Here is a 52,813-nt window from a genome sequence, read left to right as displayed (position 1 = left end):
GCCGTTTGGCCCCACCCGCATAGCGGGTGGTTTCTGATGCGGCGCGCTGCGCGCCCCGCACAGGCTAAAGCCCGTAATAAAAAAACCGCCCCGTATGGAGCGGTTTTGCCCTTTATATATCGAGCGCCTCGGCCATCGCTGCCGTAGTGATTGCCGTGGTTCCACAGCAACTGCCCACCATTGCGGCGCCGGCATGTCTCCATTCGATGCATGCGCGCGCGAAAGCTTCGGGATTCTCGTGCCATACGGGGCCATCCTGAGTCTGGACCGGATCGCCTACGTTGGGACGCACCGTAACGGGAGTAGTCGCCGATGCAACCATCCTGGGCACCGCCGCATTCGCGGCCGCAAGCGAACAGCAATTAACACCAACCGAGTTTGCGCCGTGTTTTTCGGCGTACAAAACGGCTGCCTCGATGTTGAGGCCATCGCCCAGCAGGTCGCCTTTATCGTCAACGACAAAACTCACCAGAACAGGCATGCCGTCGGCGGCATCTCGGGCGCCGGCAAGCATGGGCTGCAGATTACGGATAGACGTCACCGTCTCGATCAGCAGACCGTCAACACCAGCATTGAGCAAGGCGTGCGCCTGTTCGCGCGCAATGCCGCGGATTTCACGATACTCGACAGAGTCCTCGGCAAACCACTCAATACCGATCGGGCCCATCGAGCCCAGCAGTAGCTGAGGGTGCGCCTGGCGGGCATCGTCGACGGCCCCGCGATTGACCTCCGCCACGGACGGCGCAATCTGGTCGTGCTTGAGGGCATAGCTCGATGCCTGAAAGGTATTGGTAATGAGCACCTGCGCGCCGGCGGCGACATACAAGCGATGGATACGAGAAACGGTCTGCGGCTCTGCCAGATTCCAAAACGCCGGTGGAATGTCGGCGGCATCGTACTCACTCAACAAAACACTGCCCATGGGGCCCTGCTCCAACAAGGTCTCGCTCGACAAGCGGCGCGTAAGTTCCTCGGCACCAAAGCGGTTGTAATAACTCGTATCCATATATATCCCGCTATTCCTCGACGCTGATTCCCTGCTTTTCGAGATAGGCGAGCCAGCGGCTCATCGTGTCCTCGGATAGCGCATGCTCCATCATGCAGGCCTCGGAATCGGCTCGCTCAAATTCGGCACCGAGCTCCTGAACCAAAAACGTGCGGATGAGGCGATGACGGTACCAGATAGCCGTGCCAACCTCGCGGCCGCGATCGGTCAGGATCACCTTGCCGTAGTGCGATTGCTCGACAAGCTCGGATGCCTTGAGAGCCGAAACCGCTTTATTGACCGATGCCTTGGAGACGCCAAGGCGCTGCGCGATGTCGACCGATCGCACGCCGTTGGTTTCCCCCTCTTCGCTTTCAATGCGAACCATGCACTCCAAGTAGTCTTCGTTCGCCACCGTCAGATGTAGTTCGCGCGAGCTATTTGTCGTACCCATGATCTTCCGTCCCTTCTGCATTCAATGGCTGATTCTACCCCATCCAAGCGTCGTGGTATGCCGTGGCATACCGTGCTAGAGTTCTTGTTGCACACGACGACCAAGATTGGAGCGGTCTTTATGGAAAACACCACCACGAGCCCCGATGTCCTCGAACGCTTTTTGCGCTACGTCCAGATCAACACGCAGTCCGAGGATGCAAACTGCGACCAGGTACCCTCGAGCGCCGTTCAGTTTGACCTTGCCAACGTGCTGGCTGAAGAGCTGCGCGAGCTTGGTGCGGAAGATGCCCACGCGACCGAGCACGCCTATGTCTGCGCGCATATCCCCGCAAGTGCGGGCGCTGAGGACAAGCCCGCCCTGGGCCTGATCGCCCATCTCGACACCACCGAAGTTGCACCGGGCGCCGGCGTGAAGCCGCACATCGTACACTACGAAGGCGGCGACCTGGTCTGCGGCACGGTTGACGGTAAGCCCGTTGCCATGAGTACCGCCAAGCTTCCCGCCCTGAATGACCTCGCGGGTGAGGACCTGGTCTGCAGCGATGGCACCACGCTGCTGGGCGCGGACGACAAGGCAGGCGTCGCCGAGATCATGTCGCTTGTCGCGCGTATCGCTCAGGACCCTTCTCTGCCCCATCCCGCACTCGGCATTTGCTTCTGCCCTGACGAGGAGATCGGCCACGGAGCCGAGCTGTTGGATATCGATACCTTTGGCTGCAAGTACGCCTACACGGTCGACGGTGGCCCCATCGGCGAGCTGGAGTGGGAGTGCTTTAACGCCGCCGAGGCGACCGTCCGCTTTGAGGGCCAGTCCATCCACCCGGGCGACGCCAAGGGCCGTATGGTCAACGCAGGCAATCTGTTCTGCGACTTCAACGCGTTGCTCCCCTGCGTGCAGCGCCCGGAGTATACGGAAGGCTACGAGGGCTTTTATCATCTTGAGGGTGTATCTGCAACCGTCGATCACGCCACAGCGCGCTATATCGTCCGTGACCATGACGCCGCCAAGTTCCAGCAGAAACTCGATCTTATTGATGCCGCCGCCTCGATGCTCAACCAGCGTCTGGGTGAGAAGCGCGTGACGGTCGAGATTAAGCAGCAGTATCGAAATATGGCCGAGATCGTTCGTGACTATCCCGAGCTTATTGATGTTGCCAAGGAAGCCTACCTTGCCTGCGGCGTTGAGCCCCAAGTGCTGCCGATTCGCGGCGGCACCGACGGCGCGCAGCTGTCGTTCCGCGGTCTGCCCTGCCCCAACCTTTCCACCGGCGGCTATTGCTACCACGGCGTCAACGAGTTCGTCCCGGTCAGTTCGCTCGTCAAGATGACCGACGTGCTCCAGGAGCTCGTCGCCCGCTTTGCATAAGGAACTCGAACAATCTAGGTAAGCAAAACCGCCCCGTCCTCAAAACCGAGAACGGGGCGGTTTTTGGTGCAAGGGGAGTAGTCAGCACCGCAGGTTGAGCCAACGTCAGCGAGCGCCGCCCAAGGCGGCAATTTGTCATTCAAAAGGCAGGGCATGACCAGAAGGTCAATGCCCTGCCTTTTGAATGACAAATTGCCGCCTTGGGCGGCGCGCAGCGTCGAGCCGTTACGGCGTTTGGTAAAACGCCGTAACTTAGTAGTTGGCCTCGTAGCCGTTACCGTCGCCGGTGGGCTCTTCGTAGTAGTCCGAATCGCTCGAATCGCCTGAGTCATCGGAATCGTCAGAGCTGACCGATGAAGTTGCGGTACCGTTTGCGTAGTCGTCAGACGTGTTGTTGTTCAGGTCGCCGATCGTAGAACTGGAACCGTCGGAAAGACCCATGGTGTTGGGACCCTTGGGATCCTTGCCGGCATCGACGCGCTCCATCATTTCCTTGAGCTCGTCCTCGTAGACAAAGACGTAGCTCACACCGTCGATCATGGTGCTGTCGTCGGCGTACGAGGGCAGGTTGGCCGAGTAGATACCGTCGACATCCATACCGCGCATGGCGTTGACCGTAGCCACGATATCCTGAACGCTCATATCGGTTACGAGCATATCGGACAGCGAATTAACCAGGCCAAAAATCTTCGTGGCATCGAAGTTATTGAGAATCTGGTTGGCAAGGGCGCCAAGCACCTGACGCTGGTGGCGCATGCGCGTGTAATCGCCGTCGGCATAGGTGTAGCGGCAGCGGGCATAGGTAAGGGCGGTGGCACCGTCCATATGCTGCTGGCCAGCGGTAATCTTAATATCCAGGTGCTCGGGGTCGTCAACATCATCGGTTGCGTTAATGTCGATACCGCCAACCGAATCAATCAGCGCCTGCATACCGTCGAAGCTGACCTCGGCATAGTGGGAAATCTGAACACCGCACAGCTCGTTGACCGCCTCGACCATGGCCTCGGCGCCGCCAACGGTATGGCAGGCGTTGATCTTCATGGTCTCGCCCTTGTACTCGACCTTGGTGTCGCGCGGAACGGAAATGAGCGTCGCCTGCTTTTGCGTGGGGTCGATGCGTGCCAGGATAATCGAGTCGGCACGATACGTATCCTCGCCCGGACGGCCGTCGGTGCCAAGAAGCAGCACGTAGAACGGATCCTTTGCCTCATCGGTGTCAACCAGAACCCGACGCAGATTATCGGTAATGACATTAGAATCGCCGAGCTTGCCCATAATGGTAGCAAACCACAGGCCGGCAGCGGTAGTGGCACTCAGCAGCACACCAAGCACGACAATGAGCGCGACGTGACGAATCGTGTGGCTACGACGACGTTGACGAGCGCGCTCGGAATAGCGAGCCACGTTATCGCGACTGTAGATCTTGGCCTGCGCACCAGTTGAGGGTCTTCGGGCGGTGGTATCCGCGAGGGGCTTTTTATTAAACATAGGCAACCTGTATTAGTAGATGACGGGATCGGGGACGGTAGCATGCTCGACATGCGCGCCGAGCGCCTGCAGCTTTTCGACAAACTGCTCGTAGCCGCGCTTGATGTGATGGATAGCCGAAACCTCGGTCGTCCCGTCGGCGATCAAGCCCGCTACGACGAGGGCCGCTCCGCCACGCAGATCGGGCGAGGTAACCTGTGCACCCGAGAAACCCTTGACGCCATGAATCATGGCATGATGGCTCTCGATACGAATGTCGGCACCCATGCGCACCAGCTCAGAGGCAAACATAAAGCGATTCTCGAAGATGTTCTCGGTAATAACGGAACTGCCGTCGGCGAGAGCGGAGAGCACCATAATCTGCGCCTGCATGTCCGTCGGGAAGCCGGGGAACGGAAGCGTTTGGATGTCGACCGGCTTGATACGCTCGGCACGGTTCACATGGACGCCATCCTCGACGCGCTCGCAGTCGATACCCATGAGCTCCATCTTCTTGAGCACCATGCCCAAGTGAATGGGGCAAAAGCCCGTGACATCGACACCACGATCGTCGGCCATCAACGCACCGGCAACGATAAAGGTACCGGCCTCGATGCGGTCGCCCACTACGCGATGGGTAACAGGATGCAGTTCTTCCACGCCCTCGATGGTCACGACAGGCGTACCGGCGCCAACAATCTTGGCGCCCATCTCGTTGAGCATGTTGGCGAGATCGACGATCTCGGGCTCGCGGGCGGCATTGTCGATAACCGTGGTGCCCTGCGCGCGCACGGATGCCATGATGAGGTTCTCGGTCGCACCGACGCTGGCGAACTCGAGCGTAACGGTGGTACCGCGCAGACCTTGGGGCGCATTAGCGTTGATGTAGCCGTGGGCGGTATCGAACTCTACGCCCAGGGCCTCGAGACCAAGAATGTGCATATCGATCTTGCGAGCACCCAGGTTGCAGCCGCCCGGCATGGCGATCTTGGCGCGATGGAAGCGGCCCAGCAGGGGTCCCATCACGGCAGTGGAAGCACGCATCTTGGCGACGAGCTCGTAGGGGGCCTCCCAAGAATCGACCTGAGAGGTATCAATCTCGAGCGTGTGCTCGTCGAGAACATCGATCGTAGCGCCCATGCCCTTGAGCACCTTGCCCATCACGTGGACATCGGAAATATCGGGCACGTTCTGCAGCGTCGTCTTGCCCGGCGCCAGAAGCGTTGCCGCCATGAGTTTGAGTGCGGAGTTCTTGGCGCCCGAAACGGGCACGGAGCCTCCGATGGCGTGGCCACCCTCAACGCGGATAATATCCAAGGTCTACCCTTTCAAAAAGCATGCCCGGGATGGCTGAGCCATCCCGGGCATGATGTGTTCGCAAATGGTCGAACGCTAAATCGTTTGACTATTGGGCAAGCTTGAGCTTACACCATGCGATTTCATTATAGAGGTAGGCGCGGCGTGCATCATCCTCCGACAAATTACCCAGCTTCTCTTCAAAACCTTGAATATCAGCTTTAAGCTTGTCGGCATCGACGGTCGCCAAATCGCAAGCGCGCTCGGCGAGAACGGTCACGACATCGTCCGCAACCTGGGCATAGCCGCCGGCCACGGCAAACGTGTGGTCGACAGTGCCCATGGCCTTATCGGAAACGCGAACGTAACCGCGGTCGATCGTGCAGATCTCGCTGGAGTGAGCAGGCAGAACGCCAAACTCGCCATCCGTGGACGGAATCGACACAAACGCAGCGTCGCCCTCATAGGCGCAGCTCACGGGGCACACGATGCGGATACGCATAACCTACTTCTCCCCCATCTTGCGGGCGCGCTCGCGCACGTCCTCAATCGTGGAAGCATAGCGGAAAGCCTGCTCGGGCAGGTCATCGGCCTTGCCGTCGACAATCTCGGCGAAAGAGCGGACGGTATCCTCGACGCGGACGTAGACACCGGGGTTGCCGGTGAACTTCTCGGCGACGTGGAAGGACTGCGAGAGGAACTGCTGAATCTTACGGGCACGGTTGACCGTAAGGCGCTGCTCCTCGGACAGCTCGTCCATACCCAGAATGGCGATGATGTCCTGAAGGTCGGAGTACTCCTGCAGGAGCTCCTGGACCTTGACGGCGACACGGTAGTGCTCCTCGCCGACGATCGAGGGATCGAGAGCGTCGGAGGAAGATGCGAGCGGGTCGATAGCCGGGAACAGGCCGAGCGACGAAATGCTACGCGAAAGAACCGTGGTGGCGTCGAGGTGCGTAAACGTTGTGGCAGGCGCCGGGTCGGTCAGGTCGTCTGCGGGGACGTAGACAGCCTGGACGGAGGTAATGGAGCCCGTCTTGGTCGAGGTAATGCGCTCCTGGAGGTCGCCCATCTCGGTTGCCAGCGTGGGCTGGTAACCAACGGCGGACGGCATACGGCCCAGCAGTGCGGAAACCTCGGAACCTGCCTGGGAGAAGCGGAAGATGTTGTCGATGAACAGCAGAACGTCCTGGCCACGATCACGGAAATACTCAGCGGTAGTAAGGCCGGCCAGACCGATGCGCAGACGCGCTCCGGGCGGCTCGTTCATCTGACCATAGACCAAGCAGGTCTTGTCGATAACGCCAGACTCGCTCATCTCGAGGAACAGGTCGGTGCCCTCGCGGGTACGCTCGCCGACGCCGGTGAACACCGAGGTGCCGCCGTGCTCCTGGGCGAGGTTGTTGATGAGCTCCTGAATCAGAACGGTCTTGCCGACGCCGGCACCGCCGAACAGGCCCGTCTTGCCGCCACGGATGTAGGGCTCAAGCAGGTCAACGGCCTTGATGCCGGTCTCGAAGATCTCGGTCTTGGTGGTGAGCTCGTCGAAACGGGGCGCTGCATGGTGGATGGGGTAGAACTCCTCCACCTCGGGCATGGGCTTGCCGTCGACGGGCTTGCCCATGACGTTCCAAATGCGGCCGAGCGTCTTGGGGCCGACCGGCATCTTCATGGGCTCACCGGTATCGGTGGCGATGAGGCCGCGCTGCAGGCCGTCGGTCGAGGACATGGCGACCGTGCGGACGACGCCGCCCGGAAGCTGGCTCTCGACCTCGAGGATCGTGCTCAGGTGACCGATCGGGGTCTCGGCCTCGACCGTGAGCGCGTTGTAGATCGGGGGCACCGCGCCGTCAAACTTGACGTCGACGACAGGGCCGATGATTCGCACGATGCGACCATCACCGGCAGTCGTCTTCTTGGTGGCTTCCTCGACCGCAAGCTTTACGGTGTTATTAGCCATTACTGTTCCTCCAATGCTGAGGCTCCGCCGACGATCTCGTTAATCTCGGTCGTGATCGAAGCCTGGCGCACGCGACTATACGTGCGGGTAAGGGTCGAGATGATCGCGGTGGCGTTTTCCGTCGCGGAGTGCATGGCCTTGCGGCGTGCACCCTGCTCGGCAGCCGCCGAATCGATCAGGGCCTGGTAGATGACCGTCAGGATATAAGACGGCACAAGCTTGCCGAGAACATGCTCGGGAGAGGGCACGAACTCGAACGTGGACGAGATGCGCTTAGGGGCGTCGGTCTCGTTCTTACGCGGACCGTGGGCCATAGCGATCATCTCGGGGTCGAGCGGCAACAGATGCTCGACGCGAAGCTCCTGATCCACGCGGTTCTTGGCGTGGTGGTAGACAAGCTCGACACGGTCAAGCTCACCGGCACGATACGCATCGCAGATATGAGAGGAGATCATGCGGGCCTGATTGAAATCGGGCTCAGAGGAGTTGCCCTCAAAGTGCATGACGACGTTTGCGCGGTCACGGAAATACGTGGCCGGCTTACGCCCGCACGCGATGATCTCGCACTCGATGCCGTCGTTCGCCCAAGAAGCGGCGAGCTTTTCGGCCGTGCGCTCCACCGTCGTATTGAAACCGCCGGCAAGGCCGCGGTCCGAGGCAATAACGACAATCAGGCCATGCTTGACGCTCTCATGCTTCTGCAGCATGGGATCGGTGCCCGAACAGGAGGCGTCGCCGGCGACCGTCAACATGACGTCGGTCAGCGCCTCCTTATAGGGCTCGGCCTGCTTGGAGCGATCGAGGGCACGACGGATCTTGACCGTAGAGACCATCTCCATCGTGCGCGTGATCTGCTTGGTCGTGGTAACCGAGGAGATTCGCTTCTTAATGTCGCGAAGGTTGGCCATGGGGCTTAGCTCTCCTCTGATCCAGAAACATCCGAATGGTGCTTGGCCATGAACTGCTGCTTGAAGTCGCCGATGACGCGCAAGAGCTCAGCCTTGGTGTCATCATCGATCTTCTTGGCGCGAACCTTGTCGAGCAGCGAGCCAAAGCCATTGTCCATGTACTCGATGAGCTCGGCACGGAAGGGCAGCACGTCGGCGATCTCCAGGTCATCCAGGAAGCCCTCGTTGCCAGCGAACAGCGTAACGATCTGCTCGCCAACCTCAAACGGCTTGTAACGCGGCTGCTTCAGGAGCTCGGTCATGCGAGCACCGTGGGTAAGCTGCTTTTGCGTGGCCTCGTCGAGGTCGGAGCCGAACTGCGTAAAGCCGGCGAGCTCCTGGTACGAAGCGAGGTCCAGACGGAGGTTGCCGGCGACCTGCTTCATAGCCTTGGTCTGCGCGTCGCCACCGACGCGGGACACGGAAATACCCACGTCGACTGCCGGGCGCTGGCCCTGGAAGAAGAGCTCGGACTGCAGGTAGATCTGACCATCGGTAATGGAAATGACGTTGGTCGGAATGTAGGCCGAGACGTCGCCGTCCTGGGTCTCGATGATCGGAAGAGCCGTCATGGAGCCATAACCGTTCTTCTTGGACATCTTGACGGCACGCTCGAGCAGACGAGAGTGCAGGTAGAAGATGTCGCCAGGATAGGCCTCGCGTCCGGGCGGACGATGCAGCGTCAGCGACATCTGACGGTAGGCCACAGCCTGCTTGGACAGGTCGTCGTAGATGACGAGCACGTGGCCGCCGGGGTTGGTCTCGCTGGCGGGCTTACCGTCCTCGCCGTTGTACATGAAGAACTCGCCGATAGCGGCACCGGCCATAGGCGCGATGTACTGCATAGGGGCGGAATCGGCAGCGGTGGCCGAAACGATGATGGTGTAGTCGAGCGCACCGTGCTGAGCGAGGGTCTCGCGGATGTTGGCGACCGTGGAGGCCTTCTGGCCGATGGCGACATAGATGCAGACCATGCCCTTGCCGCGCTGATTGAGGATAGCGTCGATGGCGATGGCGGTCTTACCGGTCTTACGGTCGCCGATGATGAGCTCACGCTGACCGCGGCCGATAGGCACCATGGAGTCGATAGCGAGCAGACCGGTCTGAACCGGCTCGCACACCGGGGTACGGTCGATGACGCCGGGGGCCTTGAACTCGATGGGGCGACGGTGCGTGGCGACGATGTCGCCCAGGCCGTCGATGGGCTGGCCGAGCGGATTGACGACGCGGCCGAGCATGGCACGGCTCACGGGGATATCCATAATGCGGCCAGTGGTGCGGCACTCGTCGCCTTCCTTGATGGAGTCGACGGCACCGAACAGAACGGCGCCGACCTCGTCACGGTCAAGGTTCTGGGCAAGGCCGAAGACGGTCTCACCGGTATCGGAGCTCTTGAACTCCAGAAGCTCGCCTGCCATGGCGCTCTTGAGGCCGGAGACGCGCGCGATGCCGTCGCCTACCTCGTCGACCGTTGAAACCTCATGCGTATCGACCGTCGCGGAGAGGCTCGTGAGCTGCTCCTGCAGTTTCTTGGCGATATCCTGGGCATTGAGGGTTTCGGACATTAGGCTTCACCTCCGTACGAATTAGCAGAGTTTGCGAGGGTCTCCTGCGCGATGCGCAGCTGCGTCTTGACGGAAATGTCACGACGCTCGCCGCGGGCCTCGAGCACCAGGCCGCCCACAATAGACGGGTCGACCTGCTCGATAAGGAATACCTTGCGGCCGAAGTCCTGCTCGCATTTCTTAGTGATGGTTTGACGCAGCTCGTCGTCGAGCGGGATCGCCGTGGTGACGGTCACGCCCACTACATCCTCGTCTTCCTCGGCAACATACTTAAAGGCAGCTGCCACCTTGGGAAGAAGGTCGAGCTGGTCGCGCTTGGACATGGTGTCGAGCACGGCGATGATCTCGGGGCTGGCAGAAGCCAGGCGCTCGATCATCTCGAGGTCCTCGAACACATGGTTCTCGGCCTTGGCGGCTTCCAGAAGGGAGCGCGCGTAGGTCTCGAGCACCTTGTCCTGATAGCGGCTAGTCGGCATTCAGGCTACCTGCTTCCTGGATGTAGCGCTCGATGAGCTTCTTCTGCTCGGCATCGTCCTCGAGTGCCTCGCCCACGATCTTGGTGGCGACGGCAACGGACAGGTCGGCGATGGAGCTCGCGGCACCGGCGTAAATGGACTTGCGCTCGTCCTCGACGGTCGTATGGGCCTTGGCGATGATCTCCTCGGCCTCCTTGTGAGCAGCCTCGATGATACGGGCGCGCTCGGACTCGGCGTCCTTACGGGCCTCGAGAACGATGTCGGCAGCCTGACGACGGGCGTCGGTGACGATCGAGTCGGACTCAGCGCGCTTGGCGATGGCCTCCTGCTTGGTCTTCTCGGCCTCGTCGAGGCTCTCCTCGATCTTCTTGCCGCGCTCCTCCATGGTCTTCATGATGCCCGGCAGGGCGACCTTGGCCAGCACGATCCAGATAATCAGGAAGGCGATAAGCGCCGGGATGAACTCCGCCATCTTAGGGATGAGGATGTCCGCACCGGCAGCGCCGTCCTCAGCGAACGCGGAAACCGGCATGAGCAGCGCGGCCGCGGACGCGGAGAGTGCGATCGCGCTCTTCTGGGATGAAAGATTCATACTTGACGCTCCGTGCTATTTAACGATCAGCGCGACAACGAAGCCGATCAGAGCCAGAGCCTCGCCGAAGGCGGAGCCCATGATGAAGACGGTGAACACGCGGCCCTGGACCTCAGGCTGACGGGCCATAGCACCCGTAGCACCCAGAGCAGACAGGCCGATAGCAAGACCAGCGCCGATAACACCGAGACCGTAACCGATAACTCCCACGATTCCTCCTTTGTCGTGCGTGTCTTATTTCACGCAGGATAACCTTTTTATAACTGCCGGGCTCCATGGGTACGGGCACCGGCGGTTTAACGAATTGCCTTACCTTTAAGGCACGAACGGAAGACTACTCCTCCTCCGCGACCTCCTCTGCCTCGGAGACATACACGGCGGTAAGGACCGTGAAGACGTAAGCCTGGATGGCGCCGACCACAAGCTCGATCGCATAGATCAGGATGAGGATGGCAAGCCAGGCCAGCGAAGGCAGGGCGCCGACGGCGTGAGCCGCGGAAACCTGCTGAAGCAGCGGCTGCATGAACATGCTCGCCATGATGGCAAACGAGCCCATGACCACGTGTCCTGCGAACATGTTGCAGAACAGACGGACGGCGAGCGTGATGAGGCGCAGGAAGGTCGAGAAAAGCTCGACGACCCACACGAGCACGTTCATCGGGAAGCTCACGCCCTGCGGGGCGAGGCTCTTGATGTAGCCAATCACGCCGTGAGCCTTGCATCCGTAGTAGATGAAGTACACGAAGGCGAAGATAGCGAGCGCGGCGGTGGAGCCGATTGCGCCGGTGCCGGGCTTCATTCCCGGGATCAGGCCGATCATGTTGTTGATCAGGATGAACAGGAAAAGCGAGCACAGGAACGGGAAGTGCTTCTTCCAGTTCTCACCCACGACGCCCTTGCCGATATCGTTCTCGACGTACTCGATGATGTACTCGAAACCGTTGACGAAGAAGCCCTTGGGAACCAGGGTCTGCTTCTTCTTGAACACGGCCAGGACGATCAGGAGCACGATCGTGGAGACGATCAGCCAAAACGAGTACTGCGTGATGCCGCAGCTCAGATCGCCCACGACAGGGGTGGAGCTGAACTCGCTGACCAGATGATTAATCTCATCAGGCAGCTTTTCAAAAATTTCCACGACTTACCTTTCGACCTCATGAGGATCTCGCAGCACCTTGGCGACACGAACCGTGCAGGCGGCCATAAAGGCCACGAAGCCGATCGCCTCGCCCAGGAGGAACATGCGAAATGCCTCTCCGAACAACACAAACACAACCAAGGTAAAGACGAGCAGGGCGATCGCCGAGACCGCCAGACTCACCATACCCTTGAGCATGTCCGCATTCTGCTTATCGTCAAGAACCGGCTTGAGCGTAAAGACAAAGGGAAGAAAGGCGACCGCGCCCGCGATGGCGCCTGCAACGATAGCGAGCAGATCGGCTATCTGAAACATTGGCGTCCTCACTTTCCTTTTTTAACGCCTCACAGAACAGTTCCCGCCAAACATTGGTGACTATTGTACGAGCCAATCGCTAAAGTACAACCGAAAAAGCATCGGTTAATACGCACCTGTTCGTTTTCTTAAGACCTTCTTTATGCCGCAGGTACGGTAATACGTTTTTCTCGAACCCTGCGGGGCAAAACGTCCGTTAACAGGAGTGCGCGCGGTCGCCTTTTGTTCGTCCGCGCGCACCGTTTCTTCGTATTTGCAGCCGCGGCCGTCTTAGCCCAGCGACTAGAGCGTGCCGTAGATGCGATCGCCGGCGTCGCCCAGGCCGGGAACGATGTAGGCAGCCTCGTTGAGATGGTCATCGATAGCGCAGGTATAGATATGCACATCTGGGTCCTTCTCGGTCAGCGACTTGAGGCCCTCGGGGGCAGCGACGATGCACAGCATGCGGATGTCCTTGACACCGCGCTCGCGCAGGTAGCTGATGGCCATCTCGGCCGAACCGCCCGTGGCGAGCATGGGGTCGACAACCAGGCAGATGCGCTGGTCGATATCCTTGGGCATCTTGCAGTAATACTCATGCGGCTCATGGGTAACCTCGTCGCGTTCCATACCGATGTGGCCTACGCGAGCGGAGGGCACCAGGTCGAGAATGCCGTCGACCATGCCAAGGCCCGCACGCAGAATGGGCACGATGGCGAGTTTCTTGCCGGCGAGCTGTTTGAACGTGGCGGTAGTGATGGGGGTCTCGACCTCGACGTCTTCCATAGGCAGGTCGCGCATGGCCTCGTAGCCGTCAAAAAGCGCGAGTTCGCGCACGAGCTGGCGGAACTGGTTGGTGCCGGTGTTTTTGTCGCGCAGGATCGACAGCTTGTGCTGGACGAGCGGATGATCGACAAGCGTCACACGGGACGCATCGTAGGTGACGGTCATGGGTTGATTGCCCCTTTCGTTGCGGCCGCAAAACGGCCTTGCTGACAAGGCGCGCAGCAATGTTGCCGCCGCACGCCATGCATAAGTTTAGCGGTTTGTTGTATCGAGCAGCCCATCGCAGCCCTACTGTGCGGTACTGAGCGAGCGCTTGACTGCATCACGCCAGCCCGCAAGGTTTTGCTCGCGACGCTCGGCGGACATATGGGGAAGGAAGGTCCTAACGATCTGGGCATTTTGCTCCAGCTCCTCCAGGTCTTCCCAATAGCCGACGGCAAGACCCGCCAAGTACGCGGCACCGATTGCCGTGGTCTCCACCGTCTCGCATTGCAGCACGGGGATATCCAGCAGGTCGGCCTGGAATTGCATGATGAACTCGTTGCGCGAGGCGCCGCCATCGACGGACAGGCGCTCAATCGAAAGTCCCACGTCCTGCTCCATGGCGCGCAGCACGTCATAACTCTGGTAGGCCATGGACTCGCAGGCCGCACGCACAATGGTCGCGCGACTCGAGGCACCGGTCAGACCGCACACGATACCGCGGGCATGCGGGTCCCACCAGGGAGCGCCCAAACCCGCAAAGGCGGGAACGAAGTAGCAGCCCTCGTTGTCGCTAATCGAAGCGGCGAGTTGTGCCGACTCGCTCACGCTCGAGATGATGCCCATGTTGTTGCGAAGCCAGTTCATCGTTGAGCCGGCGGCAAAAATAGAGCCCTCGAGCGCATAGCTGACTTTGCCGTCCGCAGCGATACCGATGGTGGAGACCAGGCCATTCTTGGATTCGACGATCTCGTCGCCGGTGTTCATGAGCATAAAGCAGCCCGTGCCATAGGTGTTTTTGGTCTGGCCGGGATAGAAGCAGCAGTGACCGAACAGCGATGCCTGCTGGTCGCCCGCCACACCCATGATGGGCGGCATGTTGGTCATGATGTCGCTCGCGACGCGGCCGTAGTCGCCCGAGCTCCAGCGAACCTCGGGCATCATGGAACGTGGAACGTCAAAGAGCGCCAGCAGGTCGTCGTCCCAATCGAGCGTATGGATATTAAAGAGTGCCGTGCGGCTGGCATTGGTGTAGTCGGTGGCAAAGACCTGGCCGCCGGTGAGGTTGTAGATGAGCCAGGTGTCGATGGTGCCAAACATGAGGTCGCCCGCCACCGCGCTCTCGCGTGCGCCGTCGACGTTGTCGAGAATCCACTGCACCTTAGAGGCCGAGAAATACGGGTCAAGCGTAAGTCCCGTGCGGGAGCGCACCAGCTCCTCGCAACCCTGTTCAACCAACGCGTCGATCGCCGGCGCGGTACGACGGCACTGCCATACGATGGCGTTATAGATGGGCTGGCCGCTCACGCGGTCCCAGACCACCGTGGTCTCGCGCTGGTTGGAGATGCCGATGGCGGCGATGCGATCGGAATGGATGCCGCTCTTAAACTGGACCTCCATCATGACGGCAATCTGGCTGGCAAGGACCGTCATGGGGTCTTGCTCTACCCAACCGGGACGCGGAAAACTCGTTTTGACGCTACGACGTGCCTGCGCGACGATGCAGCCGTACTCGTCGACGATGGTCGCAAGTACCGAGGTGGTGCCGCAGTCGAGCGCCATGATGTAGGAACCGCCAAAGTTAAACGAGGCATCTTCCATGCCCAGGCTGCCCAGATTCAACGACATCGCTTACACCTTTCTATTGCATCGGGTCGGACAGGACCCGTTCGATCTCTGATGCGGGAAGTGCGCCTTGGCGCAGGATCTGGAGTCCGCCGTGCTGGAACGACACGATGGTCGAGGCGTCGCGACACGGGGTCTCGCCGGCGTCGACGGCAACATCGACCCCCTCCAGGATGCGCTCCTCCACCGTGACAAAACTTGCCGGCGCGGGCGCGCCATGCGTGTTGGCGCTGGTGCAGGCAAGAGGGCTGCCGCAGGCGCGGATGAGCGCTTGCACCACGGGCGAGGCCGAAGCGCGAAGTGCCACCGTGTCGTCGGCGGCGCGCATAAAGGTCGGCACGCAGGGGGCCGCCTTGACCACGATAGTCAGGGCGCCCGGCCAGCATCGTCGGGCAAGCACGCGGGCCTCTTCCGGGATATCCACGCCATAGCGGTCGAGTGCTTCGACGCCATCGACCAGCCAAGCGACGGTTTGCGTGAGTTCACGTTGCTTGAGAGTGAAGATACGGCGGTAGCCGGTACCGAGCGCAGGGACCGCGGCGCCGTTAACGGCAGCCTGCGGATCGCGCGGCCACGATGGGAATTCGCCTGTATCTTGGGGCACGGCGTCCGAGAAGGCGTTGACTGCCACGGCGACACCGTAGACCGTCTCGGTCGGGATCAACGCCAGGCCGCCACAGCCGAGCACCTCGGCCGTACGCTCGACGGCGAGCCGATGCGGCTCGCGCGCTCCCTCGTATACCCGGTAGACCGTCTGCATGTGTATGCCAGCCCCTTACGCTCTGGTGCAAGTTTGTTTACTGTGGGGCATTCTCGCACGAAACGTTCAACCTATTTGCCCAGAGCGCATGTTGGTTTGGTGAGCGGCTCTAGTAGTCGGTGAAAGTGAGGGGGTTAATTGAAGATTTTTAGCGCGCAAGCGTAACGGTACGATCGGGAAACTCGATGCTTGCAACCAGTTTTCCGCCGAGGCTCTCTGCGTACCTGCTCAGCGTGTCGAGCCTCATCGAACCCAACTCCCCACGCTCGAGCTCGGATACACGTTTTTGAGAAACGCCCATCGACTGGGCGACCGACGCCTGTGTTAGATCTTTTAACCTGCGAATCTGAGCAAGCTTATAGGCTTCGATACGATCGCGAGTCCTCTCCTGCTCGGCGGTAATGGAGTCGCGTGTTATCCCGCGAGATTCCATATACTCATGCAGTTCCATCTCGATCGAGCCTCCTTACGTGGCGACGGTATATTTGCTCGGCCCTTGGAATGTTGATCGCATACCAACCGTTCCATTTTGCCCTTGACGATCCCGCTCGCGACTTATCACCCGCCAATAGCAATACCGCCTGGCGCTTGGGGTCAAAGGCGAAGAGGATGCGAATCACCTGCCCACCACACGACGTCACTCTCAGCTCCTTTAAATGATGAAGCTTCGAGCCCTTTACGCGGTCAACCAGCGGACGACCAAGGCTGGGACCTTCCTTCTCGAGCACCAAAAGGTCTGCATAAATCTGCTTCAGCGTAGCTTCATCCTGCTCATCAAGCCAAGGTTCAATGTAATCAAGCACGATACGGTACCGATGCAGCTGATTTGACATACCTTTCTCCTTCTATAGTAGAAGTTTTACGGTATATTGCAAGGACAAACTTGCGCAAATGTCTATTTATTCAGCTTAAATACGCTGTTTGGGCTCGGTGACGATGGCTCGAACGATGCGGGGACGATCGGTGAGGTCGTGGACGATACGCACGTCCGAAAGGCCTGCTTGACGACAGAGCTCAGCCGCGGCGTCGAGCGCGCCCTCGTAGAGCTCGCAGGCAAACAGGCCGCCGGCACGCAGCATGTAGGGCGCCGCGTTGAGCAGGCGGCGGAAGATATCGAGACCGTCGGCACCGCCCTCGAGCGCCAGATCGGGCTCAAAGTCCTTGACCTCATGCGGCAGCGAGCGCATGACATCGGTGGGGATGTAGGGCGGGTTGGAGACGAGTACGTCAAAGGTGCCCCACTCTTCGCGGGGAATGGAGCTCACCAGGTTTGTGAGGCTGAAGGCGACCTCGTCGGACGTGAGGCCAAGCGCATCGCGGTTTTTGGTAGCAAGGTCGATGGCGCGCGGCTCGATATCGGTAGCAGTGCAGGTAACGTGCCCGCGGCGCTCCCAGGCAAGGGAGAGCGAAATGCAGCCCGTGCCGCAGCCGACCTCGAGAACGCGGGCAGTGCGGGGCTCGGCTGGGGCAGATACGTTGGCCTCGGCGGCATCTTGCGCGGGAGTCGCCTGTTGGTCGTTGTCCTCAATGGCGATGCCGTATTCGTCGAGCTCGGGCTCGGGGGTTTCCATGGCCTCTGCTTCTGCCGCTTCGGCTTCTGCTGCCTGCGCGGCGGCTTCCTCGGCCTCGCGGTCGGCCAGTTCCTCGGCATAGGCGCGGCTACCGAGCACGTCGCTACCCAGCGCAGCCTCATCGGCGGCCGTCAGGTTGGCGGCACGGCGCTCGGCGGCCGCGCGTTCGTCAGCCAGCGCCGCTTCGGCTTTGCGGGCCTGCTCGACCTCATCGTTCCAAGGCAGCTCAACACGCTGACGGGCAGCAGCCTCGGGGCTCAGCACCTCGGCATCCAGATAATTGAGGGCTTCCTCGACGAGCATCTCGGTTTCGGGGCGCGGAATGAGCACACCGGGGGCGCACGCGACGTCGATCATGCGAAACTGCGTGCTGCCCGTGATGTATTGCAGCGGCTCGCCCTTAGCGCGGCGGACAACGGCCGCATGCATGGTCTCGAGCTGGGCCGCGCTAAGCGTCTCGTCCATACGCATATATAGGTCAATGCGCGCCAGGCCCGTGGCGGCGCACAGCAGCCACTCGGCAGAAAGACGGGGGTGCTCCTCGCCGCGCTCGGCCAGGTACTCCTTGGTCCACTCGAGACAACGTTTGATGGTCCAAATCTCGTTTGCCATGGGGTCCTCCCCTCTTAAGCGCCGGACGGCGCGCGAATGTCGGAGCAGATTGTACGCGAGGCCAGCGCTTGGCAAGGGACGATTGAAGGCGATTATCGAGAATCAGCCCAGAATTTTGCACCGGGCTCGCTCAAAGTGTTCATTCGCCGACGTCTAGATTTGCATTCGTCAAGCTTTTGGCAAGGTTGCCCCAAAACTGACCAATATCTAACCAAGAACTTGCCAAATCACTTGACGCGCGACGCATCAAAAATCACCTCGCGACTTCTTGGACGATTTTTTGAGCAATATTTTCAATAGCAGATACACGACGTTAATTGCTTTAAGCAGGCAAACAGCTCAAATGCCATCACAGCCGACTGAATAAAATCTCAAGGCAACGTCCCCAATGACTCCCTACGGATCATTTGACGACCAAGGAAACGCCGATGTTTTGGCAATGTCAGCGAGCGACGTCCAGAGCGAACAAGTTGGCATGAAAAAGGCAGGGCATAGACCTTCTGGTCATGCCTTGCCTTTTGAATGACAAATTGTCGCTCTGGGCGGCGCGCAGCGTCGAGCAGTTACGGCGTTTGGTAAAACGCCGTAACTTAAACTGCTTGTGCCAGCTTCTCGGCTCGCTCGGCGGCGGCAAGTGCCTCGATGACGGTGCCGAGCTGATCGCCCAGAAGGACGCCGTTGTAGGTGGAGTTGAAGCCGATACGGTGATCGGTCACGCGGTCCTGGGGCTGGTTATAGGTACGGATCTTCTCGGAACGGTTGCCGTGGCCGATCTGGCTCTGGCGCTCGGCACCGAGCTCTGCCTGCTGCTTCTCGAGCTCCATCTCGTACAGACGAGCGCGCAGCATCTGCATGCAGACTTCGCGGTTCTGAATCTGGGAGCGCTGTTCCTGCGACTGCACCACGGTGTTGGTGGGCAGGTGGGTGATGCGCACGGCAGAATAAGTGGTGTTAACGCACTGACCGCCAGGGCCGGAGGCGCAGTAGGTGTCAATGCGCAGGTCGGACTGGTTGATCTGGACGTCGATCTCCTCGGCCTCGGGAAGCACGGCGACAGTTGCCGTGGAGGTCTGGATACGGCCCTGGGACTCGGTCTTGGGAACGCGCTGGACGCGGTGCACGCCGGACTCGAACTTCATGACGGAGTAGACGCGGTCGCCCTCGACCTTGAACTCAATGGACTTAAAGCCGCCGGCCTCGCTGGGGCTGGAATCGAGCACGGTAGTCTTCCAGCCACGCGACTCGCAAAAGCGCTGGTACATCTTGTAGAGGTCGCCGGCAAAGATGGCCGCCTCGTCGCCACCGGCGGCGGAGCGAATCTCGACGATGGTGTTCTTGTCGTCGTTGGGGTCGCTCGGGATGAGCATGTACTTGATGTCTTCCTCGAGCTGGGGGAGCTTGGCCTCGTTTTCGGAGATGTCCATCTGGAGCATCTCCTTCTCATCGGCATCGGTGGTATCGTGCAGCATTTCCTTGGCAGCCTCGATGTCATCGAGCGCGCCGATGTACTCGCGCGAGGCGGCGATGAGGTCGGACTGGTGCGCGTACTCCTTGTTGAGACGCGTGAACTCCTTGATATCGGAGGCGACGGCCGGGTCGGAGAGCTTCTTCTCGAGCTCCTCGTAGGCCTTGATGATCTTTTCGAGCTTGTCGCGCATGGCGGGACTCCTTTATATGCGTGAAGGTGAAAATCGGCAGAGTTGATGGGGCGCGGGGCGCCGCTGCGGGGGTAAGCCCGGCTAGAACATGTCGATCTTCAGATACATGCGCATCCCTTCGCGTATGGGGTACATAATTGCGGTCTAACCCATACATGATAGCGTGCGCAGGCAAACCTGCATATAACCCGCACGGAATGAGTGGACGTCCCCAACGGCTAACAAAGGGACTATCGCCTTGTCGCATTCTAGAGCGTTTGGAGTAGAGCGACGAGGAAGCGAATGCCCTGGAGGTAGGCGCGGCGGGTGATGCGCTCGTTGGTGCCGTGGACGCCGCGATCACACTCGTCGTCATCAACCACAAAGGCCGAGAAGCGAATGCACTCAGGGCAAATGTGCTGGTAGTTAGCTGCGTCGGTCGCACCGATCACGGTCGAGGGCACAATTGCCACTGGCTCGCATGATCCGTTTTCCTCCGTCCCCTTTGGATCACGGAAGTAGCGGGCGGCAATGGCGCGAACGGCCTCGAGTCCCGGTCCACCGACACGCGGGGACGGCGAGGGCTCAGAGCTGCCGGGGCCGAGTTCGACCTCCACACGTCCGACAAGGCCCGCCGCGGCAACCGCCTCGCGGCAGCGCGCCACAACGTCGGCCACGCTCGTGCCCTCGAGCATGCGGAAGTTAATGTTGGCCCACATATCCTGCGGCATTACGTTGGCGCCGGTGCTGCCACCCTCGATCTGCGTGGGCGCGCAGGTGGTCGTCACCAGCGGATAGAGCTTCTTGCTGGCGAGGCACTCGCGCACGATGGTGTCCTTGTTGATGGCAATCTCATCCGCCGTGTAGAGCCCCAGCTCGACGAGCTGTGCGGCAAGCAGGCCCGTGACGCGCGTCGGCCACTCGGTATCGCAGATTGCGGTGATGGCACGGCTGAGCACCTCAAGCGACGTGCCGCCGTAGGGGTTGGAGGAATGCCCACCCTCACTCTTCGTCTTGAGCACGATATCGGCGTAGCCCTTCTCGGCAAGGTCAGCGTGCATGAGCCAGTCCTCGCCCGCGCCGTACTCGGCAGCCGGAACGATGCGGTAGTCACCCTCGTCGATCAGGTACTCAAGCTCAATGCCGCGCTCCTCGAGCGCGCGGCCGATGGCGCCTGCGCCGTACTGCGTAGTCTCCTCGTCCTGGCCAAAGGCCAGGAGCAGCGTGCGCTCGTGCTGCCAACCGTGCGCCAGCGCATACTCAACCGCCTCGAGAATGCCTGCGACCTGGTCTTTCATATCGATGGCGCCGCGACCCCAAATGTAGGTGTCGTCTACATGCCCGCTAAAGGGGGCGTGCGTCCAATCGTCCTCGGTGCCCGGCACCACGGGAACCACGTCCATGTGACCCATGAGCATAACGGGTTTGAGTGCGGGGTCGGAGCCGGAAAGCGTCACCAGCAACGAATGGTCGATAAGCTCGACCTCGCCCGCCGCAAATACATGCGGCCAGGCCTGCTGCATATAGGCGCGCAGGTCGTCGAAGGGCAGCCAGTCCACCGCCTCGGCATCCATGCTCGAGATAGTCGGAAACGACAGCACACGGCCCAAGCGCTCGCACGCGCCTGCCTCGTCTATATCGGCAAAATCGTCCTCATGCGCAAAGAAGCGCCAAACCTCGGCCATGACATCCTTTCGATTGTGACGACAAGGGCCGCCCCACCGAAGCGGCCCTGCCACATAAGCGCTTGCGGTCGGTTATTTGTCCTCGAGATAACGCGAGAGGAACTCGCGGGTGCGCTGGTGCTTGGGGTTGCCGAAGAGCTCGGCCGGCGCGGCATCCTCGAGCACCACGCCCTTGTCCATGAAGACCACGCGGTCGGACACCGTGCGGGCAAAGGCCATCTCGTGCGTGACGACGACCATGGTCATGCCGTCGGCGGCGAGCTTGCGCATGACCTCGAGCACCTCGCCCACGATCTCGGGGTCGAGTGCGGAGGTCGGCTCGTCGAACAGCATGATCTGCGGGTTCATGCATAGAGCACGAGCGATGGCCACGCGCTGCTTTTGACCACCGGACAGGCGACCCACGGCGGCGTGCGCGAATTTTTCGAGTCCCACACTCGTCAGATGCTCCAGCGCGACCTTCTCGGCCTCGGCCTTGCTCATCTTTTTGAGCGTGACGGGCGCGAGCGTGCAGTTGTCGAGCACGTCCATGTTGTTGAACAGGTTAAAGCCCTGGAACACCATGCCGATGTCCTCGCGGAGTTTATTGATATTGCAGCGCTCGGCCGTAAGGTCCTGGCCGTGGAACCAGATTTGGCCCGCGTCCGGGGTCTCGAGCAGGTTGAGGCAGCGCAGGAAGGTCGACTTGCCCGAGCCCGAGGCACCGATAATGGTAACGACCTCGCCGGGATTGACGGACAGGTCGATGCCCTTGAGCACCTCGAGCGAGCCGAAGCTCTTACGCAGGCCCTCGACGCGGATGAGCGGCTCATTGGTCTGTGCGGTGGCCGCGGTGCCGGTAGTGGCGGTATCTGCCATGATGATTCTCCTCGTCTTGAGCCTAGTTGGAGCTGGGCAGCGTTGCCGGAGCCTCGGCGCCGAGCTTTTTGCCAAAGGCTTCGAGCAGGCGGCTCGCCACAAGCGTCAGGATCAGGTAGACCACGAGCGCCACGCAGTAGACCTCCATCTGGCGGTAGTACACGCCGGCGACCGTGGTAGTAGCGTACATAAGGTCAAACACGCCGATGACCGAGAGCACCGACGAATCCTTGATGTTGATGATGAGCTCGTTGGTGAGCGCCGGAATCGCATTTTTAATGCCCTGGGGGAACACGACTTTGCGCATAGCCTGCCACTGCGACAGGCCCAGCGAGCGCGCCGCCTCGGCCTGGCCGGGGTCGATGGACTCGATGCCGCCGCGCAGGACCTCCATCATGTAGGCGGTGGAGTTGAGCGAGATGGTGACGAGGCCGGCGGTGAAGGTATTCCAGATCTGGTTGGCCTGGGCGGTCTCGAAGCCCATGCCGCGCAAAACGGTGAAGCCCGCGTAATAGATGAGTAGGCCCTGGACCATCATGGGCGTACCGCGCACGATGGTGGAATAGATGGTCGCAAAGCCGCGGCCGATACTCTTAAAGAAGCGCACCAGGTCGTTGTCCACGCGGTCGAAGGTCTGAATACGCAGGAACACAAAGAGCAGCGCCAGGAAGAATGCGATGACGGTGCCGAAGGTGGCAAGCGCGATGGTGATCTCGATGCCGCGGATGAAGAAGTCGCCGCTCTTGTAGGTCATGTAGACCAGGCTCGACAAAAAGTCGCTGGGGTTGGAATCCGAGACAATGCTCACCTGCACCAGGTCGATAAACGACATGATGCAGCGGTCCACGAAAAAGATCGCTGCGATGGCGACCACAACATAGCTACCCAGGCGCGCGCCGCGGCGGAAACGCTCGGAGGCGAACGGCGACTTTACGCGATAGTCGCTCCAGTGCATGAGCTTGGTGACCAGCGCCGCCGCCGACACGACAATCCAGGCCCAAAGAATCGCCCAAAGGCAATCCTGGAAGATACCGGTGGGGGCCAAGAAGCTCAGCGGCGTGGGGTTGCGCTGGCTAAACGCCAGGCCGAGCGCCGCGATAACGCTCGTGCCCAGATATACATAACGGTGGTCGGCCTTAATAAAGGAGGCCAGGCGATTGACGGTTTTCATGCTGCCTCCCTATGCCGGCTGACGGTCGAGGCACGCGTCCCACATTTGGTCGCGCTCCTCTTGGCTAATGCCCTTGAGTGTCTTGTCGATGAGCTTAAGCAGTTTGTCCGAGCCCTTGCGGCAGCCGACGTTTGCCGCGACCTCCTGCTTAAAGCCCTCGCCTTCGGCAAAATGAATGGGAACGATGCCCGGGTTTTGAGCCATATAGCCCTTCTCGTTCTCGGTGTTGTAGGTCACGGCGTCGCAGGTGCCCTGCAGCAGGTTCGAGAACACCGTGGGGACGGAGTCGACCGGGTTTTTGTGCACAACGCCCGGGATCTCGTCGATGACGGTGTCGAGCATGGTGTCCTTTTGGCCGAGCACCGTGGCACCGCTAAAGTCGCTAAGCTTGGTGGCGTTTTGGTAGGGCGAGCCCTCTTTTACGAATAGGCCAAAGTAGCCAATGAAGTACGGGTCGGAGAAGCCGACCGACTCTTCGCGCTCGGGCGTGGCGCTCATGCCGGCGATGATGAGGTCGATTTGGCCGTTGTTGAGCGAATCGATAAGGCCCGAAAAGCTCTGCTTGACGGCAACGGGCTCGCCACCGAGGGCCTTGCAGACGATCTTGGCGATCTGCACGTCGTAGCCATCGGCATAGGCGCCCTGCACGTTGTCGATGGGGATGGTGTACTCGCTGGCTTCGGAAACCTGCCAGTTGTACGGGGCGTAGGCCGCCTCCATGCCAATGCGGATCTTGTCCTTGCCGATCACGGAATCGGACAGGTCGTCGCGACCGCCGCCCGTCGTGGGCTGAACCACTTCCAGCGTGGAGGGGCGCTGGCAACCGGCAAGTGCGCCGGCGACGACAGAAGCGCTCGCAGCGAGAGCGCTACCCAAAAAGATGCGACGGCTGCATATCGGCTGTGGATGCGCATCGCGTTGATGGGGAGAATGCATAATCTGCCTTCCCTGTTGAATCGTATGCTGACGACTTAACAGGATACCGCTCAGCGCTACCTCCAGCAAATGCATATATAAATGCATATATACAAGTTTACGAACTGAAAACGATTGGTAGTCGTTGGGGACGTTCTTAAACGACTAGTCAAACAAGAACGTCCCCAACGACTAGGCATGAAAAAGGCAAGGCATAGACCTTCTGGTCATGCCCTGCCTTTTGAATGGCAAATTGTCGCCCTGGGCGGCGCGCAGCGTCGACCGGCCCGCCGTTCATTAGAACGGCGGAACCTCTAGAGCAGGGTGACGCTAAAGCTACGTTTATCGGTAGCGCCGGGAGCCAAGGTGATGGTGTTGACCTTGTGCTCAAAGACGTCGTCCTCGGTGTCCATGGTGGTGTGACCGGTCCAGGGCTCGAGCGCCACAAACGGGGCGTCGTTGGCGGCAGACCACACGCCGATGTACCTAAAGCCCTCAAAGTCGATCTTGACGCCGTGGCCCGACTTGCGGCCGCGCAGCGTGAGCGTGGAACCCGGGACATCGGTGAACATGATGGCATCGTTATCGAAGCTGCGGTGCGTGATGGGCAGCACGTCCGAGTTATCGGGAGCCTTGTAGCTGCCCTCGAACGTCATAAGACCGTCGGGCGTGATGATGGGGGCCTCGTTAGTCCAAGCCTCGGTAAACGCCAGCTCGTAATCCTCGAACGCCTCGTCTTCGGCACCGGGGGCGGGCACGTTGAATGCAGGATGACCGCCCACCGAGAACGGCAGGGCCACGTCGCCGGTGTTGGTGACGGCAAAGGTCTGCGTGAGCGTGGCGTCGCCGGTCAGGGCATAGGTCATGTTGAGCTTAAAGTGGAACGGGAACGCCTTGAGCGACTCGGGCGTGTCAGTGATCTCGTACGTTACCGAGGAGCCGTCCTCCGAAACCTCGACCAACTTGTGCTCGACGATGCGAGCGAGTCCGTGGCGCGGCATCTCGCAGGTGCCGGCCGCAGATGTCGCCATGTTGTTGCGCAGCGATCCCACAATGGGGAACAGAATGGGCGCGTGCTTGCCCCAAAAGGCCGGGTCGCCCTGCCACAGATACTCGTTGCCGTTGAGGGCAAGGCTCGTGAGCTGGGCGCCCATGGAATCGATGGCCGCGGTGAGGCCACCGCGCTTGATGGTGGTGACGGTGGACATGCTACTTCCTCCAAAAGTAAACAATAATACCGAGGGCTATTGTCCCACTCTTGGGAGCAGCGCGGGGCGGCGACGCACCTATTGGGCGATCACATAGAGATCAAACCCACCCTGCGGAGTGCTATCGACCGTATCGGGCGCCTGCGAGTTAAAGCTCACGGGAACCATGCGCTTTGAGGCGCGGAAGCGCGTGCCATCGGTGGCGACGGGAGGCTCATCGACGGTGAGCTCATAGTCGCCGGGCTTGAGCTCGATGCCATCGCCGTCGGAGTTGATGTACTGATGTTCGTCGACCGTCTGGCCCTTGAGCGTGCGGCCCACTATATGGATGAGCATCTGGCTGTCGCCGCGCGCGGTATCCCACGTCGCACCGTCTTTGACCTCGACCGACACATGCACCGAGCGCGTACGGCTGAGCGACTGCTCGACGGACATCTCGACCTTGGCGGCGTCTTTTCGCTGCTGCTCAACATGGCCCCAAACGTTGCCGATCGCCGAGCAGGCGATGACACCGGCCATAAAGGCAATGAGGATAGGGCCGAGCGGAGAGCGGCGACCCGCATCTTCCTCGCGAGCCAAGTCGGGACGATGCGTGGGAGCTGGTGCCTGGGCGCCCTGCGCGGGCACGTCGAGGATGCTGAAGGACGCCGTGCTGCCGGGGTCGATGTTATGGCGCGGCTGCGGCGTCTTGGCCGGCGAGATCGACATATCGGCCGGCTCGCTGAGTGTGGCGGTAGCATCGGCCTTCGCTTCGTCGGCCTCGGCCTGGGCCCAGGCCTGCTCGAAGGTCAGAGGCTCGGCGGAGTCAAGGTCGTCTGGCTCGACGCTGTCGGCATCGGTAGCGGTATCGGCCTCTTCGCTCGGCAACGGCTCGCCCCACTCCTCGTCCGGAGCCTCACCCTCGCTATACCACCATTCAAAATCGGGATCAAACCTGTGCTCGCCGACAGCCATATTGCACCTCCACCCTACTCATAATTGGTATATGTATACCCATCACCGCAGGTACGGAGCATAAAAATGCGGAAAAGAAATTGGTCCTTTTCCGCATTATGCAATCTAGCCGATGACAGCAACATGGCCGGCGCACCGCGGCGAGCCCAGCGGCAAGCCGGTATCCGACGGCCAAGAGCACTGGGGCGTATCGACGGCGACCGTGACGGTCTTGCCATCGAGAGCGCTCCACGAGTTTCCGGAATCGGTGGTGTCGAGCAAAAGCAGCGAGGTGTTTCCGTCGCGCAGACTGGAGCCATCACCGCTGAGACACATCACCTGCTGTTCGCCTCCCAAATCGAGCACGACATAGCTGTGGCCGCTCGGGTAATCCGGGTTGGGGTTCGCTACTCCCTGCAGGTCGCACACCCCGGCGTCATCAAGAATGCGCACCGTGCCCGTAAACGTCGCCAAACCGGCAGCCCGTGCGGCATCGGCCGCACCCGAGCCCTTCTCGACAGTGCTCTTCCAGCTTCCGCTTTCAAGATCCTTCAGAGCCGAGTCGTCGGCAACATCTGTCCACGTGATCTCCCTGCCCTCAGAACTCACGACAGAAGAAAGCTTCGAACCGGACGACAGGTCGACGGGCGCGGCAAACGTCTGGGAAAGCTGGTCACCGTCGAGCGTGATACGCACAATAGAGCCCATGCCCGTTCCAGACGAAAGCGTAGAATATAGCAGCCCGTTTCCGGCAGCCGAATACGACAGACTGCCACGGAACCCGCCGGCGCCGGCAACGCCCGCCGCGAGATCCTCCGTCGGCGTGACAAGCGAGCCGCTCTTCGCGTCAAAGGAAAATACCTGCACGGATTCCATACCATTCCACGCGTCATTCGATCCCGATGCGCAGACGAGCAGCTGTGGCAGCTCGTCTGTCGACATGTTTACCAGAGCGTAGGTGTACTCCGCATCGGCAACAAACTGCTCCTCGAGCCCGTCATTACGTCCAAAGTAGCCCTGCGGGTCTTCGAGGACCTCGCGGTATGCCACGGCCGCCAGCTGTGCGGGAGTCTTCTTGACCTGCTCTTTGTGCACCGGTGCGCTACCAGAACTCGACCCCGCAGGCTTTGCAGCCGCGCAGCCGCCCGCGCCGATGGCAAGGGCGCCGGCGAGTGCCGCGGTTGCCGCCACCCTGGACATCTTTTTCCTGTTTGCCTTGTCAACGACCATTGCAAAACTCCCCTCGCACCCATCCATGCGGGGCGCCCCTTAAGCCTCGCAAATAAACACTTGCTTGCCTTATACCCCCAGATGGCACGGGGGGCCGCCGACGCAGACAGGAAAACCGTCCCAACATTCGACGGTTTTTCTCGTTTTTGAGATTTTCATCGAATGTTGGGACGGTTTGGGCAGTGATCACATCGCGAGGGCCGTGCGGATGGTTGGGTCGTTGAGAGCCTCGCGGAGCCAGGGGGCTAGCTGCTCGGGATGACCTTGCAGGTAGCCATCGAGCTCGGAGGGCGCCACGCGGCGTACTTCCGAGATTTCCTCTTGGTTGATATGTAGCTCGCCCGGCTCGACGCGAGCCAGATAGACCTCGCACCATTCGCACTCGCAGCGGCCGTCGCCGTGATCCTCGCGGTACACCACGTGCCCCAGGTGCTTGAGCTCGCCGGGCTCGCGCGTGATGCCAAGCTCTTCGTTGATGCGACGCGCCGTCGCAGCGGCGACGTCCTCCCCCGGGAGCGGATGGCCGGCGCAGCTATCGGCCAGCACCCCACCCCACAGGCGCTTGAGCGGACTGCGGCGGCAGAGCAGCAGACGAGTGTCTTCGCCCTGGCCCTCGACCGGAAGCGTCAGGAATGCTTGGTGCAGAATGCCCTCGCCGGTATGGGCTTTGATGCGATCGACAGGAGTGAGCACCTCGCCGGTCGCGGCATCGACCGCCACGACCTCGGCGCCCGCACCGCCCTCGTCCCAGCCGGCACGCAATATGCGGGCTGCGGTTTCTTCGAGCGCGGCGATGAGCTCCTTGGTGGTGTTGAGCACGCGCTGCAGATCGTCCTTGCTCGCCTGCTCAACATGAAAACCCGTGCTTGCGGTCACCGGCACGCCAAAACGCGTGGCCAGTGCCGCTGCAATGTCGTGCGCCGGGATCTCGTCGCGATGGCACGGAACGGCCAAGATGCTCACGGTCGCCGTGCGTCCGGGCTCGGGTCGCGGAATGGCCTGCGCCGTGGCGCCCAGATGTGCAAACTCGGGCGAGCAGGCGTACACCACCATGCCTCGCGGCGTCACCGTCAACTGAGCCTCGAGCGTAAACTTGCCCTCGCCCACTGCAACCTTTGTCGTGTGCATTCCCATGGGATCTCCTGTCGCCCGCGATGTACCTGAGACCATCTTCGCCTGTATTGCGACTATACAGGCAAGCGCAGAATGTGACAAAGGCGCTGCTTCTTGTCGTATTCTGCTAGAGTTGCAGAGACTGAATCTAGCTCATATAACGCAACATGGGAGCAACTGCCTTGACCACCGCAACCTCGTCCACAACAGCATCAACCGCTGCCGCGCTTTCACCCGCGCGCACCAACCTTTGCCTGGCGCTGCTCGTGTTGTTGGGCTTTTCGCTCGGCTGCTCGGAGTTCGTGGTTATCGGCATCGAGAGCGACCTGGCGACGGAACTCGGCATCTCACTTGCCACCGCAGGCCAGCTCATCAGCGTGTTCGCGCTCGTCTACGCCATCGCGACGCCGGTGCTTGCGCTCAGCACGGGACGCTTCCGCCGCTACCAGCTGCTCGTGTGCTACAGCATTGTCTTTGTGCTCGGCAATCTTGTCATGGCGTTGGCGCCCAACTTCCAAGTGCTGTTTGCCTCGCGCATCATCTTGGGCTCCGTCTCGGGCGCACTGCTCGCCGTAGGCGTGACGTATATCCCCGAGCTGCTGTCTCCGCAGCAGACCTCGCTCGCCATCTCGGTGGTGTACGGCGCTTTCTCCGTGGCGATGGTCTTTGTGACCTCGATCGGCAAGTTTGTGGCCGATACGCTCGACTGGCACGTTGCCATGTACGGTACGCTCGCCTTCGCCGTTCTGATCTGTACTGCGCTCGTGGCGTTTATGCCGCGTGCCGGACAGACCGATGAGCCTGCCACATTCCGCGAGCAGGCGGGGCTTCTGCGCGAGCCGAGCATTATCACCGGCATGCTCATCTTTTTGTTTGGCGTGGGGTCGGTCTACGTGTTTTACGGCTACGTGACGCCCTATCTGGAGCAGGTGTTGGGCATGGGCACCGTCCAGGCAAGCACTACACTCATGGCCTACGGCGTGTTTTGCCTGATCTCGAACATCTTGGGCGGATGGATCGACGCGCGTTTTGGCATGAAGGCGCTGCTCGTGACGTTTACGCTGCAGGCAGCGGCACTGTTTGGACTGTTTGCCGTGGGCGCCGCCATGCCCCTCGCACTCGTTTTTGTCTTTAGTCTGGCGATGCTCATGTATCTGTTCTCGGTCTCGTGCATCACGCACTTTATGGACGTGGCCCGCAGCCGTCACCCCAAATCGATGGTGCTCGCGAGCTCGGTGGAGCCCATGGCGTTTAACGTCGGCATCTCGTTTGGCACCGCGGTGGGCGGCGCCGTGGTAAGCGGAATTGGCATTGCCTACGTGGGCGCCGTTGGCGCCGCGTTCTCGCTCGTGGCCTGGGTACTCACGCTAGTGACGATCAAGCTCGCCCGCTGGGAGCGCAAGCGGGCAGCACAATCTTCGATGCAGGCATAGGGGCAAACATAGCCCAAGGTGGCGAGCGACCGGTGAAACCGTCCCATACAAGTGGTGTTTATCCGCCCGCAAGCTCCAGCAGTGCAATTTCGTGTACTTCAGATACACGCTTTTCCACAATTTCGTGTATTTGAAGTACACGAAATTGTACTAAACTATGTATTTGAAATACACGGAATTGGAAAGGCGGCTCCATGCGCAGATCAATCGAATCCGTCATCGAATCATGGGCGACAGAGGACGCGTCGCGCCCCCTCCTCATCCGTGGTGCGCGACGCGTGGGCAAAACGTACGCTGCCGAGGAAATCGGCAGACGAATCGCCGGCGATGCATTTGTCAAACTCGACTTTCAGACCGATCTTGAGCTGATTGCCCCACTGTTCGACTGCCCCACCGACGACGTAGACACCATCGTGGCACGAATCTCAGACTATAAGCGCACCCCCATTCGCAAGGAAACCGCATTCATCCTGTTTGACGAGGTGCAGCTCTGCGAACGCGCGCTCAACTCGCTTCGCTTTTTCTCGGGTTCGGGCTGGCGCATATGCGCGACCGGCAGCCAGCTCGGCGTCGCCACGCGCAAGCGCAAGTTGCCTTTTCCCAGCGGCGTCCGTCAAGAGACCATGCATCCTATGTCGTTCGAGGAGTTTCTCTGGGCGCTCGGTGAGGAGCAGATGGCGGATGCCATTCGCGCCCACGCCGGCACGCTTGAGACCTACGTCGCGCATCAAGCCACGGTCAGCCTGTTTCATCGATACCAGATCGTGGGCGGCATGCCCGCCGCCGTCAACGCATATCGCAAGACACTATCCATCGAAGACGCGCGCGTCGAGCAGCGCGAAATCGACGAGACCTACACCGCCGATATGACAGACCCCGAAAACGGGATCAGCGGCGTGGCAGCGCGCAAGGTCTGGCGCTCCATTCCATCCCAGCTGCTACGATCCTCAACCAAGAAATTCAAGTACTCCGAGGTCGAACGCGGAGGCCGTCGTGCCAAGCTCATCGAGCCGCTCGACTGGCTCGAGGGCGCCGGCATCATATCGGTCAACAACCTGACCGAAGGCATCGAACCTCCCCTCGTCCCCTTCGACGACGAAGACGGGAGCTTCTTTAAAGTCTATCTTCTCGATACGGGCCTCATGTTCTACAAACTCGGTATCAACCCGCGACTCTGGCTCGACCTCAAAGAGGATTCCGCCATTGCGCTGTCTTCCGACTTTCGAGGTGCCTTGGCGGAGAACTCGGTCATGCAGGCATTTTCGGGCAATGGTTTGCAGACTTATTACTGGATGCCACCGTCGTCTTGGAAGACGAACGGCGAGCTCGATTTTCTACTTCAGACCGACCGTATGGAGATCGTTCCCGTCGAGGTAAAATCCGCACGCAACGTGCGCGCGAGAACCCTCGGGTCGTTTATGGAAAAAGCCCGGTCGCCGTATGCCTACATATTGTCCGAGAACAATTTTGCCCGCAGCGAAACCGATGACGGACGCGAGCTGCGCCACCTCCCCTTGTACGCAGCGGGCTTTATCGGAGCAAACTGTCTCAAGGCCAGTCTGTAAGCCCCGCGCAACCGCCCTGAAAGGAAACCGCTCATGCAACGCATTCTGTTTATTTGCCACGGGAATATCTGTCGCTCGACGATGGCTGAGTCCGTGTTTACCGAGCTGGTGCGCCGTGCTGGGCGCGAGGCGGAATTCGTTATTGATTCCGCCGCGACCTCGACCGAGGAGATTGGCAATCCGCCGCATCATGGCACGGTTGCCAAGCTGCGCGAGGTCGGGATTCCCGTCGTTGCGCACCGTGCGCGCCAGGTGCGTCGCGCGGAGTATGGCGACTGGGACCACATTGTCTATATGGATGCCGAGAACGTGCGCGGCCTGCGTCGCATCTTCGGCGACGATCCCAACGGCAAGATTACGCGCTTGCTCGATTGGACCGATCGCCCCGGCGACGTCGCCGACCCGTGGTACACCGGCAACTTCGACGCCACCTACCGCGACGTGCTCGCCGGCTGCACCGCTATGCTCGAGCAGCTGTAGGCGCTCGGGCGGCGCAGACGCACGAGCCACACCATCGGCATAAAACGAGCGTGGATTTTCTCCCGCTTACAAATTGAGCGTGGATAATCTCCCGCTTTGAGCGCGAAACGGCGCTCTAAACGGGAGAAAATCCACGCTCATTATCTTGGCGGGAGAAAATCCACGCTCGACTACTCGTCAACGATCTCGGCAAGCCAGACGTTCAGCGTATCGACCTCGGGGCAGCAGAACTTTGCCGTACCAGGCTCGTTGCCAGGCACGGTTCCGCCATAGCGCAGGATATCGATATAGGGAAAGCCCACGTGACAGGCCATGGCGCACATCTTGCCGCGGTCTCGATCGAAGTCGAAGACGTCTCCCGGCTTGTGACCATGGTGACAACGGCACGCACCCAGCTGGTCCACGCAGCTCACGCGGATACGCGGACGCTTGCCACGCGACGCGCCGAGCGGCTTGTTTTCGCTCGCGGGCTCGGCGCCGCCCTCGCCGGCGTTACTCATGGTCGATCACATCCAGGCAAGCCTCGATGGGAAGGCCGGCCGATTTGTCCTCTTGGTCGGCATTGCGTTCGATAAGCTCTGCCACCACGCGCATGGCATCGGACGTCGCGCGCTGCAGACTCCAGCCTGCCATAACGCGGCCGACGAGCACCGCCGAGAACGTGTCGCCCGTGCCCGGGAAATAGACCGGAATGAGCTCAAAGGGAATCGTAAAGTACTCCCCCGCCACATGGTCGTAACCGATGACGGCGTTCGTGCCGTCGACCACAGCGCTCGTAATGACCACCGACTTGGCTCCCAGCGCGCGCACAGCGTCCACAAGGGCGCGGGCCTCATCGGGCGTAATTTGCTCGACGATAGGCGTGTCGGTGAGCAAACAGGCCTCGGTGTAGTTGGGAACCGCGTAGTCGGCGCACTCGAGCAGGTGCCTCATGAGACCGATTGTGGACTCGGGCACGCCCGCATAGAGCTTGCCGTTGTCGCCCATGATGGGGTCAACGAACACCTTGGTGCCCTTTTGCGCACGGCGGTGGCAAAAGTCCGAGATGATGCGCGTCTCTTCCTCGGTCACGATAAAGCCGGTCGAGATGGCGTCGAACTCAAAGCCGAGCTCCTCCCAGATAGCGAGGCTTTGGCGCACGTACTCGGTGGTGTCGTGGATGTAGAACTTGGGATAGTTGAGCGTATCGGACACAAGTGCCGTCGGCAGGTTATGGATACGGTAACCCATGTGCGACAGCACCGGCAGCATGGCGGAAAGCGCGACCTTGCCGTATCCGCACATATCGTTGATCAGCAGCAGCTGAGTGTTCTTCATGAGTGTCCCCCTTGGGTCGGGCGCGGCGCAACGGCGCCACAGTGCAACTAAGTGTAGCGCAGGGGACGTTGCGAGCGGAGTCGAGCAGTGCGAAGAGCAGATTGTTGCGGAAAGGTTTCGGAAAATGATCCCTTTTCCTCCGTCCCCAAGTAGTCGTTGGGGACGTTCTTAAACGACTAGTCAAACAAGAACGTCCCCCAACGACTACCTTTTGGCAAGTTTGAATCAAGGCAACGCCGATGTTTTGGCGAAGTCAGCGAAAACCCGCCAGAGCGAGCAAGGTGCCTTGAAACAAGGTGGCATTGACCTTCTGGTCATGCCGCCGAAGTTGAAAGGCAGATTGCCGCTCTGGCGGGTTTGCAGCGTCGAGCGGTTACGGCGTTTGGCAAAACGCCGTAACTTAATAAGTTTGGTACCTTGACATTCATTTCTCATGCTCCTAGATTGGTTAGGCACAAAACAATTCCACTACCTAACTAAAGAAAGGAGCGGCACTAATTCATGTGCGATGAACCTCTTAGCCTTTGTTCGCACGAGCCCGGCGGCGACCCGTCACAGCCGGCGGATGTACCCGAAGCGGTTAGCTCGGAAGACAAGCTTGCCAAGCGCATCCTGAGCGGCCTGGGTTTTTGCGGCCATTACATGCATTTTCATGGCGGAGGCGTGTCCGGCAAGGCGCCCATCATCTGCCTGCTGGCCAAGCAGCCCGGCGGCGAGATGTCGCAGCAGGAACTCGGCATGCACTTTGACCTCAAGCCGGGGTCGCTTTCCGAGATCCTGTCCAAGCTCGAGGTCAACGGTCTCATCGAGCGCAGCCGTAACCCCAAGGATCGACGGCAACTCACCATTCGCCTGACCGAAACCGGCCGGGAAAACGCCCGCATCGACCAGGCGGCCCGCATCCGCTTTAGAGAACGGGCCTTTAGTGCCCTCACTCACGACGAGCGCGAGCAGCTCGCCGAAATGCTCGAGAAAATCCGTGTAACCTGGGAGGAACTGGATGATTAAAACCCTCATGGGCAGCATCCGCGACTATATGAAAGTCGCTGTTGCCACGCCATTGCTCGTGCTTGGCGAGGTGCTCTGCGAGATGCTGATTCCATTTATCACCGCCAACCTGATCGACGCCATCAAAGACGGTACCACCGTAGCCGAGATGCTTCCCACCGCAGGCTTTTTGGTGCTCATCGCGCTGACGTCGCTTGCTTTTGGTGCCGCTGCCGGCGTCACCTGCAGCCATGCGAGTTGCGGCTTCGCCAAGAACCTGCGTCACGACCTGTTCTACAAGATCCAGACGTTCAGCTTTGCCAACATCGATGAGTTCTCGAGCTCCTCGCTCGTCACGCGTCTGACCACTGACATCAACAACGTGCAGCAGGCCTTTATGATGATCATCCGTATCGCCGTGCGCGCGCCGCTGGTCTTGATCTTCGCCTTTACCATGGCATTTATCATGGGCGGCAGCGTCGCCATGGTCTACCTGGTCATCATTCCGCTGCTGGGCTTTGGACTGTTCTTTATCATCTTTAAGGTACGCCCCATCTTCTCGCGCGTGTTCCACAAGTACGACGCCCTTAACGAGTCCGTCGAGGAAAACGTCACCGGCATGCGCGTGGTCAAGAGCTACGTGCGCGAAGACTTTGAGAAAGAGAAGTTCGCCACCGCCGCGCGCGACGTCCAGATGGACTTCACCCGCGCCGAGAAGCTGCTCGCCTTTAACAACCCCATGATGAACATCTGCGTCAACGGCGCGTTTGTCGTCATCATCTACCTGGGCTCCAAGCTCATCATCACGAGCCAGGGCACGCTGTTCGACGTGGGCCAGCTCTCCTCGATCTTTACCTACGGTTTTCAGATCCTCATGAGCCTGATGCAGCTGTCGATGATCTTTGTCATGGTGACCATGGCCGACGAATCGGCGCACCGCATTACCGAGGTGCTGGCCGCCGAGCCCACGATCGCCGATCCCGCCGAGCCCGTGCTCGAGGTTGCCGACGGCTCCATCGACTTTGACCACGTGAGCTTTAAGTATTCCGCGCATGCGAAGCGCCAGGCGCTCGACGATATCGACCTGCACATTAAGAGCGGCGAGACCATCGGCATCATCGGCGGCACCGGCTCGGCCAAGTCCACGCTCGTAAACCTCATCGCCCGCCTGTACGACGCCACCGAAGGCACCGTGCGCGTGGGCGGCATGGACGTGCGCGACTACGACCTGGACGCACTGCGTCACCAAGTGGCCATGGTGCTACAGAAAAACGTGCTGTTTAGCGGCACCATCGCCGAGAACCTGCGCTGGGGCGACCCGAACGCCACCGACGAGGAAGTCCGCGAGGCGGCACATCTGGCCTGCGCCGATGAGTTTGTCGACGGCTTCCCCAAGGGTTACGACACCTGGATCGAGCAGGGCGGCTCCAATGTTTCCGGCGGTCAGAAGCAGCGCCTGTGCATTGCGCGTGCCCTGCTGCGTCGCCCCAAGATCTTGATCCTGGACGACTCCACTAGCGCCGTCGACACCAAGACCGACGCCAAGATTCGCGCAGGGTTGGCAAGCTATCTGCCCAACACGACCAAGCTCATCATCGCCCAGCGCATTAGCTCCGTACAGGATGCAGACCGCATCATCGTCATGGAGGGCGGCCGCATCGCGCAGATCGGCAACCATGACGAGCTGCTTAAGACGAGCGAGATCTACCGCGAGACCTTTACCTCGCAAAACAAGATGTCTGCCGAGGGCGAAGGGGCCGTCGAGGCCGACACCGAGGCATCCGCAACGCAGGCTCAGACCCAGGAAGGAGGCGAGGCACATGAGTAAGGCAACGACCGCCGAGCGCGCGCTCAACCGCAAGGTCGGCACCATGTCGCGCCTCATCAAGACGCTCTTTGGCTTCTACCCCGTGCTTTTGCCCCTCGTCGTCGTCGGCGTGGTGCTCTGCGCCATCATCAACTCCATCGGCGCGACCTTCCTTCAGAGCGCCCTGCAGATTATTAGCGAATCGTGGCAGTCGGGCGATTGGACGACCGCACAGCCCAAGATCGCACAGCTCGTGACCACCCTCGCCTGCATCTACGGCATCGGCATCCTGTCTTCGCTCTTCTGGAACCGCGCCATGGCCATCGTCACGCAGGGCTCGCTCGAGAAGCTGCGCGAGAAGATGTTCAACCGTATGCAGGACCTGCCGATTCGCTACTTCGACACGCACCAGCGCGGCGACATCATGAGCCACTACACCAACGACATCGACACGCTGCGCCAGATGATCAGCCAGTCGCTGCCCAACCTGCTCATGACGACCATCGTCATCGTCACGGTATTCTTTATCATGCTGTACTACAGCGTGTGGATGTGCCTGGTCATTGTGGCCGGCGTCGTCTTTATGACCTTTATGACCAAGCTGCTCGGCTCCAACTCCGCGCGTTTCTTTATTGCGCAGCAGTCCGAGCTCGGCGTGGTCGAGGGCCATATCGAGGAAGTCATGAACGGCCAGAAGGTCGTCAAGGCATTCTGCCACGAGTCTGCCGCCGAGGCCGATTTTGACGAGCGCAACGAAAAGCTCTTCGAGGTCTCGCAGATGGCCAACATGTACGCCAACATCCTCATGCCCATCCTTATGAACCTGGGCAACCTGCTCTACGTGCTGGTCGCACTGGCAGGCGGCATTTTCCTGGCGCTGGGCGTGCCCAACCTGAGCATCTCGGGCATGGCGCTGTCCATCGCCGTCGTCGTGCCGTTCCTCAACATGACCAAGCAGTTCTGCGGACAGATCGGCCAGATCTCGCAGCAGATCAATGCCGTGGTCATGGGCCTCGCCGGCGCCGACCGTATCTTTGAGCTCATCGACGAGAAGCCCGAGGCCGACGAAGGCTACGTGACGCTCGTCAACGCGCAGGTGAACCCCGATACCTGGCAGCTCGAGGAGGCCGACCACCACACCGGCATGTGGGCATGGAAACATCCGCACCGTGCAACCGGCGAGATCGAGTACGTACCGCTGCGCGGCGACCTGGTCATGGACAACGTCGACTTTGGCTACACGCCCGACCACGAGGTGCTGCACGGCGTGTCCGTGTTTGCTAAGCCGGGTCAGAAGGTCGCGTTTGTCGGTGCCACCGGTGCCGGCAAGACGACCATCACCAACCTCATCAACCGTTTCTATGACATCGCCGATGGCAAGATCCGCTACGACGGCATCAACGTCAACAAGATCCGCAAGGCCGATCTGCGCCGCTCGCTGGGCGTGGTGCTGCAGGACGTGAACCTGTTCACCGGCACCGTGATGGATAACATCCGCTACGGTAACCTGGACGCCACCGACGAGGAGTGCATCGCGGCGGCCAAGCTCGCGGGCGCGGACGACTTTATCACCCGCCTGCCCGACGGCTACGACACGATGCTCACCGGCAACGGCGCGCAGCTGTCGCAGGGCCAGCGCCAGCTGATTTCGATCGCACGCGCCGCCGTCGCCGATCCGCCGGCGATGATTCTGGACGAGGCCACGAGCTCCATCGACACCCGCACCGAGGCCATCGTGCAAGCGGGCATGGACAAGCTCATGGAGGGCCGCACGACGTTTGTCATCGCGCACCGCCTGTCCACCGTGCGCAACTCCGACGCGATCATCTGTCTGGACCACGGCCGCATCATCGAGCGCGGTAACCACGACGAGCTGATCGCCAAGCGCGGGTATTACTACCAGCTCTACACCGGAGCGTTTGAGCTGGAGTAGTTCGGCCCGCCGAGACGGCCGATTTGCCGCTCATTCGTCGGGCATGACCCTAAGGTCAATGCCCTCCTCTTTCGGGGCAAATCGACTCATCTCAGCGACCCAAACACAATGCGCCGCAACGAATAAAGCCTCCGCAGCCACACGGGCTGCGGAGGCTTTTCTATGCCCTCTGTTACAGGCTTACCGCTCCTCGCGTTGCGGCCCAGCTGCCTCGGCTGTCTTTACGCGGTTCTTGTCGATGTACATGTTTTTGTCGGCTTGGGAAAAGAGCTCGCGCATCGTGGGCGGTTCATCATAATCACTAGAAAGCGCATAGCCCACCGCGTAGCTGATAGGCATGTCGGGGTGAGCCTCGGAATACTCGCTCACGTTCGCACGAATCCGAGCGAGACAGGATTCCACGGCAGCTCGATCGGCATCCCACAGCACCGCGATAAACTCATCGCCGCCGTCGCGGCCCACAAAGCAGGTCTCGGACGCCACGCACCCCAGCTGCTGGGCAAAAGAACGGATGTACTCGTCACCCTTCTCGTGGCCAAAGCTGTTATTGACCGTATGCAGATTGTTAAGATCGAAAACACACAGCGCAACAGGCGCTTCGGCGGAAACGGGATGCCCCTGCCCCAAGATTTCCTCGCACTTGTTCTTGTTGGGCAGTCCCGTGGCTTCATCGAGATAGACTTTGTTCTGCAGCTCGCGATTGAGCGCGGCAGTGCGCACCGCGCGAGCAAGTTCGACCGCAAAGGTCGCCACCAGGCCCACGATGTCGATAATCACCAAACCCTCAAGGCGATTGAGCGCCGTGGCCTTCTCCTGGGAGTAGTCCTCCGCAAGCCTCGTGGCATCGTCACAAATGCCAAAGAACTCCTCGCTCATGGCGATGATGTCGGTGTTCTCGTAGCCGACTTCGCGCACACGGGCAATCTCGGTGCGAAGCTTGTCAAAATAGCTCGCGAGCTCGGTCATCTTTGCCTGATACTCATCGTCATCGAGACGGACGAGATTGAGGTCGTCGCTTCCGTAGCGCAAACCACTAATGTATGAATCAACGGCCTTGAGCAGGTCGTCTTGTGGCTGGCCTGCATCCTCGAGCTTAACGATTCGCTGCGTGGTGCCGCGCACCAGACCGGCGTAGTTGACCACGCGCGCCGTGCCCTGGATGTCGGAGACGAGCAACATGACATTGATGAAGAAAAAGATAAGAACTGCCGTGAGCGCCATCATCAGAAGGCGCACCGCCTGGCTGGCCTTCTTGGCGACAGAAGCATTCACAAGCTCACTCCTCCAAACGGTAAAAGCTCAGATAGCGCGCAGTGTGCCGAAATTCACGCGCGGACAACTCTACCATGATGGACCGAGAGCCTCAAACTTGATGCAGCCTATGGGGCGCAGCTTAATCGGAATATTCAATGAGCTACAAGACCTCTGCTATAAGTGCTCGGCGCCCGTTTGTTTTATCACTGCAGGTAGAAAGAGCGATGATGCGCGAATCAGGGCCAACGTCATCCATGTCCGCATGCACCGCCGTCTGCGAGATATGCGTGAGCAGCGTCTGCATCGAGGCCTGGTCCAGGTTTCCCGGCCCAAAGATAATGTCATCACTCGCAGCAAACGAACACACGGCAACGATGCGCAGCCGGAACGCCCCATCCTTTGTGTAGAGCGTGCCCGTGCGGTGCAGGTCAAAGAAGCCCCTGTCTAGAAACCGATCGACATCGCCAAACATCGCACCGTTATCCATGTGGTGCGCATAGAGCAGATTGTAGGGATCGGTCATCGCGCGGCTGTTGCGCGTATCCAAAAACACCGCTCCCGAAACCGCGGACTCCCCCAACACGTTTTTGTTGAGGTATTCCTGGTTATCTTTTCCCTGAACGAAGGGATAATCGATGTTGGTGCCATCGATGGTGACCCATCCGACAACGTCGGGATTTTTGGCCATCAGATCCTGCAGGCGTGCGCAATCGTTGGTCCCGGTGGGTTTGTAGTGCAGCAGCTCATCGCTGATGAACCCGCCGTTCATAACGTTGTTTGTATCCCACAGCGAATAGCCCCCGTACAGCAGCATGAGCAGCACGAGAAAGCCGGCAAACCACGTAAGCACGCGGTCGCCGGCTCTCGCCAGCCGAGCTATGCGTTTAAGCTCCATCGGCTGTAATCCTCGCTGTTTTAACGACGATTACGACGAGGACGGAAGAAGACCACGCCCATCACGGCAGCAAACGCGACGATTGCCGCATAGGGAACGACCGTCCGAATAACATCGGTCGGAACGGTAACATCCTTGGTGTTGGTAAAGATCACCGTGGTGTCGTAAGCACCGATAGCTTCCTCGACAATAGAGCTACCTTCTGTCGAATTGGTGCCATCACCAATCTTGTACGACGTCTTATAACCGTCGCCATGATAATCCGCCTCAGTTACGGCGAATTTATCCTCCGATGAGAGACCGTAAACGATGACGGATTCCCCATGCTTAAGGCTTACGGTAACCGCAGTTCCCGACGTAGCTGGAGTTTGGCTCATGGTGGTGGCACCGTTTTTCACAGTGGCGTACTCATAGCTCTCCCCGTCAGCGCCTTTAATCGTGAAGGTAAAATTAAAGTCCTTATTCTTGTCACCTTGGTTGCCCTTGACGACCTTTGTGATGGTCAGCTTATGGGTGACATATTTGTTCAAAAAACCTGCGGTCTTCTCGCCCGAGCCTGCTTCTGTTCTAAGAATACAGCCCTTAACAACATAGCCCGAACCGCCATTCTCTTCGTTTTCTACGTAAACATCCAGGAAGAGCTCCTTGTATGTAACGTTGAGACCGTCCAGCCCTGACGGCGTCTGCGTAATTTTATATCGATAGATACCCGGAGCCTTGAACAGAGAGGTTTTAATTTCGGCACTCAGTTTGGCGGTTATTGTCTTAGTTTTCTCACCGGTATTCTCTGTGCTTGTAAGGCCTTTGTTGGAAAAATTAACGGAAGTCGGCGAAAGCGTGACGGCGTCTGTCACTCCAGCATAAACGGGCATACCGCTCGTGCTCGTAAACTCACTCTCCTCATCCGCCGGCGCAATCGAATAGTTAAACGTCGCATTAGGCACCACGGCATTCTCATTCATGGTAAGCGTCGAGGTGATCGTAACCTTGTTGTCTTTTACCGGCAGATGCGGTTGAGCGGCACTGTCCTCCGCCCACGCGGGCGCGACAACTCCCACCAAAGCCAGCAGCATCGTGGCAGCCACAACTGCAAATGCTGTCAGTCGTCTCTTTCCAGTTTTCATGTTGTATCCTTCCTCTCGGGCATATGCCCTTAATAAAACCAATCTCCGTGCCTACAGGTTCGACCTGCGCAGCACGCTGATCACGTTGCCCTTGATCTGCGAGCGGGCAATCGGCCCGTACAGGCGGCTGTCGTGGCCGCCCTCACGCAAATCTGCCAGTACAAAGAACTCATCCGTTCCCAGGCGCACGGGATAGTCCACAGCAGACTCATAGCGCGGCGTCGGCGTGGTGATGTCGCTTTCCACAACAACAGCCCCGTTAACCATGAGCTCGCCTTCCTCGGTAATCGTGACCTCATCACCGGGACGGGCAACCACGCGGCCTAGGCGCTCTGCGCCATCCGCGGTGTATACCACCACGTCACCCTCGTTGAAGCTCTGGCTGAACCTCCAGTAGAGCATGGCGTCACCCGAACAGATACGCGGGGCCATCTCGCCAGTCGTGACTGCACCCACGCCCAAGACCACGCCAAAGAGCAGCCAGAGCGTCACGACAAAAAATGCCAAGCGCGCCAGAAAACCCACGATATCGCGCCGGTCGTCCGCTTCTCCCAGATCTGGCGCCGCATGGGCGCCCAACCTCACGTTCGACGCGGCCGAATACCGCGAGCCCCGGGGTCTTCCCTGCGGGGCCGCTCGTGCGGCTGGCCCATCACCAGCATTGCTGGCGCCATGTCTTCTCATAGGCGCCCGCCCCTCTTGGAGCCGCGGCGTAAACGCAGCGCAACCATGCCCGTAGCCAACAGCACGCCGGCGGCCAAAATCGCCAGGGCATAGATGGGGTTGCGCGTAATACCCGTAGGCACCGCGACCTGTCGGGAATTGGTGGCCTTAGCTTCAACGGCAACGGTCACACGCGGACCGTTGAGCGTGCCGCTCGCACCCGTAAGCTCGGCGTGGTACCCCAACGACGAATAATCGTCTTCGCTCACGGTATAGACCGCGTTGTAATCCAGCGCCTTAATCGAAACGGTCAGGCCGTCCTTAACGGCAAACGGCACGGTCGCCTTGCCCTGGCCATCGGCCGTAAAGGCCGTCTTGTTTTCCACGGTCTCGGCCCGATCATTCGGTCGCGCCACGAGCGCATGGCTGCCTTGGGCAGACGCATCCGAATACTCGATGGCGTAGGTCTGACCAGCCTTGAGGCCCGTAAAGGTCGCCGTCATCTTAAAGTAGGCACGCTTGTCGCCCATATTGCCCGTAACGCTCTTGGAAACCTTGAGTGTGTAGGTGCGCGGGGTGAATCGTGCGTATACGCATCCCGTATGGCGATCTTTTACGTTGTACGTATAGGTGGGTGAAGACGACAGCAGCTCCGGGGCGTCCGGATTCGATAGGTCGTACCAACCCTCAAAGTGATAGCCCTCCTTGGGAGCGGCCACCGCCTCCACAAACGTGCCGTCATCCACAAAGTAGGCAACGCCCGATTTTTTGTACGCGTCCTCGTCCTTGCCCGAGCCATCCCCGGCATCGATGGAGCCCTTTGCCCCCTTAAGCTTGGAGCTGACCGTGCCGCCCGTCGTTACGTTGCTCCACGTGCCATCGGCATTTTTAAGCTGGGCAACAAAGGCCTGACGATACTTCCATTGCGCCACGAACGTCGCGCCCTGGCTCTCGGGAATGTTTTCGACGGTTACCGCATCGCCCACAGCACCGGTATCCGGATTGACCTTCTTGCCCTTAATGGTAAGAGTGCCGGAATCCGTGGTGCCCTCGGGAGCTGTATGGGTCACCGTGTGTTTGGCATCGAAGCGAACGGCTTTTCCCGAGCCCGCGTACTCCCAGCCCATAAACTTCCAGTCGTCGTTTTGTCCAACGGCAGCATGGGAGGTATAGCTCGCTCCAGCGCCAGAAAGCTGTACGAAATCGCCCGTGGACTCATTGTACGGATCGTAGTGATACGCTTTGCCGCCGTTCACATCGTATTGAACGCCTGCCTTGGAAAACACGAGGTGCACTTTGTAGTGCTTTGTGACCTTGTCGACCTCAAAGCGATAGGTACCATCTTCCAATCTGGTCCAATGTGCGTCGTCGTCTGCGGAATAGAACTCGCCGTTGACAAAAGCACCGATAAAGACTGCCCCGTCATCGCGTTTGGCATCGACCATAAAGTAGGAGTTCTTCTCCTGTTTACCTACGTAGTTTTTGGCATAGGTAAAGTCCGCCGTCTTGGTATTGGCGTTATAAAAATACGTTCCGCTTCCGTTGGGCGTCGTGTATGTCTCGATGCGATAGAACTCCCTAAACGAGATATTGTCGAGGAAGTTGCCGGTCGAATTGCTCCCGTTGGCCGTGTTGTAGGCCACAAAAGCAAAGACGCTCTGGTTTTGGCCATCCGGAATGGTGTAGGTATAGTCGTAGTCAACCTTTTTGCTCTGCTCGAGCGCGTTGGAACCGTAGGAAGCCCACGCGTCGTTTTCGGACGCCATGATCCATACGCACCATTTTTCGGTATGCTCCGCATCGGCCGTCCATGAGAACGCGCTTCCGTTGGGCGCATTGGCAAATCCGCCCACTTTGTCAAACTTGGTTGAATACAGGATGATCTTTTTGCTGCAGCCCGATTGGGAAAAATTGACCACATCCAAGCCGACATAGTTGTCGACGCTCATTTGAATCCATTGAACAATTTGCTGGTACTGATCGAGTGCCTTTTGATTGTCCTTGTACGGCTCGTTTTCTTGTCGCGGACCGATGATAAGGGCCATGGCGTCTCGACCCGAGCGGCCGCGGTGGTCGAGCCCCCACTCGTACTGTTTTCCCGGCTCGGTCGTCACATATTGGTAGAGCGAACTCGCCTCGTGTGCGTTGAGCTCGGCTGCATAGTCACCATCGGAGGGCGTAAACGTAACAGAATGCCCAACTGGGTCGATATAGTAGTCGTTCTTGGCAACGATCTCGATACGATGGTCCGTCTCGGTCGTACGCCAATGGGGCGAGCACAACGTAAACTTGCTGGGCCTCTGGTTCCCTAGATGTATATCCTCTTCAAAGCTGCCGTTAGCAATGTTCGTATTCTCGTTCTTAAGATTCGAGGTCGAGAACGCATAGTTTGTGAGCGTTGTCATGGTCTCGGACGAATTTTCCCAATACACCTTGGCAAAGTCGCTATAGATGTCGCGTGTGCCCTGCTTTTCCACGTGAACGTCGTTGACCAGATTACCAAACCACTCCCGGTATTGTTCGTTCTCCCCCGTAAGATTTGAATCGTAGCAAGTCAGCGCAAGCATCGTTTTGTCGGACGCTGCGGTATAGTCAGCCTGATAGGCAAACTCATCGTCTTCCTCGGGAAGATCTCGATAATAATGCGTGCTGTTGGTGCCAAAGGAGAACCAACCCTGTCCGTTAGAGCTTACGAGCCACACAGAAAGCGCGATGCGACCGTCGCTCTGTTCAAACGAAAAGTGGGATCCATCAGCACTGTTACCAGCAAATCCGCCGTTTGCAGCAAAGGGATCGCTGTAAACGGTGTACTGCTCAACGGTATTTCCCTGGGGCATCTTGACCTGCGCCTTAAGCCAAGCCCGCAGCTGCATAAGCTGGTCTTGGCCTGCGCTGTTAATCGACAGATTCTCCTGTTGAGGACCCATCGTGAGCATCAGCACGTCGTGGTCGGTTGCGGCGCGATGGTTTAGGCCCCACTCGTACGTGGCGCCGCTCTGGGTGGAAAAGGTGGTGTAGGTTGATCCAGGTTCAAAATAAAGATTGGTGCCCTGTGGCCTAAAATTCCACGCAAGCGCAAAGTGATTGCCGTTAGCTTGTTTGGTGTTCGTTTGGGGCTTGAGGAGCTGCGTGGAAAGCTCGAGCTTCATCGTCTCGCCGATTCTCTCATTCGGAGAGGTCGTCGACCAGCCAGTAGCTTGGTTAAACCAGCCAGTAGCTTGGTTAAGAAAGTTTGGGTTTGTTATAAGGTTGCCATCGTCACCGTACGCGCGCGAGGGCAACCCCCCCCCCGGCCATAACGAACACGCATAAGGCCGCTGCCAACATCATAAAGGTGCGGCGCATCGACGCAATATGACCGAAAGGACCCTGCACGGGCGCATCCCCCCCAGCCGCAGCCCGAGCTTTCGCGCAAGCTGCACAAGTAGTTCGTTTAAGCTTTTTGATTCTACACCCAGCCCAGGGCAAAAGCAAAATCATGCGTGACCGATTTGCAGTCATTTTTCGCATCATTTTTCGCATTGTGCTGGTAGTGCGGCGAAAGTAGCTAAAAAAGCCCCGTCCCAAAAAGACTACCCGCGCCAAATGAGCTAGTTGAGGAGTTGGGCCATGGCGTTGACGAATTTTTGTACTTGGAGGGTGGGCTCGAGCGGGTAGTGCAAGAAGACCGGCACCTCGCGGCCACATAGGAACGGCACGCCTACAAAAGCCGGGTGCACGCCCGACCACGCCCCGCAAGTGAGCACCGCGTCGCCCTTTTCCTCCGCCTCGTTAAAGAGCGCAAAGTCAAAACTGTCCACGTCGATCACGTCCACGCCGCCATCGGCCAAAAGATCGATGCGCAGGCTGTCCATGGCGTCGTTGCCGTGGCGCAGTACGCGCAGACGCATACCCTCCAAGTCGGCAACCGTAATGCGATTCTTGCGCGCCAGCGGGCTCGTGCGCGGCAGATCGATATAAAACGGCACGTTGACAATGCGGAGCTTTTGGCATGCGTCGCCCCAGCGTGGGGTAGAAAAACTCGACTGCACCACATCCACCTCGCGCCCCAGACTGCGCATGACGGTCTCGCGCTCATCGTAAAGGTCCCCCACCGGCACAATCTCAAAACGCAAGCGCGGCTCCATGTCGTGCACCTGCGGCCACAGCGCGAGCGTGTGGCGCCCCGGGCACATCATCGATACGCCCAGGCGCACCGCACCGCCATCGCCCGCCGCTCGCCGGGCGCGGCGCAACGCATCCTCGGATTGGCGCATGATCGAGCGCGCGTCGTCCACCAACAGCGCGCCCGCCGGCGTCACCTTGACGCCCGAGTGCGACCGCTCGAACAGCGTGATGCCGAACTCGGCCTCGAAGCCCGAAACCTGCTTGACGAGTGCCGGCGTCGACACGCGCAGCTTTGCCGCGGCACGCGAGAAACTTCCCAGCTCCGCGGCAGCCGAAATAGCGTCAAGTCGTCGATCGTACACGTCAATCTCCCGTTTTCGCACGCGCGGGCGCACAGCACTGCAGGGGGTCGTTTTCGCAGGTCACGCGCTCAATTGAGAACAAACCTCAATGCATAGTATAAACCTATGGTTAATGCTATTCTAACAAATATGCAATTCACCTGCGCAAATGCAAAGCATACGATAACCAGCGAAAACCACGTGGGTCGGTTAATGGGAGCGACCCACCGGGAGGCATAAGAAGGGAAGTTCCTATGAGCAATTGGCTTAAGCTCGAGGGCGATGTTTGCGCTGTGACTGGAGCGCTCGGCGGCATGGGCGTCGAGATTTGCCGCGAGTTCGCCCGCAATGGCGCTAACGTCGTCCTGCTCGACCTGGACGAGGAGAAGGTCAAGGCCACTGCCGCCGACCTCGCTGCCGAGTTTGGCATCCACGCCGAGGGCTACAAGATGAACGCCACCGACGAGGCCGAGGTTCAGGCCGCCGTCGACGCCACCATCGCCGACTTCGGCCGTGTCGACGTCCTCGTCAACACCGCCGGCATCCTGCGCTTCGCCGCCATGGAGGACCTGCCGCTCTCCGACTGGAACGAGGTCATCAACGTCAACCTCACCGGCTACTTCATCACCTCGCAGCGCTTTGGTCGCGAGATGATCAAGGCCGGCCAGGGCCGCCTGGTTCACATCTCCACCGTCGCCAGTCACTCCCCCGAAACGTTCTCGGGCGTGTACAGCTCCACCAAGGCGGGCGTCAACATGATGTCCAAGATGCTGGCTGCCGAGTGGGGTCCCTACGGCGTGCGCTCCAACTGCGTCGAGCCCTGCTTCGTCAAGACCCCCATGTCGGCAAGCTTTTACGCCGATCCCGAGGTCGAGAAGAGCCGCAGCCGCCTCATCGCCACGCGTCGCATCGGCGAGGTCAGCGATATCGCCAACGCCGTCATGTTCCTGGCGTCCACGCGCTCAGACTTTACCACCGGCGACGCCATCAAGGTCGACGGCGGCTTCTCCAACATGATGGGCGACCTCACCGCCAAGCCCGGCGGCCGCCGCGCCTTTGCCGACAACTACCTCAAGAACAAGGGCGTCGAGCTCTGGTCCGATGAGTCCGGCGTCGCAAAGCCGACTGACCAGTAAACCAGCCCGGTAGAAAGGGGAGCGGGGCAAGCACCTCAGCGGCGTTTGCCCCTCCCCTCCCCCGTATCGATTAGAAAGAGTCCAATGGCTTCCACCAACTCCAACAAGGGTCGCGCCGTCGTGCTTTCCGCCGCGTGCGTCACCATGTTCTTTATCAGCTCCATCGCGCTGTATTCCGTTGTGAGCAAGAACCTGCTCGCCGTCTATCCCGAGTGGTCCAGCGCTCTTACCTGGGCTTTCCCGGTCTTCCAGACCATCATGGCCGTGACGGGCATCTTCGCCGGCCGCATCTCCGATAAGATCGGCCCGCGCAACGTCGTGATCGCTGCCGCCGTGTGCTACGGCGTGGGCTGGTTCATGTCCGGCACCGTCACCGAGCCGTGGCAGTTCTACCTGTGGTTCTCGCTCGTCGCCGCCATCGGCAACGGCCTGGGCTACAACCCCGCGCTCACCACGGGCCAAAAGTGGTTCATCGACAAGAAGGGTCTCGCCTCCGGCATCACCCTGGCCGCTTCGACCGCCGGCCCCGCCGTGCTGTCCCCGGTGCTCGCCTCGCTGCTCATCCCGAGCCTGGGCATCTTTGGCGCCCTCAAGGCACTCGGCGTCATCTTCTTTGTGACGATCGCCGCCTCCGCCCTGTTCCTGAAGGCCCCCGAGGCCGGTTGGCTGCCCGAGGGCTTCGAGGCCCCCAAGGGCGGCGCACACGCCGGCACCTTCGGCGACCTCACCCCGGGCGAGATGGTTAAGACCCCGCGCTTCTGGGTCCTCATCGTCACCTTCGCCTTTGCCGCCACCGCGGGCACCCTGCTCGTGGGCAAGGTTGCCTCCATCGCCGCCGTCCAGCTTTTCGCCGACCCCACGAGCGCCGCGGCCGTCGCCCTCGGCGGGGTAGTGGTCTCCGTCAACACCTGCGCCAACCTGGTTGGTCGTCTGTCCTTTGGCCAGATCATCGACAAGCTCGGCGCCTATAAGTCGCTGCTCATCAGCCTTGTCGTCACCATCGTCGCACTCGTCATCATGTCGATGAGCTTTACGCAGAGTATGTTCTTTGTGGCGCTCGCCCTGCTCGGCTTTAGCTTTGGCGCCCTGCTCGTCATCTACCCGCCGCTCACCGGTGGCGCCTTTGGCACCAGCAACATCGGCGTCAACTACGGCATCATGTTTTTGGGCTACGCCGCTTCCACCTGGATCAGCCAGCCCATCACCGCCGTGTTGTATCACGCCGAGGCCGGCAGCGCCGCCTACCAGCAGTCCTTCTACGGCGCCATTGTGATCGCCGCCATCGCCGTCGTGCTCACCGTCTACATGATGGTCTCCGACAGCAAGAAAAAGTCCGCCTAGTTTTACCGATGCGACAAAGGGACAGCCCCTTTGTCGCATTCCACCGGCCACCAGTATTAAGGAGTCGAAATGTCTGAGCTCAACCCCGTCCGCATTGCCGTTATCGGCGCCGGCGCCATGGGCCGCAACCACATCCGCTTTGTCACCGAGGAGCCCGAGGCCGAGCTCGTCGCCATCGCCGACGCCTTTGAGGGCGCCCGCGCCACGGCCGAGGCCGCCGGCGTGCCGTTTTACACCGATCCCGCCCAGATGATGGACGAGGTCAAGCCCGAGGCCGTCATTATCGCCACCCCCAACGACCTGCACCTGGGCGTTGCCCGCGAGGCCGTGAAGCGCAACATCGTGCCGCTGGTCGAAAAGCCGATCTCCAACGATCTTGAGGATGCCCAGGCCTTCGCCGCCGAGGCCGAGACCGCCGGCGTGCCCGTGCTCGTGGGCCAGCACCGTCGCCACAATCCCTTCGTCAACAAAGCCAAGGAGATCATCGAGTCCGGCGAGCTGGGCAAGCTCACCGTGTCGAGCTTCCACTACATGATCTATAAGAACGACGAGTACTTCGACGTCGAGTGGCGCCGCAAGAAGGGTGCCGGCCCGATCCTGGTCAACCTGGTGCACGACGTCGACCTGCTCCGTTACCTGCTGGGCGAGCCCGTTGCCGTCCAGGGCATGCAGTCCAGCGCCGCCCGCGGTTTTGAGACCGAGGACTCCGCCGTGGTCAACGTCCGTTTTGCCGGTGGCGCGCTTGCGAGCATGACCATCTCCGACGCCACCGCCAGCCCCTGGAACTGGGAGGCCACCGCTCGCGAGGATCCGCAGTACCGCCCCTTCGACGCCGACGCCTACTTTATCGGCGGCACTAAGGGCGCCCTTTCGCTGCCCCGCCTGCACCAGTTCTCCTACGACGGTGCCTCCAACTGGCACAAGCCGCTGCAGATGGAGATCCCGGCCGTGGACCCGGCGCTGCCGCACAAGATGCAGCTCAAGCACTTTGTGAAGGTCGTTCGCCGCGAGGTCGAGCCCGTCGTAACCCCTGCCGACAACGTTAAGACGCTCACGCTTCTCAACGCCATCAAGGAGGCCGCCGAGACCGGCCAGCTCGTCGAGCTGTAATGCCTTAGGGCGTGCCGCGGCAGAAACCCCATGCCGAGTCCCTCGGTCCGCCACCAATAAGCCCCTCTTCTTTGCCCCGCGAGCAGCCTCCTGTCCGCGGGGCTTTTGTGCAGTGGCATGTGACAAAGGGACAGTCCCTTTGTCACATCGCGGGTGGTATCCTTGGTAGCCCTGTGCCGCAAACGCACCTTAAACGCAAGGAGTCTCATGGATCTTATCGCCCAGCTCGCCCGCGAGCTCAACCTTAAGGCCGCCAACGTCGAGGCTGCCGTCAAGCTCATCGACGAGGGCAACACCATCCCCTTTATCTCGCGCTACCGCAAGGAAGCAACGGGCGGCATGGACGACGTCGCCCTGCGCGCGCTCGACGAGCGCCTGTCCTACCTGCGCAATCTTGAGCAGCGTAAAGAGGACGTCATTCTGCTCATCGACGCCCAGGGCAAGCTCACGCCCGAGCTCGAGCAACAGATTCGCGAGGCCACGCAGCTCCAGCGTGTCGAGGACCTCTACAAGCCCTACCGCAAAAAGCGCATGACCCGCGCGCAGAAGGCCCGCGAGGCCGGCCTGGAGCCGCTCGCCAACATGATCATCATGCAGGCCTCGGCCAAGGGCAGCGCACTCGACGCCGCCGCGGACTACGTCAACGAGGAGGCCGGCTTTGACACGCCCGAAAAGGCGCTTGCCGGCGCTGCCGACATCGTGGCCGAGACGGTGGCCGAAGACCCCGAGAACGTCGCCGACCTGCGCGCCTTTACGCAAAACACCGCCGACATCGCCGTCGAGGCCACCGACCCCACCGAGAAGACCCCCTACGAGCCCTACTACAACTTTGACGAGCCGCTGCGCCGCATCCCTAACCACCGCGTGCTGGCTATCGACCGCGGTGAGCGCGAGGGCAAGCTCCGCGTGCGCGTGAACGTCGACGGCACTGCCGCCACGGCGCGCCTCGGCAGCCGTTGGCCCCGGCGCCAGGGCGTGTTTGCTCCCATCTTCGATGCCGCCATCGCCGACGGTTACAAGCGCCTCATGGCCCCCTCGCTGGAGCGCGAAGCCCGTGCCAAGCTCACCGTCCGCGCCCAGACCGAGGCCATTAACGTCTTTGCCAAGAATCTTGAGGGCCTGCTCTCGGCGCGCCCCGTGCGCGGCGCCCGCGTGCTCGCGCTCGATCCGGGCTACCGCACCGGCTGCAAGGTCGCCGTCATGGACGAGACCGGCAAGCTGCTCGACCACGGCGTGGTCTACCCCACCAAGCCGCGCCACGACGTCGCCGGCACCAAGCGCGAGCTCGCTCGCCTCGTCAAAAAGGACGGCGTCAACACCATCGTCATCGGCAACGGCACCGCCAGCCGCGAGACCGAAGAAGTCGTCTCGGAGTTCATTGCCGAGCAGGCGCCCAGCCTTCGCTACACCATCGTCAACGAGGCCGGCGCGTCGGTGTACTCCGCTTCCGAGCTCGCGAGCCAGGAGTATCCCGACCTGGACGTCACCGTGCGCGGCGCCATGAGCTTGGGCCGCCGCCTGCAGGACCCGCTGGCAGAGCTCGTTAAGATTCCGCCCCAGTCCATCGGCGTGGGCCAATACCAGCACGACCTTGACCAGGCCGAGCTTTCGCGCACCCTGGGCCACGTGGTGGAGGACGTCGTCAACCGCGTGGGCGTCGACGTGAACACCGCGAGCGCGAGCCTGCTGGGATACGTTTCGGGCATTACGCCGAGCGTAGCCAAGAACATCGTGGCCTACCGCGAGGAAAACGGCGCCTTTACCGATCGCCGCCAGCTTAAGAAGGTCCCCAAACTGGGGCCCAAGGCATACCTCAACGCCGCGGGCTTCCTGCGCATCAGCGGCGGTAAGAACCCGCTCGACGCGACGAGCGTCCACCCCGAGAGCTACGAGGTGGCCACGGCCGTCCTGGAGCGCGCCGGCGTTGCCGCCAGCGAACTCAGCCGTGGCGGCGTACCCGATATCGAGCGCCGCCTGGGCAGCATCTCGGCGCTGGCAAGCGACCTGGACTGCGGCACCCTCACGCTCATCGACATCGTTAACGAACTCAAAAAGCCCGGCCGCGACCCGCGCGACGACGCGCCCGAGGTAGTCTTTAGCCGCTCGGCGCTTTCCATCGACGACCTGGAGCCCGGCATGGAACTCAAGGGCACGGTGCGCAACGTTGTGGACTTTGGCGCCTTCGTCGACGTGGGCGTGCACCAGGACGGCCTCGTGCACATCTCCAAGCTGGCTAACCGCTTCGTCAAGCACCCGAGCGACGTGGTACGCGTCGGCGACACGGTCAAGGTGTGGGTAGAGAAAGTCGACCGCGACCGCAAAAAGATCTCCCTCACCATGGTGCAAGGGAAGTAAACCGCCTAAAGCAAGGGTCCCCCCGGTAGCGCGCAGAGATGTGGTGTAAGAGGCGGGGCATGCCCCGCCCCCTCCCTTTCTTGAAAGGGAGGGGACACCGCCTAGAATTCGTCGTTG

48 protein-coding genes are annotated in these 52,813 nt (G+C 60.3%); 12 read left to right on the top strand and 36 right to left on the bottom strand.

Annotated features, from left to right (window positions below; translation table 11 throughout):
• Positions 1–112: 112 nt before the first annotated feature.
• Both I2H19_RS06745 and I2H19_RS06740 read right to left on the bottom strand, forming a co-directional pair.
• The gene (locus tag I2H19_RS06745) at positions 113–1,006 is read right to left on the bottom strand and encodes a homocysteine S-methyltransferase family protein (protein WP_195622114.1); all 894 of its coding nucleotides are present in this window, start codon (positions 1,004–1,006) and stop codon (positions 113–115) included.
• 10 nt (positions 1,007–1,016) lie between these two features.
• A complete protein-coding gene (locus I2H19_RS06740) occupies positions 1,017–1,439 on the bottom strand; it encodes a metal-dependent transcriptional regulator (RefSeq protein WP_195622111.1) in 423 nt (140 codons plus the stop codon).
• A gap of 120 nt (positions 1,440–1,559) precedes the next feature.
• Here I2H19_RS06740 and pepT point away from each other — a divergent pair, with 120 nt between their 5' ends.
• Positions 1,560–2,807: a peptidase T gene (gene pepT / locus I2H19_RS06735; RefSeq protein WP_195622109.1), complete on the top strand. Its 1,248-nt coding sequence runs from the start codon at positions 1,560–1,562 to the stop codon at positions 2,805–2,807.
• A gap of 252 nt (positions 2,808–3,059) precedes the next feature.
• Here pepT and I2H19_RS06730 read toward each other — a convergent pair whose 3' ends face one another.
• The 17 genes from I2H19_RS06730 to I2H19_RS06650 form a co-directional block, all read right to left on the bottom strand.
• Positions 3,060–4,295, bottom strand: a complete 1,236-nt coding sequence (locus I2H19_RS06730; protein WP_195363612.1) for an LCP family protein — start codon at positions 4,293–4,295, stop codon at positions 3,060–3,062.
• 12 nt (positions 4,296–4,307) lie between these two features.
• Positions 4,308–5,591, bottom strand: coding sequence for a UDP-N-acetylglucosamine 1-carboxyvinyltransferase (murA, locus tag I2H19_RS06725; protein WP_035138796.1), 1,284 nt, complete (start codon positions 5,589–5,591; stop codon positions 4,308–4,310).
• An 88-nt stretch (positions 5,592–5,679) separates the two neighbouring features.
• On the bottom strand, positions 5,680–6,072 hold the full coding sequence (atpC, locus tag I2H19_RS06720; protein WP_006235718.1) for an ATP synthase F1 subunit epsilon: 393 nt from the start codon (positions 6,070–6,072) through the stop codon (positions 5,680–5,682).
• Between the two features lie 3 nt (positions 6,073–6,075).
• Entirely contained in the window at positions 6,076–7,530 is a 1,455-nt protein-coding gene (gene atpD, locus I2H19_RS06715) for a F0F1 ATP synthase subunit beta (RefSeq protein ID WP_006235717.1), read from the bottom strand.
• Positions 7,530–8,438: an ATP synthase F1 subunit gamma gene (atpG, locus tag I2H19_RS06710; RefSeq protein WP_195622107.1), complete on the bottom strand. Its 909-nt coding sequence runs from the start codon at positions 8,436–8,438 to the stop codon at positions 7,530–7,532. Before atpG ends, atpD begins: the two co-directional genes overlap by 1 nt.
• Positions 8,439–8,443: 5 nt before the next feature.
• Positions 8,444–10,042, bottom strand: a complete 1,599-nt coding sequence (atpA, locus tag I2H19_RS06705; RefSeq protein WP_195622105.1) for a F0F1 ATP synthase subunit alpha — start codon at positions 10,040–10,042, stop codon at positions 8,444–8,446.
• Positions 10,042–10,518, bottom strand: coding sequence for a F0F1 ATP synthase subunit delta (locus tag I2H19_RS06700; protein ID WP_006235713.1), 477 nt, complete (start codon positions 10,516–10,518; stop codon positions 10,042–10,044). Before I2H19_RS06700 ends, atpA begins: the two co-directional genes overlap by 1 nt.
• Entirely contained in the window at positions 10,508–11,110 is a 603-nt protein-coding gene (gene atpF, locus I2H19_RS06695; RefSeq protein ID WP_006235712.1) for a F0F1 ATP synthase subunit B, read from the bottom strand. The genes I2H19_RS06700 and atpF overlap by 11 nt, the downstream gene beginning before the upstream one ends.
• 15 nt (positions 11,111–11,125) lie before the next feature.
• On the bottom strand, positions 11,126–11,320 hold the full coding sequence (locus I2H19_RS06690; protein ID WP_022094262.1) for an ATP synthase subunit c family protein: 195 nt from the start codon (positions 11,318–11,320) through the stop codon (positions 11,126–11,128).
• Positions 11,321–11,444: 124 nt separating this feature from the next.
• Positions 11,445–12,248 (bottom strand): F0F1 ATP synthase subunit A, encoded by an 804-nt coding sequence (atpB, locus tag I2H19_RS06685; RefSeq protein WP_022094263.1) that lies wholly within the window; start codon positions 12,246–12,248, stop codon positions 11,445–11,447.
• Positions 12,249–12,251: 3 nt separating this feature from the next.
• Positions 12,252–12,563 carry a hypothetical protein gene (locus I2H19_RS06680; protein ID WP_195622103.1) on the bottom strand — a complete coding sequence of 104 codons (312 nt, stop codon included), beginning with the start codon at positions 12,561–12,563 and terminating at the stop codon, positions 12,252–12,254.
• A gap of 282 nt (positions 12,564–12,845) precedes the next feature.
• On the bottom strand, positions 12,846–13,493 hold the full coding sequence (gene upp / locus I2H19_RS06675; RefSeq protein WP_040359658.1) for a uracil phosphoribosyltransferase: 648 nt from the start codon (positions 13,491–13,493) through the stop codon (positions 12,846–12,848).
• A gap of 123 nt (positions 13,494–13,616) precedes the next feature.
• On the bottom strand, positions 13,617–15,158 hold the full coding sequence (gene glpK, locus I2H19_RS06670) for a glycerol kinase GlpK (RefSeq protein ID WP_195622102.1): 1,542 nt from the start codon (positions 15,156–15,158) through the stop codon (positions 13,617–13,619).
• A gap of 13 nt (positions 15,159–15,171) precedes the next feature.
• Positions 15,172–15,915: an L-threonylcarbamoyladenylate synthase gene (locus tag I2H19_RS06665; protein ID WP_195622101.1), complete on the bottom strand. Its 744-nt coding sequence runs from the start codon at positions 15,913–15,915 to the stop codon at positions 15,172–15,174.
• A 148-nt stretch (positions 15,916–16,063) separates the two neighbouring features.
• Complete coding sequence (locus I2H19_RS06660) at positions 16,064–16,366, bottom strand: helix-turn-helix domain-containing protein (protein ID WP_006235701.1); 303 nt, start codon at positions 16,364–16,366, stop codon at positions 16,064–16,066.
• A complete protein-coding gene (locus I2H19_RS06655) occupies positions 16,353–16,748 on the bottom strand; it encodes a type II toxin-antitoxin system RelE/ParE family toxin (RefSeq protein WP_022094268.1) in 396 nt (131 codons plus the stop codon). Before I2H19_RS06655 ends, I2H19_RS06660 begins: the two co-directional genes overlap by 14 nt.
• A 75-nt stretch (positions 16,749–16,823) precedes the next feature.
• On the bottom strand, positions 16,824–18,098 hold the full coding sequence (locus I2H19_RS06650; RefSeq protein ID WP_195622100.1) for a N5-glutamine methyltransferase family protein: 1,275 nt from the start codon (positions 18,096–18,098) through the stop codon (positions 16,824–16,826).
• A gap of 36 nt (positions 18,099–18,134) precedes the next feature.
• On the opposite strand from I2H19_RS06650, the gene I2H19_RS06645 reads away from it, so the two are divergent.
• Positions 18,135–18,398, top strand: a complete 264-nt coding sequence (locus tag I2H19_RS06645) for a hypothetical protein (RefSeq protein WP_195622118.1) — start codon at positions 18,135–18,137, stop codon at positions 18,396–18,398.
• A gap of 290 nt (positions 18,399–18,688) precedes the next feature.
• Here the strand turns inward: I2H19_RS06645 and prfA are convergent, their stop codons facing one another.
• The 9 genes from prfA to I2H19_RS06600 form a co-directional block, all read right to left on the bottom strand.
• Positions 18,689–19,756, bottom strand: a complete 1,068-nt coding sequence (prfA, locus tag I2H19_RS06640; RefSeq protein WP_055252487.1) for a peptide chain release factor 1 — start codon at positions 19,754–19,756, stop codon at positions 18,689–18,691.
• Between the two features lie 248 nt (positions 19,757–20,004).
• Positions 20,005–21,420 (bottom strand): M20/M25/M40 family metallo-hydrolase, encoded by a 1,416-nt coding sequence (locus I2H19_RS06635; RefSeq protein WP_195622099.1) that lies wholly within the window; start codon positions 21,418–21,420, stop codon positions 20,005–20,007.
• Between the two features lie 72 nt (positions 21,421–21,492).
• The gene (locus I2H19_RS06630) at positions 21,493–22,278 is read right to left on the bottom strand and encodes an amino acid ABC transporter ATP-binding protein (RefSeq protein WP_195622098.1); all 786 of its coding nucleotides are present in this window, start codon (positions 22,276–22,278) and stop codon (positions 21,493–21,495) included.
• A gap of 22 nt (positions 22,279–22,300) precedes the next feature.
• A complete protein-coding gene (locus I2H19_RS06625) occupies positions 22,301–23,449 on the bottom strand; it encodes an amino acid ABC transporter permease (protein ID WP_195622097.1) in 1,149 nt (382 codons plus the stop codon).
• A 9-nt stretch (positions 23,450–23,458) separates the two neighbouring features.
• Positions 23,459–24,385, bottom strand: a complete 927-nt coding sequence (locus I2H19_RS06620) for a transporter substrate-binding domain-containing protein (protein ID WP_195622096.1) — start codon at positions 24,383–24,385, stop codon at positions 23,459–23,461.
• Between the two features lie 293 nt (positions 24,386–24,678).
• A complete protein-coding gene (locus I2H19_RS06615) occupies positions 24,679–25,572 on the bottom strand; it encodes an aldose 1-epimerase family protein (protein WP_195622095.1) in 894 nt (297 codons plus the stop codon).
• A 78-nt stretch (positions 25,573–25,650) separates the two neighbouring features.
• Positions 25,651–26,526 (bottom strand): hypothetical protein, encoded by an 876-nt coding sequence (locus tag I2H19_RS06610; protein ID WP_195622093.1) that lies wholly within the window; start codon positions 26,524–26,526, stop codon positions 25,651–25,653.
• Between the two features lie 105 nt (positions 26,527–26,631).
• The gene (locus I2H19_RS06605; RefSeq protein ID WP_229089821.1) at positions 26,632–27,735 is read right to left on the bottom strand and encodes a hypothetical protein; all 1,104 of its coding nucleotides are present in this window, start codon (positions 27,733–27,735) and stop codon (positions 26,632–26,634) included.
• Positions 27,736–27,921: 186 nt separating this feature from the next.
• Entirely contained in the window at positions 27,922–28,869 is a 948-nt protein-coding gene (locus tag I2H19_RS06600) for an isopentenyl-diphosphate Delta-isomerase (RefSeq protein ID WP_195622091.1), read from the bottom strand.
• 161 nt (positions 28,870–29,030) lie between these two features.
• On the opposite strand from I2H19_RS06600, the gene I2H19_RS06595 reads away from it, so the two are divergent.
• From I2H19_RS06595 to I2H19_RS06585, 3 genes are all read left to right on the top strand, one after another.
• Positions 29,031–30,281, top strand: coding sequence for an MFS transporter (locus I2H19_RS06595; protein ID WP_229025635.1), 1,251 nt, complete (start codon positions 29,031–29,033; stop codon positions 30,279–30,281).
• 194 nt (positions 30,282–30,475) lie between these two features.
• Positions 30,476–31,846, top strand: a complete 1,371-nt coding sequence (locus I2H19_RS06590; RefSeq protein ID WP_195622090.1) for an ATP-binding protein — start codon at positions 30,476–30,478, stop codon at positions 31,844–31,846.
• Positions 31,847–31,879: 33 nt separating this feature from the next.
• Complete coding sequence (locus tag I2H19_RS06585) at positions 31,880–32,326, top strand: low molecular weight protein-tyrosine-phosphatase (RefSeq protein WP_195622089.1); 447 nt, start codon at positions 31,880–31,882, stop codon at positions 32,324–32,326.
• 170 nt (positions 32,327–32,496) lie between these two features.
• Here the strand turns inward: I2H19_RS06585 and I2H19_RS06580 are convergent, their stop codons facing one another.
• Together I2H19_RS06580 and I2H19_RS06575 are read right to left on the bottom strand one after the other, a co-directional pair.
• The gene (locus tag I2H19_RS06580; protein ID WP_229089820.1) at positions 32,497–32,826 is read right to left on the bottom strand and encodes a TIGR04076 family protein; all 330 of its coding nucleotides are present in this window, start codon (positions 32,824–32,826) and stop codon (positions 32,497–32,499) included.
• The gene (locus tag I2H19_RS06575; RefSeq protein ID WP_195622088.1) at positions 32,819–33,643 is read right to left on the bottom strand and encodes a PfkB family carbohydrate kinase; all 825 of its coding nucleotides are present in this window, start codon (positions 33,641–33,643) and stop codon (positions 32,819–32,821) included. Before I2H19_RS06575 ends, I2H19_RS06580 begins: the two co-directional genes overlap by 8 nt.
• Positions 33,644–34,144: 501 nt before the next feature.
• Between I2H19_RS06575 and I2H19_RS06570 the strand changes: the two genes are divergently transcribed.
• The 3 genes from I2H19_RS06570 to I2H19_RS06560 are packed head-to-tail and all read left to right on the top strand — an operon-like array spanning position 34,145 to position 38,370.
• Positions 34,145–34,651 carry a MarR family winged helix-turn-helix transcriptional regulator gene (locus I2H19_RS06570; RefSeq protein WP_195622087.1) on the top strand — a complete coding sequence of 169 codons (507 nt, stop codon included), beginning with the start codon at positions 34,145–34,147 and terminating at the stop codon, positions 34,649–34,651.
• Complete coding sequence (locus tag I2H19_RS06565; protein WP_195234881.1) at positions 34,644–36,458, top strand: ABC transporter ATP-binding protein; 1,815 nt, start codon at positions 34,644–34,646, stop codon at positions 36,456–36,458. The genes I2H19_RS06570 and I2H19_RS06565 overlap by 8 nt, the downstream gene beginning before the upstream one ends.
• Positions 36,451–38,370, top strand: coding sequence for an ABC transporter ATP-binding protein (locus I2H19_RS06560; protein WP_195622085.1), 1,920 nt, complete (start codon positions 36,451–36,453; stop codon positions 38,368–38,370). The genes I2H19_RS06565 and I2H19_RS06560 overlap by 8 nt, the downstream gene beginning before the upstream one ends.
• A 180-nt stretch (positions 38,371–38,550) precedes the next feature.
• Here the strand turns inward: I2H19_RS06560 and I2H19_RS10080 are convergent, their stop codons facing one another.
• The 6 genes from I2H19_RS10080 to I2H19_RS06530 form a co-directional block, all read right to left on the bottom strand.
• Entirely contained in the window at positions 38,551–39,642 is a 1,092-nt protein-coding gene (locus I2H19_RS10080; protein WP_225094011.1) for a GGDEF domain-containing protein, read from the bottom strand.
• Between the two features lie 142 nt (positions 39,643–39,784).
• The gene (gene srtB, locus I2H19_RS06550) at positions 39,785–40,519 is read right to left on the bottom strand and encodes a class B sortase (RefSeq protein ID WP_006235673.1); all 735 of its coding nucleotides are present in this window, start codon (positions 40,517–40,519) and stop codon (positions 39,785–39,787) included.
• A gap of 20 nt (positions 40,520–40,539) precedes the next feature.
• Positions 40,540–41,643: a DUF7601 domain-containing protein gene (locus I2H19_RS06545; RefSeq protein WP_195622083.1), complete on the bottom strand. Its 1,104-nt coding sequence runs from the start codon at positions 41,641–41,643 to the stop codon at positions 40,540–40,542.
• Positions 41,644–41,694: 51 nt separating this feature from the next.
• Positions 41,695–42,228 carry a signal peptidase I gene (gene lepB, locus I2H19_RS06540; RefSeq protein ID WP_195622082.1) on the bottom strand — a complete coding sequence of 178 codons (534 nt, stop codon included), beginning with the start codon at positions 42,226–42,228 and terminating at the stop codon, positions 41,695–41,697.
• Positions 42,229–42,323: 95 nt separating this feature from the next.
• Positions 42,324–45,455 (bottom strand): DUF7601 domain-containing protein, encoded by a 3,132-nt coding sequence (locus tag I2H19_RS06535; protein WP_195622081.1) that lies wholly within the window; start codon positions 45,453–45,455, stop codon positions 42,324–42,326.
• A gap of 441 nt (positions 45,456–45,896) precedes the next feature.
• Positions 45,897–46,775 carry a LysR family transcriptional regulator gene (locus I2H19_RS06530; RefSeq protein ID WP_271745734.1) on the bottom strand — a complete coding sequence of 293 codons (879 nt, stop codon included), beginning with the start codon at positions 46,773–46,775 and terminating at the stop codon, positions 45,897–45,899.
• A 233-nt stretch (positions 46,776–47,008) separates the two neighbouring features.
• On the opposite strand from I2H19_RS06530, the gene I2H19_RS06525 reads away from it, so the two are divergent.
• From I2H19_RS06525 to I2H19_RS06510, 4 genes are all read left to right on the top strand, one after another.
• Positions 47,009–47,890, top strand: a complete 882-nt coding sequence (locus I2H19_RS06525) for an SDR family NAD(P)-dependent oxidoreductase (protein ID WP_195622079.1) — start codon at positions 47,009–47,011, stop codon at positions 47,888–47,890.
• Positions 47,891–47,974: 84 nt separating this feature from the next.
• Positions 47,975–49,231, top strand: coding sequence for an MFS transporter (locus I2H19_RS06520; protein WP_117655362.1), 1,257 nt, complete (start codon positions 47,975–47,977; stop codon positions 49,229–49,231).
• A gap of 69 nt (positions 49,232–49,300) precedes the next feature.
• Positions 49,301–50,341: a Gfo/Idh/MocA family protein gene (locus I2H19_RS06515; RefSeq protein ID WP_195622078.1), complete on the top strand. Its 1,041-nt coding sequence runs from the start codon at positions 49,301–49,303 to the stop codon at positions 50,339–50,341.
• A 207-nt stretch (positions 50,342–50,548) separates the two neighbouring features.
• Entirely contained in the window at positions 50,549–52,696 is a 2,148-nt protein-coding gene (locus tag I2H19_RS06510; protein WP_195622077.1) for a Tex family protein, read from the top strand.
• The last annotated feature ends 117 nt before the right edge of the window (positions 52,697–52,813 follow it).

Source organism: Collinsella aerofaciens (assembly GCF_015560135.1).
Classification (GTDB): domain Bacteria; phylum Actinomycetota; class Coriobacteriia; order Coriobacteriales; family Coriobacteriaceae; genus Collinsella; species Collinsella aerofaciens_AN.
The sequence above is the reverse complement of the archived record's forward strand: the minus strand, read 5'-3'. Positions and strand labels throughout refer to the sequence as shown.

Coding starts and splice junctions, on each gene's coding strand:
- I2H19_RS06745 (WP_195622114.1), bottom strand. CDS start 1,006: ATGGATACGAGTTATTACAACCGCTTTGGTGCCGAGGAACTTACGCGC.
- I2H19_RS06740 (WP_195622111.1), bottom strand. CDS start 1,439: ATGGGTACGACAAATAGCTCGCGCGAACTACATCTGACGGTGGCGAAC.
- pepT (WP_195622109.1), top strand. CDS start 1,560: ATGGAAAACACCACCACGAGCCCCGATGTCCTCGAACGCTTTTTGCGC.
- I2H19_RS06730 (WP_195363612.1), bottom strand. CDS start 4,295: ATGTTTAATAAAAAGCCCCTCGCGGATACCACCGCCCGAAGACCCTCA.
- atpC (WP_006235718.1), bottom strand. CDS start 6,072: ATGCGTATCCGCATCGTGTGCCCCGTGAGCTGCGCCTATGAGGGCGAC.
- atpD (WP_006235717.1), bottom strand. CDS start 7,530: ATGGCTAATAACACCGTAAAGCTTGCGGTCGAGGAAGCCACCAAGAAG.
- atpG (WP_195622107.1), bottom strand. CDS start 8,438: ATGGCCAACCTTCGCGACATTAAGAAGCGAATCTCCTCGGTTACCACG.
- atpA (WP_195622105.1), bottom strand. CDS start 10,042: ATGTCCGAAACCCTCAATGCCCAGGATATCGCCAAGAAACTGCAGGAG.
- I2H19_RS06700 (WP_006235713.1), bottom strand. CDS start 10,518: ATGCCGACTAGCCGCTATCAGGACAAGGTGCTCGAGACCTACGCGCGC.
- atpF (WP_006235712.1), bottom strand. CDS start 11,110: ATGAATCTTTCATCCCAGAAGAGCGCGATCGCACTCTCCGCGTCCGCG.
- I2H19_RS06680 (WP_195622103.1), bottom strand. CDS start 12,563: ATGTTTCAGATAGCCGATCTGCTCGCTATCGTTGCAGGCGCCATCGCG.
- upp (WP_040359658.1), bottom strand. CDS start 13,493: ATGACCGTCACCTACGATGCGTCCCGTGTGACGCTTGTCGATCATCCG.
- glpK (WP_195622102.1), bottom strand. CDS start 15,158: ATGTCGTTGAATCTGGGCAGCCTGGGCATGGAAGATGCCTCGTTTAAC.
- I2H19_RS06665 (WP_195622101.1), bottom strand. CDS start 15,915: ATGCAGACGGTCTACCGGGTATACGAGGGAGCGCGCGAGCCGCATCGG.
- I2H19_RS06660 (WP_006235701.1), bottom strand. CDS start 16,366: ATGGAACTGCATGAGTATATGGAATCTCGCGGGATAACACGCGACTCC.
- I2H19_RS06655 (WP_022094268.1), bottom strand. CDS start 16,748: ATGTCAAATCAGCTGCATCGGTACCGTATCGTGCTTGATTACATTGAA.
- I2H19_RS06650 (WP_195622100.1), bottom strand. CDS start 18,098: ATGGCAAACGAGATTTGGACCATCAAACGTTGTCTCGAGTGGACCAAG.
- I2H19_RS06645 (WP_195622118.1), top strand. CDS start 18,135: ATGTCGGAGCAGATTGTACGCGAGGCCAGCGCTTGGCAAGGGACGATT.
- prfA (WP_055252487.1), bottom strand. CDS start 19,756: ATGCGCGACAAGCTCGAAAAGATCATCAAGGCCTACGAGGAGCTCGAG.
- I2H19_RS06635 (WP_195622099.1), bottom strand. CDS start 21,420: ATGGCCGAGGTTTGGCGCTTCTTTGCGCATGAGGACGATTTTGCCGAT.
- I2H19_RS06630 (WP_195622098.1), bottom strand. CDS start 22,278: ATGGCAGATACCGCCACTACCGGCACCGCGGCCACCGCACAGACCAAT.
- I2H19_RS06625 (WP_195622097.1), bottom strand. CDS start 23,449: ATGAAAACCGTCAATCGCCTGGCCTCCTTTATTAAGGCCGACCACCGT.
- I2H19_RS06620 (WP_195622096.1), bottom strand. CDS start 24,385: ATGCATTCTCCCCATCAACGCGATGCGCATCCACAGCCGATATGCAGC.
- I2H19_RS06615 (WP_195622095.1), bottom strand. CDS start 25,572: ATGTCCACCGTCACCACCATCAAGCGCGGTGGCCTCACCGCGGCCATC.
- I2H19_RS06610 (WP_195622093.1), bottom strand. CDS start 26,526: ATGGCTGTCGGCGAGCACAGGTTTGATCCCGATTTTGAATGGTGGTAT.
- I2H19_RS06605 (WP_229089821.1), bottom strand. CDS start 27,735: ATGGTCGTTGACAAGGCAAACAGGAAAAAGATGTCCAGGGTGGCGGCA.
- I2H19_RS06600 (WP_195622091.1), bottom strand. CDS start 28,869: ATGGGAATGCACACGACAAAGGTTGCAGTGGGCGAGGGCAAGTTTACG.
- I2H19_RS06590 (WP_195622090.1), top strand. CDS start 30,476: ATGCGCAGATCAATCGAATCCGTCATCGAATCATGGGCGACAGAGGAC.
- I2H19_RS06585 (WP_195622089.1), top strand. CDS start 31,880: ATGCAACGCATTCTGTTTATTTGCCACGGGAATATCTGTCGCTCGACG.
- I2H19_RS06580 (WP_229089820.1), bottom strand. CDS start 32,826: ATGAGTAACGCCGGCGAGGGCGGCGCCGAGCCCGCGAGCGAAAACAAG.
- I2H19_RS06575 (WP_195622088.1), bottom strand. CDS start 33,643: ATGAAGAACACTCAGCTGCTGCTGATCAACGATATGTGCGGATACGGC.
- I2H19_RS06570 (WP_195622087.1), top strand. CDS start 34,145: ATGTGCGATGAACCTCTTAGCCTTTGTTCGCACGAGCCCGGCGGCGAC.
- I2H19_RS06565 (WP_195234881.1), top strand. CDS start 34,644: ATGATTAAAACCCTCATGGGCAGCATCCGCGACTATATGAAAGTCGCT.
- I2H19_RS06560 (WP_195622085.1), top strand. CDS start 36,451: ATGAGTAAGGCAACGACCGCCGAGCGCGCGCTCAACCGCAAGGTCGGC.
- srtB (WP_006235673.1), bottom strand. CDS start 40,519: ATGGAGCTTAAACGCATAGCTCGGCTGGCGAGAGCCGGCGACCGCGTG.
- I2H19_RS06545 (WP_195622083.1), bottom strand. CDS start 41,643: ATGAAAACTGGAAAGAGACGACTGACAGCATTTGCAGTTGTGGCTGCC.
- I2H19_RS06535 (WP_195622081.1), bottom strand. CDS start 45,455: ATGAAGCTCGAGCTTTCCACGCAGCTCCTCAAGCCCCAAACGAACACC.
- I2H19_RS06525 (WP_195622079.1), top strand. CDS start 47,009: ATGAGCAATTGGCTTAAGCTCGAGGGCGATGTTTGCGCTGTGACTGGA.
- I2H19_RS06520 (WP_117655362.1), top strand. CDS start 47,975: ATGGCTTCCACCAACTCCAACAAGGGTCGCGCCGTCGTGCTTTCCGCC.
- I2H19_RS06515 (WP_195622078.1), top strand. CDS start 49,301: ATGTCTGAGCTCAACCCCGTCCGCATTGCCGTTATCGGCGCCGGCGCC.
- I2H19_RS06510 (WP_195622077.1), top strand. CDS start 50,549: ATGGATCTTATCGCCCAGCTCGCCCGCGAGCTCAACCTTAAGGCCGCC.